The organism is Arthrobacter sp. H35-D1 (assembly GCF_030063185.1).
GTDB lineage: Bacteria > Actinomycetota > Actinomycetes > Actinomycetales > Micrococcaceae > Specibacter.
This window is the reverse complement of record NZ_JASISP010000001.1, coordinates 561,877-603,095: the sequence shown is the minus strand read 5'-3', so window position 1 is coordinate 603,095 and position 41,219 is coordinate 561,877. Positions and strand designations below refer to the sequence as shown.

Here is a 41,219-nt window from a genome sequence, read left to right as displayed (position 1 = left end):
CGTGTGCCTCCGCAAGTGGGGCCTTGTCCGCCAGGGGTGTGCGCCGCCCTAGTTTTTCCGACCGAACAACCCGCTGGGGGGTGCATGGGTGGGGGGGGTTTTTATTCCAATAGCCCCCGTGGCGATTGGCCGGCCGTCGGTGGTTAATGAGGGGTTCAAGGGTTGCAGGCAACGACTCGGACGCTGGGTACTAGCCACACGGGCCCGGCAACCCTAGGCTGAAACACAACTACCTTTAGAGCATGCAAGGAGATTCACCATGGGATTCAGCATCGGCAACGCAGCACTTCGATTTGTCTCCGGAGCCTTCATCCTCAACTCGGGCATTGGCAAGCTCAACTTGACCCCGGATCAAGCTGCTGGCCTGCAGAGTGCTGCGCAGCGGGTGATCCCCCAGCTCGAGGACCTGAAATCGGAACAGTTCGGCAACTACTTGAGCTTTTCCGAGATCGCCTTGGGCTGCACCATTCTGGCACCCTTCGTCCCCACCCGCATGGCAGGAATGGGCTTGGCCGTCTTTTCCAGTGGCTTGCTGGCCACCTATCTCAAATCACCCGGCATGACGGAGCCTGACAGCCTCCGACCCACGCCGGAGGGGACAGCCATGGCGAAGGATTTTTGGCTCGCAGGCATTGCGGTGGCGCTGCTGTTCAACCGCAAACGCCGCTCGCGCAGCAGCTAAATCGTGGCTGCCAGCGTCGCACCGTGAAAGACCTAGCCATGCGGCCGCTGTGGTGGCATCCTTGAGCTAAGCCGTCCGGGGCCACATGCACAGTGCAGCGATTCGCCAAGAAGGTCCCCATGGAAACTATTCACACACCACCCCCATCGCCCGCCTCCGGAGTACCCGCTCCTTTTGCAGCGCTACGAAACAGCATTGCCGGCTCCCTGCACGAACCCGGCAGCAACTCGTACGTCGCTCTGGCCACTCCTTGGAACACGGCAGTTGCCACCCGGCCCGCGGCGGTCCTCGAAGCGGCCACCGCCGTGGACGTCGTGGTGGGCGTGAAGTTTGCCGCCGTCCACAACCTGGCGGTGGCTGTCCAGGCGACCGGACACGGCATTGCCAGCGACCTCGACGGCGCACTGTTGATCCATACCCGCTCGCTCGACGAGTGTTCGCTGGCCACATCGAGGGATCCACACGGCTCGGCCACGGCAAGCACGGGCGCGGGCGTCACGTGGAAAACCGTCCTCTCCCAGTGCGAAGGCCCGGGACTGGCGACGCTCTGCGGTTCCGCACCGGGTGTCAGCGTGGCCGGCTACACCAGCGGCGGCGGAATTGGCCCCATGGTCAGGACATTCGGTGCCGCTTCGGACAAGGTCCGCTCATTTGACGTGGTGACCGGAGACGGCATGCTGCGCCATGTCACGGCGGATTCGGAGCCGGACCTTTTCTGGGGGCTGCGCGGCGGCAAGGGTTCATTGGGCATCATCACAGGCATGGAATTTGACCTGCTGCCTTTGCCGCTCATCTACGCAGGCACGCTCTTTTTTGCCGCCGCCGACGTACCCAAGGTACTGCGTGCGTGGGCTCAATGGTGCCCCGCTCTTCCCCACGTCGCCACCACCTCCGTGGCGTTCATGCAGCTCCCGCCCATGCCCGGCGTCCCTGAACCGCTGGCGGGGAAGTTCACCATCGCCGTCCGTTACGTCTACACAGGAAACCCGGACGACGGCGCCCGTTGGCTTGCGCCGTTGCGCGCTGCCGGAACCCCTCTCTTGGATGCGGTGGGGCCCATGCCTTCCTCCATGATCGGGCTTGTCCACGCGGATCCCGATGATGCCCTGCCGGCCGCCGAAGGATCTGCGTTGCTCATGAGTTTTGACACAGCGGCTGCCGATGCACTGCTGGCGGTGGCTGGGCCGGATAGCGCTTCGCCGCAGCTGATGGTGGAAATCAGGCAACTCGGCGGAGCGTTGGCCCAGGAGCCGGAAATCCCCAGCGCATTGTGCCACCGCGAAGCAGCCTTTGGCCTGCACACAGTGGGCGCGGGCGCACCGCAGGAGTTGCCTGCCGTCGCGGCACACTCGCTGCGCTTGGTGGAAAGCATGTCTGTGTGGGCATACGGAGGAACGCTGTCCAATTTCTCGGCCAACACCGGAAAATCCGGCTTTTCCGCCAGCTACACCGTTCCCGTTCTGGAGAAGCTCACCTTGCTGGCACAAGAGTTTGATCCCGAGCACCTTTTCCGGCTTGGCCAGGTTCCGACGCGGTAGGCTCGCTGCAGGGCTGGAACAACCAGCCAGTGTCTTTTCCAGTCTTCAGGAGCCCGCCGTGCCCCCACCCGCGCCCAGCGCAGAGCACCTGTCACCCCGTGCGGCGGCTGTCGCTTCCCGCGAAGACGTGGTGCTGCACCGGGGGCGGCTGGCACTCGTCAATAGCGCCTCCTGTGAGAACCCGCTGACCCCGCATGCGGCGATGCTCGCTGATCTGCTGGCTGTCCGCGGCGCCTTGGATTCATGCGCCATCGAGTATCTTCTGGTGCGCGGCAATGACGCACGCCCGGTGCTTGCCATCGACGCTTCCCTGCGGGGCAAGCTTGAACAAGCGTTGGCCGCAGCCTTCGTCCATGAGCCGTTCTACGCGCGCAGCGTCGACACGAAGAAGTCCACTGTGCTGCTGGCCGATGGAGCGTTGGCGTCATCGACAAACACCCGGATTGTCAGGCTTTTTCGGCCCCGTGTGGAGCCGCGCGGCGGCCTGTATTACGGTGCGGCGTGGGGCGTACAAATTGAGCTGTGGACGTTCACCCCCGACCGCATTGACCTGCCGATCGAAAATTCGCTCACCCGGCGCAGCATCGACCCCCGCAATGCAGCACGGAGCACCGTGGAACTGCATGGACAGAGCTGGCCGACCATCGAGAACATGTTCATCGACCACGTCTTTGACATCCGCTTTGACATTGACATGGTTTTTTCCTGGGTGGACGGCAGTGGCACCTCCTATCAAGAGGCACGCAAGGAATTGGAAGCCGGGGCGATCCTGGGCGAAGGCGACGACCACGACTCTCGCTTCCGCCACTTGGACGAACTGAAATACGCCTTGCGATCGGTGTATTTGTTTGCCCCGTGGATCCGGCGCATCTTCATTGCCACCGATTCGGCAGCCCCGGCATGGCTGGCCGAGCATCCCAAGGTCACCTTGGTGCGCAGCCCCGAGCATTTTGCCGACCCCTCGGTGCTGCCGACGCACAACTCCATGGCCGTGGAGTCGCAGCTTCACCACATAGATGGGCTCGCAGAACACTTCCTGTATTCCAATGACGACATGTTCTTTGCCCGTCTGCTGCCCCCCGACTTGTTCTTTACCCCCGGAGGCATCACTCGGTTCATGCTTTCCCCCAACCGTATTGGGCTTGGCGAAAGTACCGTGGAACGCAGCGGCTTTGAAAATTCGGCCCGCGTGAACCGTCGCCTCTTGTGGGAGCGTTTCGGCGCTTTCACCACCCACCACCTCGAACACAGTGCAGCACCACTGCGGCGGTCGGTGCTGGCCGAGCTTGAACGGGAGTTTGCCGCCGAGTTCGCCTCCACCGCGGCCAGCACTTTCCGGGCGGCCGGGAATATTTCAGTGACGAATTCCCTCTACCACTACTACGCGCTGCTGACCGGGCGGGCTGCCATGCATGCGGACGGGAAAGGTATTTACGTGGACACCAGCACCACGCAGGGTCTGGCTTCCATGAAGCAGGTGCTGAAACGGCGGAACGCGGACTTCCTGTGCTTGAACGACGGCAGCTCCGGTGACGCGACGGCTGATCAACGGCGCGAGGAAGTCACCAGCTTTCTGGAGAAGTACTTTCCGTTCAAGGCACCTTGGGAAAAGTAGCGTCCGGGTGAGTCTCGCACCGCCGGTGGCCGTGCCTGTCAGTTCTCGACAAGCTCGACCACCGGCGGTGCAGACCCGCTTGGCTAGTCCAAGTAACCGTTGGGGTTCAGGACGTATTTCGTGGCTGCTCCGGCGTCGAACTCTGCATAGCCGCGAGGCGCGTCAGCAAGGGAAATGGCCTTGGCGTTGACGTTCTTGGCGATCTGCACCTTGTCATGCAGGATCGACATCATCAGGCCGCGGTGGTACTTCATCACCGGGCACTGCCCTGTGGTGAACGCCAACGACTTCGCCCAGCCCGTGCCCAAGCTCAGCGACAGCGAACCCTTCTTCGCCGCTTCGTCGGAGGCCCCTGGGTCGCCGGTGACGTAAAGTCCGATGATTCCCAGCGAACCGCCCGCGTTCGTGACGTCCATCAACGAGTTGAGCACGGTCGCCGGCGCTTCGCCTGCGCCCGCGCCGTGGCCCTTCGCTTCGAAACCGACGGCATCAACTGCACAGTCCACCGTGGGTGAACCCAGAATCTGCTCGATCTGCTCCCCGGGGTCGCCCTTCGTCAGGTCGATGGTTTCACAACCAAAGCTGCGGGCCTGCGCCAAACGCTCCTCATTCATATCTCCCACAATCACCACTGCGGCACCCAATAGTTGCGCACTGGTTGCCGCGGCGAGTCCAACGGGTCCTGCTCCGGCAATGTACACCGTGGAGCCCACGGTCACCCCAGCCGACACAGCACCGTGGAAGCCTGTGGGGAAGATGTCGGAGAGCATGGTCAGATCCATCATCTTGTCCAAGGCCTGGTCCCTGTCCGGGAACTTCAGCAGGTTCCAGTCGGCGTACGGCACCAGCACGTACTCGGCCTGACCGCCAACCCAGCCGCCCATGTCAACGTAGCCGTAGGCGCTGCCATAGCCTGCCGGGTTCACGTTGAGGCAGATACCGGTCTTGCGCTCCTTGCAGTTGCGGCAGCGACCGCAGGAGATGTTGAACGGCACGGAACAGATGTCGCCAACCTTGATGAATTCAACACCCGGGCCCACTTCAACCACTTCTCCGGTGATTTCATGGCCCAGAACCAGATCCTTCGGTGCCGTGGTGCGCCCGCGCACCATGTGTTGGTCGGATCCGCAGATATTGGTGGCAATGGTCTTCAGGATGACGCCGTGGGGCACCTTGCGCCCCACATTTGCGGGGTCGACACCCGGCCCGTCCTTGAGTTCAAACGTTGGATAATCGATGTCGATGACTTCAACAACACCGGGGCTCTTGTAGGCAACTGCCTTGTTTCCAGACATGTTCTTCTTGCTCCCATTCCAGTCAGTTCAGAGGGCGCATCTCCGCGCCTTCAGGTGCAACGAGAAAACAGCCCCGTCCGCCGACCTCGGAACACTGTGCTGGGCACAATCGTGCCTAACGCGGACGCCGGATGGAGGGGTTGGGGCAAGTCTAGGACGAGAATGAAGGATATGTAAGGGGTCGCAAGACCTTACCCGGCAGGCTCTTCAGACCGCGGCCAAAGAGCTCCCTCAAGCCGCTCCACGTCCTGGTTGAACGCTTGGAGCACATCCAAAAGCTGCAGGCGACGCTCGTCGGGCCAGTCTCGGACAACGCTCTCCAGCCCCTGTTCGTAAATGCTGCGGGTATTTGCCAGGGCGGCAATTCCGGCATCGGTGGGCGTGATGCGCCGTGCCACCTCGCCGCCGTCGCGCGGGACATAGTCCAACAGTCCGGCACGCAACAGCGCGGCCGACTGGCGATGCACCGTGGACCCGTCCAGGCGGAGTGCACAGGAGAGTTCCTTCAGCGTCATCGGTGGGACGTTTTCCAACCGACTCAGCAGGACCATGGCGGAGCGCTCCAGCACTTCTTCGTGCCGGCGGTGGGGGCGCAGAGAGTGGCGTGCCAGCAACATGAGCTCGTATTCCAACTGCCCCAGGACCTTTTTTTCGTGCAGCACAATTAATATCCCGTCATTCTATGTATGATACAACTATATTGCATCATACATAAGAAAAGTTTTGATTTCATCAGGAGCCCGGTGTTCAGTAGTAAAAATTCAGCCCGCACGCCCACGCCAAGGATGGTTGTCGCCACCTTGGCTTTTTGCGGCATCGTCGTATCGCTTATGCAAACCCTGATCATCCCCTTGATCCCGGAACTTCCCAAGTTCCTGAACGCCTCGCCCACGGACGCGTCATGGGCCATTACAGCGACGTTGGTGGCCGGTGCCGTTGTCACTCCCATCAGCGGGCGGCTCGGCGACATGTTCGGCAAACGGCGCATCCTCATCCTGAGCCTGCTGGCCATGGTGGTTGGATCGGTGCTGTGCGCCCTCAGCGACTCTCTCACGGTGATCGTCGCCGGCCGCGCCCTGCAGGGCCTGGCAATGGGCGCCATCCCGCTGGGCATTAGCATCATGCGCGATGAACTTCCGCCCATGAAGGTGGGCCCGGCCATCGCCACGATGAGTGCGACGATGGGCGTTGGCGGTGCCATCGGCATTCCGCTTTCGGCCTTCATTGCCCAAAAGGCCGATTGGCACATGCTCTTCTGGGTTGCCGCAGCCTTGGGCTTGCTGTGTGCGTTGCTCGTCGGGTTCGTGCTGCCGGAATCTCCTGTCTCCACGCCAGGACGGTTCGACGGCCTGGGTGCAGCCGGCTTGGCCGTGGGCCTTGTGGCGCTGCTGGTCCCGGTGACCAAGGGCTCGGAATGGGGTTGGGACAGTCCCCTGACCATCGGCCTTTTCGCGGCGTCGGTGGTAGTACTTTTGATTTGGGGCGCCTACCAACTGCGCACCAAGGACGCCTTGGTTGACCTGCGCGTCTCGGCACGCCCGCGGGTGCTGCTGACCAACCTCTCCTCGATCATGATCGGCTTCGCCATGTACGGCATGTCGCTGATCTTCATCCAGCTGCTCATGGCTCCGGCCTCAACCGGCTATGGCCTCGACCAGTCGATGATCCAGGCAGGCCTGGCCCTGGCACCCGGCGGCTTTGTCATGATGGCCCTCTCCCCTGTTTCCGCCAAGCTCTCAGCCCGCCGCGGACCGAAGGTGACGTTGACCTCCGGCGCCCTCGTTATTGCCGCCGGCTACATTGTGGCGTTGCTGCTCAACAGCTCGGTATGGGAGATCATCCTCGCCTCCATGATCATCAGCGCCGGCCTGGGACTGGCCTTTGCCGCAATGCCCGCCTTGATCATGGGCGCCGTGCCGATCACTGAGACGGCGGCCGCCAACGGCTTGAACTCCTTGATGCGCGCCATCGGAACTTCCAGCTCGGCTGCCGTCATCTCCGTGGTGCTGGCCTCGATGACCATGGAGCTGGGCCCGGTCGAACTGCCCACCATGGACGCCTTCCGGGTAACATTCGTCATCGCCATCGGTGCCGCTGTCGCATCGGCTGTGCTGGCCGCCTTCATTCCGACCCGCGAACCCGCACCTTCCCACGGTTCCCTGGTCCCACTCACGACGCCGGCCGTCGAGGAGAGCGTGCCCGTCGCCTAGCCTGCGCTGCGTCAGTATTCGGCGGTCAGTTTTCGGTGGGCAGGCCCTTGACATAGGCTGCCTGCCCGCCGTGTTGGACGCAGTCGTCAACAATGCTGACAAGCCGCACCCCGGCGGTGACAGGCGGATTCCAGTTCTTGTCGACAACCTTGTCCAGTGCAGCGCCGTCCAGGCCGCGGACAAAGTCCAAGCTCCGCTCCAGCACGGCCTCATGGTACCGGCGCAGCAGTTCGGTGGAGTCCAGCTGTACTGCGGAGACTTGGCCAAAAGAATGTCCGTAGCCGGTGTCGTCCGGGTCCAAGTCAAAGCCGAACCGTGCCGCGTAGCCGCCTGATGCCCAGACGGATTCGGCCCCTGCAAGATCGGCAAGCTGCTCATCCTGGGCCCGGCACAAGTGCCACACCAGCCAGGCGATGGAGTTCCCGGTCCCGCCGGGGCGCCAATTCAGCTTTTCCGGCTCCAAACCGTCCAGCACCGCCTCTACAACGGCACCGATCCGGCCAAACGCATCTTCGAACAGCTCCGAGATTTCCATGCTGGCCATGCTTCCACGGTATCCTCGGCTTGGGAACCCCGCAGGCTGGGTGGCATTCGATCCGGCATCCGCCATTCAAGTGGCAGCTCCTGCGGGTATTTTTGCGAATTACTCGCAGAAGCTGCCATAGGGATGCGCTAGCGCTCCGCTGGCTCCCGTCTTGCGAGTCCCCACGGCAGCTTCGCATGGGTCCTACGTCAGGATGATGACGTCCAGGGTGCGTGGGCCGTGGACGCCTTCAACTCGTTCAAGCTCAATGTCGCTGGTGGCGCTGGGTCCGCTGATCCATGTCTGCGGCCGGGTTGCCTCCAAGCGCGCGATCGCCTCGGGCAACACCTCCACAATGTCCGAAGCCCGCAGCAGCACGATGTGCCGGTCCGGGACGAGCGAGATGATGCGCCGCCCCTGGTCTGCGCTGCCGTCAAGCATGATGGTTCCGGTCTCCGAAACCGCCGTGGCCGCAGCCGTCACCACGGCGTCCAGGGCGTCCAGTTCCGCCACGGTGAGGCGGCGCTCCGGCGAGTCGACCTCGATGGCCGGCATCCCGGCGTCGTCCGTCAGTTTGGAAAGCCAGTCCTGGGGCAGACCATGCGGGACCACGATGGAAGTGCTGCCGGCGAGAAGTTCGGCCAGCTTCGCGGACGCTTCCTCGGCAGGGGTCACAAACACGTTGGCTTTGTAATCCTGGAGGCGATCCACCAGCTGCTCCAGCCGCTGCTCGGCGCTCATGTTCGAGCTGCGGCGATACTCGCGCGGCACCACGGGTGTTTCCGGGGCATCGTGCAATGCCGAGGCGATCCGGGCCATGATGTCCTCGCGTGCGCTCATGCCTGCTCCCCTTCGCTGTTTTCGGTGCCGTGTCCAGCAGTGTTCCCAGGCCCAGCATGTCCCGGTACGGCATTTCCAGGCACGACGGCGGTGCTTGGCTTGTGTTCCTTCGCCCACCACTGGCGGAACGATTGGCTGGGCGGGGCCGGAATGTCGCGGCTTTGCGTCCAGCCGCCGGCAATGCCGGGGAGCTTCTTGATGACTTTGTCGCGCCCTGCGGCGAGTTTGCCCAGCGGCAGCCCCTTCTCCAGCAGGTTCAGCTTCGCCCCGCTGGAAAATGCCCACTCGGCGCCCTTCATCATGAAGTCCATTTGTGACGGGACCTTGACCTTCGCGCGCTGCGAATCAACGTCCTCGCCCCGCAGATGCACCAGGATTTCCGGGATGTTGATCTTCACCGGACAGGCATCAAAGCAGGCACCGCACAATGAGGAGGCATAAGGCAGGGAGTTGTTCTCCTCGCTCTTGATGCCGGTCATTAACGGCGAGAGGATGGCACCGATGGGGCCCGGGTACGTTGAACCGTAAGCGTGCCCACCCGTGCGCTCATAGACCGGGCAGACATTCATGCAGGCCGAGCAACGGATGCAATTCAGCGCCGTACGGCCGTACTCATCGGCCAAGGCGGCGGTGCGTCCGTTGTCCAACATGACCAGGTGGACGTTTTGCGGGCCGTCGCCTTCGGTGACGCCTGTCCAGAGGGAGGTGTAGGGGTTCATGCGCTCCCCTGTGGAGGAGCGGGGCAGCAGCTGCATGAACACCTCAAGGTCGCTCCAGCTGGGCAGAAGCTTTTCAATGCCCATGACGGTGATGAGCGTTTCCGGCAAGGTCAGGCACATGCGCCCATTGCCTTCTGATTCCACCACTGTCAGTGTGCCGGTGTCGGCCAAGCCAAAGTTGGCTCCGGAGATGGCGACCTTCGCGGAGAGGAACTTCTTGCGCAGGTGCTTGCGCGCGGCCTCGGCCAGGCGGGCCGGCTCGTCGGTGAGGTTGGGGTCCACGGCAGGCATTTCGCGCAGGAAGATCTCTCGGACCTGGCTGCGGTTCTTGTGGATGGCGGGGACCAGGATGTGACTGGGCTTGTCATGGTCCAGCTGGACGATGAGTTCTGCCAGATCTGTTTCGTACGCTGCAATGCCTTGATCTTCCAAGTATTCGTTGAGGCCAATTTCCTGGGTGGCCATGGACTTGACCTTGACCACTTCAGTTTCACCGGTTTCCTGGATCAGTGCCGTGACAATTTCGTTGGCTTCCTGGGCGTCGCGGGCCCAGTGGATGATGCCGCCCCGGGCAGTAAAGTTGGCCTCGAACTGCTCCAGCATGGCCGGGAGGTTTGCCATGGTGGCGTCCTTGATGGCGCTGCCGGCGTCGCGCATTTGTTCCCAGTCTGGAAGTTCCGCCACCACCTTCAGACGCTTGTACCTGATGGTGTGGGTGGCGTGCCCCAGGTTGGCGCGCAGCTGGGTGTTCGCCAATTCCCTGTGCGCGGCTTGGGGAAAGGGCTCGGTGGCGTTCAGGTTGCCTCGGCCAAAAACGGGAAGCGAAGGCATCCCCAGAAATGTGTTGCTCATCGCTTGCTCCCTGCCAAAGTAATCTCGCCGGTGACTGCAACGGGGTTCTCGATTGTGCTGGCCAGGATCTCGGCGAAGTGCAGCGTACCCACACGGCTTCCTTGCCGGGACAGTCCACCGCCAATGTGCATCAGGCAGCTGGCGTCGCCCCCGGAGCACAGCTCGGCTCCGGTGCCGCAAATATTTGCCGCCTTGTCTTCATTCATGGCGGCGGAGACCTCTGCGTTCTTCATGGAGAATGTGCCTCCAAAGCCGCAGCACTGATCGGCCTCGGGCAGTTCAACCATCTCAATGCCGCCCACGCTTTTGAGTAGATTCAGTTGCCTGTCTTCTAGGTGCAGCAGCCGCATTCCGTGGCAGCTGGGATGGTACGTGACTTTGTGCGGGAAGTGCGAACCCAGCTGGGCTGCGGCGTTGGTAATGCCCAAAACATCTGTCAAAAGCTGGGAAAGTTCATAAGTTCGGGCCCCCACTACGGCGGCCCGCTCTTCAAGGGCGGCATCCCCGCAGCGTCGGGCCACCAGTTCGTGCTGATGCTTCACGCTCGCCACACACGAGCCCGAAGGAGCCACGGCGACATCATAATCATCGGTGTCGAAGGCCCGCACGTGGTTGGCTACCACCGTTCGCGCCTCTTTGAAATAGCCGGAATTCACATGCATCTGCCCGCAGCACGCCTGATCCGTAGGGAAAACAACCTCGTGGCCAAGACGCTCCAACAGGGCCACTGTCGCTTGGGCAGTACGCGGATACATGGCATCAACGATGCACGTGGCAAAAAGCGCAATTTTCATGATGCCCACTCTAGGGCAAAAATAGACCTGTGTGGACTGACCACACCCCAAGGGAGCACACGGGCGCGTTCTGAACGTGGCTTGCAGCTGTCAACGACGGACATCCGATGTATCCAGAGTCGAAAACGACAGTTCAGCTGGATTGTCTGCCAATGCCCCGAATAATATCCGTAACATTGTGTCACTAGTCTCATTTTCGCATCATATCTACTAGGTTGAAATGTATTCATCCGATGTTTAATGGGGCGTGGTCAGTTCGCTGGTCTGACTCGGATGCTGCCTCGGAGAAGTACGACTACAAGGGAGTGTTCATTTCATGGTTTTACCCAGTACCGGCGTTGAATCGAGCGGCGGAGGCCGGCAACAGCCCCCGCACTCGCCGAGGAAACGTCTGAAAACCACTGCTCTCGCCAGCTTGGCGACTGCGGGCCTGATCGGCACACTTTTGGTGCCTGCATTGGCCGCCCAGGCAGCCACGAGCGACTCGCTCAACGTGGGCTTCAATGGTTCATTGGTGGGCACCACCGCCTACACCACCACCGGCGATGAAATCATGCACGGTGTACTTAACCGTGTCCAGGGCGATGAAGAGCAGGTGCCCCTCCAAGGCGTCAAGCTGGCCGGAGGCACCCAAGGCATTCGCTATGCTCCCACCGACATGACCACCGGAACCGACACGGCTGACCAAGGATTCTTGGGGGAAGTGAAGTTCACCCCCACGAGCGCTTCCAATTTGTCCACGATCTTTTCGGCGGGCGGCAACTTCTACATCCGTGCACAGGCAGATGAACTTCGCTACGGCTTCGATTCCCTTGCCGAATCGAAATGGACGTCAAACAAAGCAACTGTGCCTTACCCGGCCTTGAACCAAGAGCACGCGCTCTCGTTCCACTACTTGCCAACCGCCTCAGGTGCCACGCTCACGGTCATGCTCGACGGCGTGGTCCTGCCCACCGTGACAGGCACCGCTCCTGCGAAGAACAGTGCAGACCTGGGGTCTATTTTTGGTTTTGGTTATGAAGTCAACACACAGGGTGCAACCCGCGGTTTCAGCGGCATGTTGAGCGACCTCCGCTTGGCCAAAACAACAGCGGCCTTCGACTCCTCTGACTTCGAATTCCAGCCACTGCCGGCCTCGACCGATCTGCTGGATGTCTCCTACACTGGAACCCTCACCGGGAATAGCTACACCCCGGCCAGCAACGACGTGCTCGCAGGTGAGCTCAACCGCCGCGCAGGCACTGAGGCCATGGCTGATGGCAAAGTCACGCTGAAGGCTGCCGGGGAGGGCTTGGACTTTACTGCCGCAGACTTCCCGCTTGGCGCCACGAAGCTGGACAATGGATTTGTCGCTGAAGCTGTCTTCACCCCGTCGGAAGGCCAGGTGAAGCAGGGAACCGTAATTGCTGTGGGCGGCAACTTGTTTGCACGCTACACGAGCAGCGGCAATGGCTTCGAATACGGCTTCAGCTCCAACGCCAGCGGTTCTTGGAAGACGGTCTCCGAGTCGATTCCCGTTCCCGAGGTGAACAAGCCGCACATCTTCTCCATGGCGTACGTGCCGAACGAAGACGGCTCCGCCGAGCTTGTCGCCGGTCTGGACGGGACGCTGCTAACCCCCGTCACGGGCGCCCAGGCAGTCAAGAACGCAGGTGCGGCAACCACGGTCAGCTTTGGTGCCGAAGTCAAGGCAGCCGCGAACGACAGGGCTTTCAAGGGATCACTGGACAAGACCCGTTTTGCGGCCCTGACAGCCGGCTACGACGCTGCCGCCATCAAATACCAGGAGCTGGCCCCGGGCGAGCCCGAGGTGTGCGAGCCGCTGCTGGTAGATCCGGCCAACTACGTCTCTGTCAGCACGGGTGATTGCGAAGCCAACATTCTGGCCAAGTCCGCTCTGGTTCGACCCACGCTTGCCCAGCTCGAATGGCAGGAATCGCGCCAAACGGCCTTCGTTCACTTTGGCATCAACACTTTCTACAACCAGGAATGGGGCCACGGCACCGAGGATCCCGCCCGCTTTGATCCCACGGATTTTGACGCCGACAGCTGGGTAAAAACTTTGCGTGACAATGGATTCCGCTACGCGGTCTTGACAGTCAAGCACCACGACGGCTTCATGTCCTTCCCTTCGCGCTACACCGACTACACAGTGGCCTCCTCACCGTGGAAGGACGGCAAGGGCGATGTGGTGAAGGAATTCACCGATGCAGCGCACAAGTACGGCATGAAAGTGGGCCTGTACATGTCCCCCGCCGACTCCAACCAGGAAGTCGACGGCGTTTTCGGAAACGGCAGCGCCAAGAGCGAGCGCACCATCCCGACCTTGGTTGCAGGCGATGACCGTGCAGGCAAGGACCTTCCCCAGTTCAAGTACGAGGCAACCGACTACGGTGCATTCTTCTTGAACACGCTCTATGAAATTCTCACCCAGTACGGCCAGGTCGACGAGGTTTGGTTTGACGGCGCCCAAGGCAACACGGAAAAGCACGAAACATACGACTACCCCGCCTTCTACGACATGATCTCCAAGCTGCAGCCCCATGCTCTGGTGGCTGTCGGCGGCAATGACATCAAGTGGATTGGCAACGAGCAGGGAACGGCCCGTGACAATGAGTGGGGCGTTCTTCCGGTCAAAACACCGGACGACGGCGGCAAGATCTCGCCTCTCACCCCGGATGGCAACCAGAACCTCGGTTCCACCGAGTCGATGCTGACAGCTGTCAAAAACGGCGGAGCCAACAACTTGCATTGGTGGCCTGGCGAAGCGGACATGAAGTTGACCCAGGGCTGGTTTGCCCACCCGAATGACGCACCAAAGTCACCGAGCGCCATGCTGACCAAATACCACGAGTCAGCTGGACGCAACGCTGTGCTGCTGCTCAACGTTCCGCCCACCACAACGGGCAAGTTCGCCCCGTCGTCCACCTCGGCGCTGGAAGGCTTTACCGCTGAACGCGCCAAGGCGTTTACCCAGGACCATGCTTTGGGCCTGCCCGTTTCCGTCAACGGCGAAGCTTCGGCACTGCTCACCGACGGCAACTTCCGCTCCTCCGCAACGCAAAGCCTGGCTGCGGGCGACAGCTTTGAAATTGATTTGGGCTCAGCCAAGGCCATCGACCGGATCGCCCTGTCCGAAGACGTCTTGGACCACGGACAGAACGTGGACGGGTTCCTTGTTGAAGCGAAGGTCAACGGCGCATGGGCCAAGGTCGCCGAAGCCGGCACCGTCGGCGTGCTGCGCATCCTGAAGTTCAACACCACCACTGCACAGGAATTCCGTGTCACGGTGGTGGGCACCCGCACCCCTGCGTTCTTCGCGAACGTTTCGTTGTACGGAACATTGGCCACTGCTCCGGCACCCGTCATGGACCTTTACGTCGACTGCGAAGCACCTGTTGCCGGAGTCGGCACACAGGACCGTCCATTCAACTCCATGGAACAGTTCCGTCAAACGGAAATCGCCTCGGGTGCAACCATTCATTTCAAGGCCGGCACCGACTGTGCAGCATCCGACACCCCGTTCTGGGGCTACGGCACCGATGATGCACCCATCACCGTCACCACCTACGGAGACGGCACACCGGCATTGATCGGTGGAAAGTCCTTGGCGGATAACTTCGCCAAGCGCGCCGACCAAGGCTGGGTTGTTGACGGGAATATGGCACCTGCCACTCCCACCGTTGCCGTTGATGCAGACACCGTCACCGCCGGCAAAACCAGCAAGCTTGATTTGGCTGGTTTCACCCCTGGACAAGAAATCACTATTGAATTGCGCCCCGGTGCAGTCAACTTGGGCAAGGCAACCGCCGATGCCGAAGGCAGTGCCACTTTGACCGTCACGATTCCAGCAGACACAAGTGCCGGAGATTTCATTATTGTGGCAACGCAGGGGGAGAAGACAGCTTCAGCTGCACTGAAAGTCGAAGCGGCAGCAACGCCAACACCGACACCCACACCGACGCCGACAAACACGGCACCGCCGACGGGGGAACCAACTGGTGAACCGACTGCTCCGCCAACCACGGCACCCGCTGGGGATGAGCCTTCGGGCACCTTGAGTGCGGCAACAGTGGCGGCCGGTGCCGACCTGACAATTACTGGTGACAATTTCAAGCCGGGCAGCACCGCCACGTTCACGTTACATTCGGATGCTGTTGAACTGGGCACCTCCACCGTCGCGGACGATGGAACGGTAAAGCTCACCGCCACAGTGCCGGCCGATGTTCCGGCTGGTTCACATACGGTGGTCATCGCCGGCACCGACACCTCCGGTGAAAGTGCTGAAGTCAGCCTCGCCTTGACGGTGACCGCTGCCGGCAACTCGACCAGCACGGCAACATCCAGCCCGTCGGCAACTGCTTCCGCCAGCACGCCGGCAGCGGACAAGCCTGCGCCGGACAGTCCCGCACCGGGCACGACGGACGACGATCTGGCCAACACGGGCGCCAGCACCACACCAGGCCTGCTCTTGGCCTTGATGCTGCTGCTCGCCGGTGGATCAGCGGTCGTGATGGCTCGCCGCCGCGGCAAACGCGCCTGATCAGGCCGCAATCCAATAACTAAATAGAGGCTGTGCCCGGTTCCTTGTTGGTGCCGGGCACAGCTGGTTAACCGGACGCTGATCAGCTCGCTTTACAGGCGCAAACGGACGAACACACCTTTGTTTTTTGCGGCATCACAGCCGCGAAACAAACATCAGACCAATAGACTGTAGTCATGGCCGTAACTGACGAAGCAATCACCAAGATCAAGGACATGATCATCTCCGGAGAGCTCTCCGCCGGGGATCGTCTGCCGCCTGAGAAGGAGCTTAGCGAGAAGCTTGGCCTCTCCCGCAGTTCGCTGCGCGAGGCCGTCAAGGCACTGGAAATCATCCGCGTGCTCGACGTGCGCCGCGGTGACGGGACCTACGTGACCAGTCTGGAACCGAAGCTCCTCACGGAGGCCATGACGTTCATCGTGGACCTGCACCAGGATGAGACCATCCTGGAGATCTTTGAGGTGCGCCGCATGCTTGAACCTGCGGCCGCAGCCACGGCAGCCGCTCGCATCACGCCGCAGGAAATTGTCGCCCTGCGTGCCACCATGGACAATATTGATGAGCAAACCAGCGTTGAATCCTTGGTTCAGCACGATCTCGTGTTCCACCAACTCATCACGGCAGCTGCCAACAACTCGTATTTGACCAGCGTGCTGGACTCTCTCTCCAGCAGTACTGTCCGCGCCCGCATCTGGCGCGGCCTCACCCAAGAGAAAGCCGTGGATCGCACCCTCTCGGAGCATACGGCCATCATCGAAGCGTTGGAACGCGGCGATGCCGAACTCGCCAGGTCCTTGGTGACTGTCCACATCAGTGGAGTGGAGCACTGGCTTCGCCAGGCGCTTTAAGCCGCTCCATACGCACTACCCGCCCGAGTTCCCTGCTGTTAGTCGTCACCGAGACCGCGCCTGCGCCACATGATCGCTCCGCAACCGCGAGTCCGCCGTTGCCCAACAGCTGGCAGGCGGGCCAGACGCGGTCGGGACGGCCCAGACGCGATCTCAGCGACCACTAAAAGAGCTGGGCAGCTTCTCCGCCCGGCCTGCCTGTGGCTGGCACGCAGCAACAGGGGTGCTGTCCGTCGTCGTGCTTCACAAACGATCGCTGGAACTCGCCCGGCCCGGCAAACTGAAGATTAAACAAAACCGGTCCGCAGCGATGTCGGGATCGGCGATGTTGTCCTTGTCGTACCAGTAGAAGCCGGTGTCGATGACCTTCTCCACCTTTTCGCCCTTGATGGCGGCAACGGCGGCCTTGATGGTCTCGTAGCCGATGCCAACGGGGTTCTGGGTGACGGCGCCAGCCATGAGGCCGTCCTTGATGGCGTCCATCTGCGCCTTGCCGGAGTCAAAGCCGACAATGACCAGCTTGCCGGTCTTGCTCATCTCCTTGACAGCATTGACAACACCGATGGCTGCGCCTTCGTTGGTGCCATACATGCCGGCCATGTTCGGGTTGGCCGTCATCATGGCCTTGGCGGCGTCGGTGGACTTGGCCTGGTCGCCGTCGGCGTACTGGATGTCGACGATCTTGATGTCCGGAGCGTTTTCCTTCATGTAGTCGACGAAACCGTCGCGACGGTCGGTGCCTGAGGTGGCCGTCTGGGAGTGGCCAATGATGCCGACCTCTCCCTTATTTCCCAGCAGCTCCGCCATGTGCTTTGCAGCCTCGGCGGCAGCGGCCTTGTTGTCCGTGGAGGCTGTGGCCAGCGGGACGTCCGAATCGACGCCGGAGTCAAAGGCAATGACGGGGATGTTCTTGGCCTTGGCATCCTGCAGCACGCCTTCAGCGGCCTTGGAGTCCAATGCGGCAAGTGCCAGCGCCTGGGGGTTCTTGGCCATGGCGTTGTTCAGCTGGTCCATCTGCTGCTGAACGTTGGTTTCCTTGTCGGGGCCTTCGAAGGAGATTTCCACGTCGAATTCCTTGGCTGCCTTCTCCGCGCCCTGCTTGACTGACTGCCAGAACTGGTGCTGGAAGCCCTTGGAGACGACGGCGATGTATGTCTTGCCGCTGTCGCCGGCGCCATCAGCGGCAGGCGCATCCGTCTCAGTGTCACAGGCTGCAAGGCCCAGGGACAGTGCCGCTACCGACGCCAGGGCGAGAAATTTTCTTCTTTGCATGGGTCTAACTCCTTTGTATAAACGCGTTGACAAATCTGTTGCGGGAATCGCAGTTTTGGGGTATCTATTGGGTTGTTTTCTTGCGTCGCACCATGTCCAGGTAAACGGCGAGGATGATGACCACGCCGACGGCAACCTGTTGCCATTCCTGCGGGATCGACATGATGGACAGGCCATTGGTCAGCACTGACATGATCAGCGCGCCAATGACGGTGCCGATAATTGAGCCTTTGCCTCCGGCCAGTGATGTTCCACCAATAACGACGGCGGCAATCGCCTGAAGTTCCAGGCCCATCCCACCTGCGGGCTGGGCCGAGTTGAGACGGGCAGCGGCGATAACGCCGGCCAACCCGGTGAACGCGCCGGCAAACGTGTAGATCATCACTGTCCACTTGGTCACGTTGACACCGGAGAGGGCAGTTGCCTGCATGTTGCTCCCGATGGAGTACGTGTAGCGGCCAAGGACGGTCTTGGACAGCACCACACCTGCCACGATGGCTGCAGCGAACAGGATGAACACGGCGTTGGGTATTACCAGTCCCGGGATCGACTTGCCGAGAGCAAAGATCGACTGGAAGCCTTCAACTTCGTTGGTGTAGATGGGCTTCGTGCCGGAGATGACAAGGGCCAGACCGGCGGCAACCATCATCATGGCCAGCGTGGCAATGAATGAGGGAATCTTCAACACCGCAACGAAGAAGCCGTTGGTGCAACCAATCAGCGCCCCAAACAGCACGCCGCCGATCACACCCAAAATCATGGGCAGACCCAGCTGGGTCATGAAGTATGCCGTCATCACCGAACACAGGGTCATGCCCGTTCCGATGGACAAGTCGATGCCGCCGGTGATAATGACGAACGTGGTGCCCAACGCCAGCAGGCCCGTGACGACCGTGGAAAGAAGGATATTCGAGAGGTTTGCGGCCTGGAGGAAGTTCGAACTGGCCACGGAGAAGAACAGCACCAACGCCAACAAACTGGCGAATGCCAGCAGCTGCTGGAAGCTGGCCCGGATCCGGGTGTTGAGCTCCGATTTTTTATTGCTGGCAATCCTGGCGGATTGCGCATCTTCCTTGGTCAGAGTCATCAGTTTGCCGTGCTTTCTTGCTTCGGGGCGCGCTGCGCGCTGGAGGGTGGAAGGGGGGCCAAGACGGCGCTCTCAATATTCCGGGTAGCCAATTCCATGATGTTTTCCTGGTTGGCTTCAACATTGGACAGGAAGCCGGTGAGCCTGCCCTCGCTCATTACGGCAATTCTGTGTGAGAGTCTCAGCACTTCGGGCAACTCGGAGGAAATCATGATGATTGATTTGCCCTGTGCCACCAAGTCATTGAGCAGCGCGTAGATCTCTTCCTTGGCACCGACGTCGATCCCTCGGGTGGGCTCGTCAAAAATCAGAATGTCGCAGTCCTTGACGAGCCATTTGGCAATGACGATTTTCTGCTGATTTCCTCCGGAGAGGTTCTTGGCAATCTGTGTACTGGACGGGGTTTTGATGCGGAGCATGTCGATGTAGGTGGTGGCCGTCGACTTCATTGCCTTGTCATTGATCACGCCCATGCGGGAGAACATTTTCAAGGAGCTCAGTGCGATGTTGTCCTTGACGTCGCGCTCCAGCAGCAGCCCGAGGTGTTTTCGGTCCTCGGACAGGTAGCCCAGGCCCATGGCGGCTGCCACTGCCGGGTTGCTGATGGTCACGGGCTTGCCATTGAGCTCAATCGAACCGGCCGAGATGCGGTCGGCGCCCACAATCGCGCGGGCAATCTCGGTGCGGCCTGCCCCCATGAGCCCAGCAAAACCAAGAATCTCACCCTTGTGCAGGTCGAAGTTGATGTCCCGCAGGAAGTCCCTGGTGGCCAGTCCTGTTACCTTCAGGACCACCTCGTCCGACGGGACATGGGTTTCCGGACGCTGGTTGCCGGAAATTTCGCGACCCACCATCAAGTTGATGACCTCGCGCATCGTGGTGGCTGCCGTGTCCACGGTATCGATGTATTCGCCGTCACGGATCACGGAGATACGGTTGGAGATGGCCTTGAGCTCATCCATGCGGTGCGAGATGTAAATGACACCGGTTTCTTCATTGGTGAAGTTGCGGATCAATTCATGCAAGGTTGCCACTTCAGCGTCGTTCAGCGCAGCGGTGGGCTCGTCCATGATCAGGATGCGCGACTTGTAGGAAAGCGCCTTCGCTATCTCCACCATCTGTTGTTTCGCCACCGTCAGATCGCCGACACGGGCCTTGGGATCAAGATCAATGTTGATCTTCTCGAACAGCAGCCGCGCCTTGCGGTTCAATGCGTGCTCACTCAAGAACATGCCGCCGATTCGAGGTTCACGGCCAATGTAAATATTCTGCGCGACCGTCAGGTCCTGCATCAGGTTGAATTCCTGGTGGATGATGCTGATACCCAGTTCTTGGGCGTGCTTGGTGCCGTTGATGACAACTTGTTCGCCGTCAATTTCGAAAGTGCCCGAATCAGGCACATAGATGCCGGAAAGCAGCTTCATGAGCGTGGACTTACCGGCGCCGTTCTCGCCGACGAGCGCCAAAACCTCGTTGTGGCCAAGATCCAGTTGCATCTCAGAGAGCGCCTTGACCCCGGGAAAGCTCTTGTTCACCCCGGATATCCGAAGAAGTTTCTTACTCATGCTGCCCTTCCAAGCCTTGTGCTGCAGGTCTGACGTCAGACCTATTATGGAGCCATTCGTCACCGACTGGAAACCGAACTCCGCCACCGAATCGCGAAATTAGACTCAATTCCTTAGATCTAAAGGCGTGCGGGAGAATGCGACTCCCATCATGCTATGTTACCTGCGACACAAAAGCACTCCCTCAACACCAACACATCGGATGTTTACGAAAATGTTATCGCTGGTAGATGCGCTGCGCAGTTCCAGCCCAGATTGCTTGTGCGTCCGTGGTCCCGAGTGAGTCGATCAATGTTGCCAGGGTGTCCACAGTGGCTGGATAGGTGGCGCCGAGCAGGCTCACCGGCCAATCGCCGCCGAACATCAGCCGCTCCGGGCCGAATGCCTGCAGGGCAATGTCCCAGACCTGGTTCAATGCGTTCGCGGAAAATTCTGCTCCGCCAGTATTCAGCCCGGATACTTTTGCCACCGTGTTGGGCAGTGCCGCAACGGCAGCCAACTGCTGCTGCCATAGTTTCATCGACTCCGCAGTTCCACCTCGCGGCGGCTTGCCCAGGTGGTCAATGACCACTGTGAGTTCCGGCAGTGCACGAGCCAGGTCGGCAACCTGCCCCAAATGGCGCGGAAAGGCATCGGGAACGTCAAGGGGAAGTCCGGCCTGCGCGACCAGTCCCAGCGACTTCCGGACGGATTCAAGTTCCAAAATGTCGGCACGCGGATTGTCGTGAATCAAGGTGCGCACGCCACAAAATGCGGGGCTGTCACCCCACTGTTCCAACAAAGCCGCCGTCGCAGCCGGATCTTCCAGCGGCAGCCAGCCGATTACGCCAACAATCCAGTCGTGTGCGGCAGCCGTGCACAGCATCGTTTGGGTGTCGGCGGCCGTGTCATCGGCCTGCACCAGGATCGCCTGGTCAACTCCGGCCGCGGACAAGGTTCCCCGCGCTTGCTCGGCCGTGAACGTGTTGTACAGAACTCCGTGGGCCTGGGTCAGCCAAGAGTAGCGGCCAGGCGCGAGCTTCCAGAGGTGCAGATGTGAATCGATGCGCGCTGGAGCCGCTGCCGAGAGACCGGCGACGGCGCGAGTGCCCTGTCCGGCGTCGTCGGTGATCCTAGACATGAAGGAGGCCCTCCTTCAGGAGCCCGCGTTCCACCATCGCGTGCCACAATGCGCTCGGAATGACGGCAGCCATGCGTTCGGCCGTCTGCGCGATCTGTTTTGCGTTGGAGGCGCCTACCACCACGGTGCAAACGGCAGGGTGGCTCACGGCGAACTGCAAAGCCGCTGCGGGGAGTTCCACTCCAAATTCATTGCAGCAAGCGGCGAGCACCTTGGCGCGGGCAAGTATCTCAGTTGGGGCCGGCTCATAGTTGTAGTGCGCGTTGTCCGGCACCACGGGGCGGGCCAACAGGCCCGAGTTGTAGACACCGCAGTTGGCCACCTGCACGTCCCGTTCCAGGCACAGCGGCAGCAGGTCTTCGGCTGCCGGCTGCTCCAGCAGCGAGTAGCGTCCCGCCAACATGATCACGTCGATGTCGGCACCCAGCACACATTCGGCCAACGCGTCCGCTGAGTTCGAGCCCACGCCAATGGCCTTGACCAAGCCCTCTTCGCGGAGTTCCTGAAGGGCGGGGAGTGCCTGCTTGATGCCTGCCTCGAGGTCGTAGACGTCGGGGTCGTGTAGGTAGGCAATGTCGATCCGGTCCAGCCCGGTGCGCTCCAAGGAGTCCTCGATGCTGCGGCGGATGCCTGCCTCGGAGGGATCCCAGCGCCGAACGGTGTCGGCAGGCACGTCAAAGCCCTGCGCGTCCCGCGTACCCTCGGAGTTCTCCACGGGCTCCAGGATCCTGCCAACCTTGGTTGAAATCACAAATTCATCGCGCGGCCTGGTGGTAAGGAACTTGCCTAGGCGGCGCTCCGACAAGCCCAGCCCGTAGTGCGGTGCGGTGTCAAAGTAGCGCAGGCCCGCGTTCCATGCGGCGCCCAGGGTGGCGGCAGCCACGTCGTCGTCCATGGCTCGGTACAGGTTGCCGATGCCAGCGGCGCCGAAGCCCAGCCGGCCCAGTTCGGGAAGTCTCATGGCAGCTCCCACACCTTCGCCAAGCCCATGTCGTCGCCGGAATAGTCGTCTTCAACTTCCAGCAGTTCGGCCATGACGGCCTGCCACTCGATGTTGACCGGGTTCAGCGCCAATTCCTTGCGCATGCCCTGGTAGTCGGCGACCTCCACGACGTGAAAGAGCTCCTGACCGCTGCGCCAGATGTTCCAACCGGTAACGCCGGCGGCGCGCAAGGCAGCGTCGAGCTCGTCGCTGATCCGTGCGTGGACGGCGTCGTACTCCGCCTCCTTGCCTGCCTTCAGGCGTGTGTGCAAAGCGATTTTCTGGCTCATGCAAGCTCACTTTCAGTGTTCAGGAACAGTTCAATGACGGGAACGGCCACATTGGGGCGCTGGACGGGAAGCTTCAGCGTCAAGGTGCCTTCGGGTTGTCCGCCGGGCATGGTGTTCTGGGCTTGCAGGGACGGATCCCGTTTTTCCATCACCACCTCGGAGGCGTCGTTGAGCAACTGGGCATAGCTGACCTTGTCGGCCAGCCCGGGCAGGTACACCACAGGGAACGGCCAAGCGAACAGGTGCAGGTAAAGACGGTTCCCTCGCTGTGTGTAGCGGCAGTCCGGCGGCGGCACGAGATTGGCGCTCCCTGCCCCGCGGATCGACCGGGCATGGGTTCGCATCCACTCCCCCATGCCGGCCAGTGCCGCAGCCGCGCGGGGACCGATCTCGCCGCGCGCGGTGGGCCCCACGTTCAGCAGCAGGTTCCCGCCCTTTGCCACGCCGTCGATGAGCATGCGCACCAAAACGTCCACGGACTTGTAATCAAGGTTGTCGCGGTCGTAGCCCCAACTCCCGTTGAGCGTCTGGCAGGCCTCCCATGGCACTTCCTTGCCGCCATTCATCATGGCACCGGAGGGCTGGTACTGCTCAGGAGTGACAAAGTCGCCGGGCATGTCCAAGCGGTCGTTGACAATGATGCCCGGCTGCAAGTCGTGAATCATGTCAAGGAGTTTCCCGGAGTCCCAGTCGTCCCGGCCCTTGCCCGGGTACCGGTCCGCAATGGAGCCAACACGATAAGAGAAATCGAAGAACAGGTAGTCGATCTTGCCGTAATTGGTCAGCAGTTCCCGAACTTGCCCGTGCAGGTATTCACGGTAGACGTTCATGTCGCGCTCGGCATTGAGCGCTTCCACATGGGGGGCGTCCCTCAGCGGGTGGATGTCGTCGATGGTGAAGTCCGGGTGATGCCAGTCAATGAGGGAGTGGTAGAAACCGACCTTAAGCCCGGCTTCGCGAAGCGCCTCCACATAAGGAACAAGCAGGTCCCTGTCCGCAGCCGTGTTGGTGGCCTTGAAGTTCGTCAACGCCGAATCCCAAAGACAGAAGCCTTCGTGGTGCTTGGTGGTCAGCACCATGTATTCCATCCCGGCTGCCTTAGCCTGCCTGGCCCATTCGCGCGGGTCGTACAGGTCTGGGTCAAAACGCTCAAAGTAGGCGTTGTAGTCCTCCACGCTGGTGCGCTCGTAACTCATGACCCATTCATGCCTGGCCGGCAGTGCATAGAGTCCCCAATGCACGAACATTCCGAGCCTCGCCTCAGTGAACCACGGAGCATGGTCGATGCGGACCTGGGATGACATTCGGCTTACACCATTTCCGTTGCAAGGTTGAGACTGGTTGTTGGATCGGCAGCGCAGGCGGCCGCGTCGGCGAGCCAGAACCCGCCGCCCGGGAAAGTGAATTCAGCTACGGACGCTCCATGCATCTCACTGCCGCCACCGGGGGCCAGCGGGGGCCAGTAGCAGCCGTCGTGCACGTCGATCGGAGTGACGAAGTGCTCGTGGAGGTGGTCCACGAACTCGATCATCCTGTCTTCCTTCTGGCCCGAGACTGCCACAAAGTCGAACATGGACAGGTGCTGGACCGCCTCGCACAGGCCCACGCCGCCGGCGTGGGGGCAGACGCGGACCCCGAATTTGGCGGCCAACAGCAAGATGGCCACGTTCTCGTTGACTCCGGCCACGCGGGCCGCGTCGATCTGCAGCACCTGCAAGGCATTGGCCTGGAGCATCTGCTTGAAGACCACACGGTTCTGTACGTGTTCGCCGGTGGCCACGGGGATGGGTGCGACTCCGCGGGCAATGGCTGCGTGTCCCAAGATGTCATCCGGGCTTGTGGGTTCCTCGATCCATGCGATGTCGAACGGGGCCAGGTGCTTCATCCACTCGATGGCCTCGTCCACGTCCCAGCGCTGGTTGGCGTCGACGGCCACCAGAATATCCGGTCCGACGGCGGCCCGTGCCGCGCGGAGGCGGCGCACGTCGTCCTCGAGGTCGGCTCCGACCTTGAGCTTGATCTGCTTGAATCCGGCGGCAACGGCTTCGTGGGCCAAACGGGTCAGTTTCTCATCCGAGTACCCCAACCAACCGGGGGTAGTGGTGTAGCCCGGGTAGCCTTCAGCCAGCAGCGTGGCGATGCGTTCTTCACGTCCGGCTTCCGCACTTTGCAGGATCTCCAGTGCATCCTCGCGGGTCATTGCGTCCGTGAGATAGCGGAAGTCCACGAGGTCAACCAGTTCTTCCGGGCTCATCCGGGCCAGCAGCTGCCACAGCGGCAGGCCCGCGCGCTTTGACTTGAGGTCCCAGAGCGCGTTGACCACTGCCCCGATGGCCATGTGCATGACACCCTTTTCAGGCCCCAGCCAGCGCAGCTGGGAATCGTGCGTCAGCTCCTTCCACGTGCCTCCCATGTCGTCGAGGAGATCCTCGGCATTGCGGCCCAGCAGGTAAGGGGTTAGCGCCTTGATGGCTGCTGTTTCAACGTCATTGCCGCGGCCAATCGTGAACACGAACCCGTGTCCCTCGTGGCCGTCGCCGCTGTCCGTGACAATCCGCAGGTAAGCGGCCGAATAGTCGGGATCCGGGTTCATGGCGTCGGAGCCATCCAGATCACGCGACGTTGGAAAACGGACGTCGCTGGTCTCAACGGCAATGATTGTGCTCACGGGCTGCCCCTTGTAGAAGAATTTGAAAGGTTGAAGAGTTACACTAAGTCAAACATCGGATGTTTCACATGTCAACATGGAAGATAATGCTGAAATTACCGCATAATGTGAGTAAAGTTACCTAAAAGCTCAGATGTTAAGGTCCTGCAGTGGACTGCCGAGAACAAGAACCGCGTTGTCTGCGGTTGTAGAGGACAAGAATCCCATGAAGATTGCACGCCTTGGCGAGCTTGGCCGGGAAATTCCCGTGGTCATTGCCGCCGACTCATCCGGAACCGAGCAAAGCTATGACGCACGTCCTGTCACCGACAGCGTCAATGGGACGTTTCTGGCCGCCGGAGGACTGGAAACCCTGCGCAAAGCCCTTGCAGACGGTACCCTGCCGGTGCTTGAAAACGCCGAAGAACTGCGCATTGGCTCCCCCATTGCCCGCCCCAACAACGTGGTGTGCATCGGCATGAACTACGCCGCCCACGCAGCAGAGTCCGGCGCTCTTCCACCCACCATTCCGGTGGTTTTCCTCAAGCCGAGCAACACCGTTGCGGGTCCCTTCGATGCGTCCCCGATCCCGCCTGAAGCGGCAAAGTACGATTGGGAGGTGGAACTCGGCGTAGTCATTGGCCGCGAAGTCAGCTACCTCTCCAACCTTGCAGAAGCAGCCGGTGCTGTTGCCGGTTACGTGGTGGCCAACGACCTTTCCGAGCGCGAATACCAGCTCCCCGGTGCCGCCGGCCAGTGGACCAAGGGCAAATCACTGCCCAAGTCCACCCCGCTGGGCCCCTGGTTCGTCCCGGCCGGCGAGATTGACCCCAACAACCTGCAGTTGAAGAGCTGGGTCAACGGAGAACCGCGCCAGGATTCAAGCACGGCCGACTTGATTTTCGACATCCCCACGATCATCCACCACCTGAGCCAGTACATGGTCCTGGAACCGGGAGACGTGATCCTCACCGGCACCCCCGAAGGCGTCGCCCTGTCCGGGCGCTTCCCCTACCTCCAGGACGGCGACGTCGTCGAAATGGAAATTGGCGGCCTCGGCCGCCAGCGCCAAGAATACTTCCGCACCACCATCCAGGAGGCATAAATGAGCCAGGAACTTTCAACTCTCGCAGCAGTCGTCACCGGCGGAGCATCAGGAATCGGCGCCGCCATCGCCGCCAAGCTGCAGGCCATGGGCGCGGAAGTTTCCGTCCTTGACTTGAATCCCAACGACCTCCCCGAAGGTCAGCTGGGCTTCGCCTGCGACGTATCCGACGACGCTTCAGTCAAGGCGGCCATCGACGGCACAGTGGCAGCCTTTGGCCGTATTGACATTGTTGTGAACAATGCAGGAATCGGCGCCCAAGGCTCCATTGAGGACAACGACGACGCCGAATGGGCCCGGGTCTGGGACATCAACGTCGTCGGCATGGTGCGTGTTGCCCGTGCAGCAATGCCCCACCTGCGCAAATCCCCCTCGGCCGCAATCGTGAACACCTCTTCCATCGCCGCCACCGCCGGCCTGCCCCAACGTGCCCTGTACTCTGCCACCAAAGGCGCCGTCCTGTCCTTGACCCAGGCCATGGCCGCCGACCACCTGCGTGAAGGCGTGCGCGTCAACGCCGTCAATCCCGGCACAGCCGACACCCCATGGATCGGCCGCCTGCTCAACTCGGCCGACGACCCCGCCGCCGAGCGCGAAGCACTCAACGCCCGCCAACCGCACGGCCGACTCGTCACCGCCGAGGAAGTGGCAGGTGCTGTGGCCTACCTCGCCAGCCCACTGTCCGGTTCCACCACAGGAACCTCCATCGCGGTCGACGGCGGAATGCAAGCACTGCGCCTGCGGCCAGCAGGGCAGTAGGACAGTAAGGCAACCCGGCAGCCGAGAACAGGGTCTCGTGACGCCGAATCGTCGAGACAGGGGCCAGCTGGCGAGAAGGCGTAAACGAAACGCCGTTCTCGCCGGCTGGCCCCGTTCTCGGCGCAAAACCGGCATCGAAATTAGCCCTGCGCGGTCCGCCAAGCTTGAATTTCCGCCAATAGCTCCGCTTTCCGCGGTTCCGAGGCAAACGATGAACGCACGGAGTTTCCTGCCAGCTTTTCCACCGTGTCGGCATCCCATTCGAATTCAGCCACAAGCGCGGCAAAGTTGGCATGGACGTAGCCGCCAAAATATGCCGGATCGTCGGAGTTCACGCACACGTTCAGACCGGCCGAAATCATCTGCGGCAGGGGGTGCGCAGCGAGGGTGTCAACGGCGCGTAGCCGCACGTTGGACAGCGGGCAGACCGTCAGCGGCACCTGCTCGGCCACGAGCCGCTTGACAATAATCCTGTCTTCAACGGCCCGAATGCCGTGGTCGATGCGCTCAACGCCGAGCAGGTTCAGGGCATCTTCCACATAGCTGGGCGGCCCTTCCTCGCCGGCGTGGGCCACCAGGCGCAGCCCGGCGTCCTTCGCGCGTCGGTACAGCCGGATGAATTTCGACGGCGGATTCCCCACCTCGGCCGAATCCAACCCAATACCGATGATGGGTGCCTCCATGGCCAGCAGCTGCTCGAGAACTTCCAGCGCCGACTCCTCCGTTTGGTCGCGCAGGAACGCAGCAATCAAGACCGTCGTGATGCCAAAGTCGGCCTCGCTGGAAGCCAAAGCGGCCGCAATGCCGTTGACCGCCGTCTCAAGTTCCACGCCGCGGGCCACATGGGCTTGCGGGTCAAACATGATCTCGGCATGGCGCACCCCCGACTCCCGCGCACGTTCCAGATAGGCCCGGGTCATGTCGGCAAAGTCGGCCTCGGTGACAAGCACCGCCATGTTGGCGTAGTACAGGTCCAAAAATGACTGCAGGTCGATGAACTCATACTGCTCCCGCAGCGATTCCAGGGTGGGAAATGGCAGGGTGATGCCATTGCGGGCGGCAAGTTCCAGAATCAGCTCCGGCTCAAGCGTGCCTTCAATGTGCAGGTGCAACTCGGCCGTGGGCAGCGTGGCCAAGGCGGCGGGATCAATGGGCATTTCAGGTGCTGTGGTCATGGAGCCAGTCTACTTTCGGAGCGCTCCGGTGCTGGGAGCCGGGGGCGAGTCGGGTGCTGCACCGAACACAGACCCAGCAGGCAGTCCAAGAACGGCCAGCCCAAGCACTTGGTTAATTTCGTCACTGTTCAAGGTAAATCTATTCAGAATTTCTTGAATACAGAAATTTGTGTACCATGGGCGAATGGAAACTGTAGCGCACTCGGCTGTCCTTGGCAGATTCGGACATGCACTCTCGGACCCCAAGCGGGCGCGGATCCTCTTGACCCTGCGCGACGGTCCGGGCTATCCCTCCGAGCTGGCCGACGTCCTGGGCATCAGCAGACAAAGCCTCTCCAACAACTTGGCCTGCCTGCGCGGTTGCGGCCTGGTGGTGGCAGTCCCGGAAGGGAGGCGGACCCGCTATGAGTTGGCGGACCCCAAAATCAGTCACGCCTTGGCAGATCTGTTGGACGTCATCCTCGCCGTGGACCCGGAATACTGCGCAGCCGCCGTGACGGAAGAGTGCTGCTGATGGCAGCTACGAGCCTGCTTGGCCCCGCCGTCACAGTTGACCGCCGCCGAATTTTAAACCGCAGGATCCGGCTCTTTGTCGGCGCCACCATTACTTACAACGTCATCGAAGCCGTCATTGCCCTCGGGGCAGGAATGGGCGCATCGTCCAGCGCGCTCATCGGCTTCGGCCTGGACTCCATCATGGAGGTGTCCTCCGCTGCTGCGCTGGCTTGGCAATTCAGCGCCCGTGATCCCGAGAAGCGTGAGAAGAAGGCCCTGCGCATCATCGCATTCTCCTTCTTCGCACTGGCGGCATTCGTCGCCACCGATGCGCTCAGTTCTTTGCTCACGGGCCGCCAGGCAGAGCACTCCAGAGTGGGCATCATCCTCGCTGCCGTCAGCTTGGCGATCATGCCCGTGCTCTCCTGGGCGCAGCGCCGGGCCGGACGGGAACTCGGCTCACGTTCCGCTGTCGCGGATTCTAAGCAAACCCTTCTGTGCACCTACCTGTCAGCCGTACTTTTGGTGGGTCTGCTGCTCAACAGCCTCCTGGGATGGTCATGGGCCGATCCCATCGCCGCACTCGTGATCGCCGGTCTGGCAATAAAGGAAGGACGCGACGCCTGGCGCGGCGAGACCTGCTGCACGCCGCTGCAGCAAAGCGACGATGAGGTCGAGGACGCTGCGGATGACTGCTGCGCGGCGGATACCGCAGCCCAGGTGTCGAGCGTCCAAGCCAGTGAATGCGCCTGCTGCCAGCCGGGGGCAGAACCGGAGCAGCGCGGCTAACCGCCGTGGGCGCGCAGCCCGAACCTCGCCGGGGCATCATGACCCCCACCACACTGCAGGCCAAATGGGAACCCTTCACGCGGTCCAACCGTTAGGAATATATGGCGTGTTTGGGGACAATTGACTTTGAAGGATCCACGCGTGTGCCGTCGGACCGCGTGAAGCCCCCACTTACAACAACCGCAAACCCTGCCGATACAACCCAGGGAACGTTCGAGGAGCTTGTCAGCGCGTGATCTTAAAGACTTTTGGCTGGTCCTTCGGGATATCCGCAGTGGCGCTCGTAGTCGCTTACTTCTACGGTGGCATCCAAGCCCTGATCCTCTGTGCCATCTTGGGTGTGCTTGAGGTCAGCCTCAGTTTCGACAACGCAGTGGTCAACGCACGCATCTTGGAAAAGATGAATGCGTTCTGGCAGAAAATCTTCCTAACCGTGGGCATCTTGATTGCCGTTGTTGGCATGCGCGTCGCCTTCCCCTTGTTGATTGTCGGTGTCACAGCCGACCTCAACCCGGTCGAAGCCGTCCAGCTGGCCCTGGAAAAGGGCGACATCGGCACCCCCGGGAGCTACGCCTACCTGCTCCATGACGCTCACCCGCAAATTGCCGCGTTCGGTGGCGTCTTCCTGCTCATGCTGTTCCTTGACTTCATGTTTGAAGAGCGCGAACTGCACTGGCTCAGCTTTTTGGAAAAACCGCTGGCTTTCATTGGCCGCCTGCACGGGGCCTCCATGGCGATTTCCCTCCTGATCTTGCTCGCAGCAGCCGCCATGGTCCGTCCCGGCAAGGAAATCGATGTCCTGATTGCCGGCATTCTCGGCATGATCACCTACATGCTCGTCAATGGGCTGGGCGAGATGTTCAATGTCGACGACGACGAGGACGAACACGAGTCGGCCGAGGCGGCGAAAATCGCCAAGAAGAACAACAAGGGCGTGGGCAAGGCGGTCGGCAAGGCCGCGTTCATGCTGTTCATCTACCTCGAGGTCATTGACGCGTCCTTCTCGTTCGACGGCGTCATCGGAGCCTTCGCCATCACCTCCGACCCCATCATCATCGCCCTGGGCCTGGGCCTGATCGGCGCACTGTTCGTCCGCTCACTCACGGTGTTCCTGGTCCGCGAAGGCACCCTGGACGACTACGAATACTTGGACCACGGCGCACACTGGGCCATTGGCGCCCTGGCCGTTATTCTGCTGCTGACCATCAGCCTCGAAGTCAATGAGGTGATCACGGGGCTGATCGGGGTGTTCTTCATCGGAGCCGCCTTCCTGTCCTCGATCGTTCGCAACAAACGATTGGCAGCTGCGGAACAGCCTAAAGTGGATGAACTTTCAACATAGAAACAACCCACCAAAATTTTTGCCATCCAATTCAAAGGAGAACAACAACATGGGACTTAGTTTGCAAAAGGGCGAAGCCCTTTCACTGAAGAAGAACGACGGCGCCGCCCTCACCCGGGTGCGCATGGGCTTGGGTTGGGACACGGCAGCCCCCGTCAAGCGCGGCCTGTTCGGCGGCATGAAAAAGCCAGCCGACGTCGATCTGGATGCGTCGGCCATTTTCTTTGATGGCGCCGGCAAGGCCGTTGACACGGTGTTCTTCAACCAGCTCCAAAGCAAGGACGGTTCCACGCAGCACACCGGTGACAACCTCACCGGAGAGGGCGAAGGCGACGACGAGACCATCTTGGTTGACCTGTCGACCGTTTCCCCCGCTGTTGCACAAATCGTGTTCGTCATCAGCAGCTACAGCCGCCAAACCTTCGACACCATTGAAAACGCCTTCTGCCGCCTGGTTGACGACTCAACGGCAGGCTCGCCTGAAGTGGCACGTTTCCAGCTGACCGATGCCGGGACGCACACTGCAATGATCATGTCGAAGGTCTCCCGCGAAGGAACCGGTTGGAAGTTTACTGCCATCGGCGACCGCGCCAACGGCCGCACTGTGATGGACTTGATCCAGCCGGCGGCCAACGCACTGTAGGGTCGCCACAAGTATTCATTCGTTTTAGCGCATTTAACGACGGTTCGAGAATTAAAGGAGTTCATTCTTCATGGCATCTTTGACACTTTCCAAGGGCAGCAACCTTTCCCTGACCAAGGCTGACCCAGGCCTGCAAATGGCCATGATCGGCTTGGGCTGGGATCCGCGCACCACCAGTGGCGACGAGTTCGACCTTGACGCTTCCGCCATCCTTGTCACCAGCAGCGGCAAGGTCCGCAACAATGACGACTTCATCTTTTACAACCAGCTGGAGTCCAAGGACGGTTCCGTAGTCCACCAGGGCGACAACCGCACAGGTGAAGGCGAAGGCGACGACGAGCAGATACTGGTCAACCTCGCAGCCATCGCCGCCGACATCGACCGTGTTGTCATTGTGGTCTCGATCGACCAGGCCGAAGCCCGACACCAAAACTTTGGCCAAGTCCGGGACGCATTTTGCCGAGTGGTCAACCAGCAAAACGACCAGGAGATTGTCCGCTACGACCTCTCCGAAGATGCCGCATCGGAGACAACGATGGTCTTCGCCGAGATTTACCGCAATGGCGCCGAGTGGAAGTTCCGCGCCGTTGGCCAGGGCTACGCAAGCGGACTGCACGGGATCGCCACCGACTTCGGCATCGTCCTGGGCTAGCATCCCGCTGCCGGTGCGCGGCGCAAGGCGCGCACCGGCACTTATTGACCATTCACAAGGTAAGGACAAAATTTCATGGCTGGACTGACACTTGCAAAAGGCAACAATCTTTCCTTGACCAAAACCGACCCCGGCCTGCAACAGGCACTGGTTGGTTTGGGTTGGGATCCTCGCACCACCACTGGCGAAGCGTTTGACCTGGACGCTTCGGCACTCCTTGTCGGCGCCACCGGCAAGGTGCGAACGGGCGAGGACTTCATTTTTTACAACCAGCCAGCAGCCAAGGACGGTTCTGTCACGCACCTTGGCGACAACCGTTCCGGCGAGGGCGAAGGCGACGACGAGCAAATCCTGATCGACCTGACAAAGGTCGCCGCCGACGTCGAACGCGTGGTCATTGTGGTCTCCATCGACCAAGCTGATGAGCGCGGGCAGAACTTTGGCCAGGTTCGCGGAGCCTACTGCCGCGTGGTCAACCAAAGCAACGATGCCGAAGTGGTGCGCTTTGACCTGAGCGAGGACGCTGCCCCGGAAACTTCCATGCTGTTTGCAGAAATCTACCGCAACGGCGCAGAGTGGAAGTTCAAGGCGGTGGGCCAGGGCTACGCCGCGGGCTTGGCCGGCATTGCCACCGACTTTGGCGTACCGCTGGGCTAGTCCCCACCTCCTCCCCAAATCCAGCCGCTGGCGCGTCTGGAATTGGGGCCCCTCGGAGGTGTGGGCCCATATGTGGGCCCAACAAACTCGTCCCTGGTGCGTGGGCCCAACCACTCCTTCCCTGTCCTGCTATTCGAAAATAGGATCTCCCAATGACTTCACCTTTGACTCCTCCCACAGAAGCCGAAACCGCCCTTGTGCTGAAGGCTCCCGACTCCCCGGAAATTGTTGCAGCGGACGAAGCCCCCGGCATGGTTCCAGTGCCGGCGGAGCGCCAGAGCGAGATCAACGTTCAGGCGAAGGAATTCATTGCCGAGATCGCCACGTTTGACGCCCGCAGCCCCGAGTTCACCACGAAAGTTGATGGGATTTCCAAGCTGGCCGGGACGGAAATGACGTCCTCCTCGAACGCCTCCAGCCGTATGTTGGAGCGCTCCACCACCTCCGTGTCAGGGGCCAAGAAGAGTGGCAATGGCGCCCAGGCCCAGGTTGCCGGCACCCTGAACGATCTGCGCAGCACCGTTGAGGACCTCACTCCCAACAACGCCGACCTGAGTGTGGGGCGCAAGATTCTCGGCTTTATCCCCGGCGGCAACAAAATGGCCAAGTACTTCCAGAAGTACGAGTCGGCGCAGGTTCAGCTCGACGCGATCATCAAGTCGCTCATGGCCGGCCAGGACGAACTCCTCAAGGACAATGCCTCCCTCGCGGGGGAAAAGGTCAAGATGTGGGAAACCATGCAGAGCCTGAGCGAATACGCCGTGTTTGCCAAGGCCCTGGATGCCGCCTGCGTTGAGAAGATCGACGCCACGCGTGCAACGGGTGCAACTGAGCAGGCCCAGAAGCTCGAAGCAGATGTTCTCTTCCCCATCCGCCAGCGCCACCAGGACATCCTGACCCAGCTGGCCGTCTCGGTGCAGGGCTACCTGGCCATGGATTTGATCCGCAAGAACAACGTTGAGCTGATCAAGGGAGTCGACCGGGCGCGCACCACCACCATTTCGGCCCTGCGCACGGCTGTCATCGTGGCCCAGGCCCTGGCCAACCAGAAGATGGTGTTGGACCAGATCGACGCCATCAACACCACCACGAACAACATGATCTTGAAGACGTCCGAGATGCTCAAGGACCAGACTGTGCGCATCCACGAGCAGGCCGCCAGTTCCGGGGTCAGTGTGGAAACTTTGCAAAAAGCGTTCGACAACGTCTTCGAGACGATGGATGCCATCGACACGTTCCGGGCCTCCGCCGCCCAGAACATGGAAGGCACCGTGCACGCCCTCGAGGACGGACTGGCCAAGGCCAAGCCCTACCTGGAGCGTTCACGCCAGTCCGATCGCGAGTAGTCTGAGCAGTACTGACGACGCGAGAGACGACGAGGCAAGGGTAGGGCAATGATTGGCCGTTTCATGGGGGGCAGGTTTGGCGGGGCTTCGGCGCCTCAAGCGCCTGCACCCCCTAGTGCAGATCCGGTGGCGGAGGAGATTGCCGAGATGGGTGCCGCCGTGGACAGTTTGCGTGCTTCCGTGCGCAGGTCCGGAAGCAAGCTCCCTCCCCTGCTGATGTCCCAGCTGCGACATTTGGGCGACCTCATGCGCGACACCGTCGCCGACATCAGCATCCGGGGCTGTTCCACGGAGCAAAGGGTGCTTCTCAACGCCATGATCTGCAGCTATGTGCCCACACCGTTGCAGGCGTATTTGGGACTGCCCCCGGCGCACCACCACGAAGAGTCCGCTGCCACGTTGATGTTCGCCGAACAGCTGGCAACCCTGGAACAAACCCTTGCGGATCTGCTGAACCAGATTCGCATTGGCGCCGTGGAGGAACTCTCCACGCACGGGCGTTTCCTGGCGGACAAGTTCTCCGCCCAGGACGCCGCCTTGCAACTTCAACAACCCGTTTCTGAAAGGGACCCATTGCGTTTGGAGGGCCAACAATGGCAGCACTAGTGGCAGGGGCCAATGCTGCCCTGACTGCAGAAAATCCCGGTCTGGACAACGTGGTGGTTGGCATGGGCTGGGACGCCATCCCCAGCCACGGCCCGCAGGCTGAGCTGGTCCCGTTTGTGGTGATGTGCGACGGCGACGACAAGGCTGTTTCCAACGATCACCTTGTGTTTTTCAACCAACTTGTCAGCGCCGACTCCTCCGTCACCTTCGTTGGCGACGCCGATCAGGAACAGATCGACGTTGCGCTGAAGCTGGTCCCCGAGGACGTTGCAAAGATCATTTTCTTTGCCTATGTGGATCCCGAACTCCGCGGCAACGGCACCTTCGCCGCCGTGCGAAGCGCCCACATCCGCGTGGCAACGGCTGAAGACCGGGAACTGGTGCGTTTCAACCTGTCCGTGGAAAAGCTGGAGTCCGTCACCGCCATGATTTTCGGTGAACTGTACAGGCATCGGTCTGACTGGAAATTCCGCGCCCTGGGGCAGGGCTACAGCACGGGCTTGGCCGGCGTGGCCAAGGACTACGGAATCAGGCTGTAGCGCCCCGACATGAATGTTCCCTCAACTCCACGCACCGACCTGGTTTTTTTGCGTCGCCGGCTCAAGCCCGGCCGCGCCCAACCGGCATCCTCGGCAGCGGCCGCCCCGCAACAGAGCGTGCCGCAAGAGCGCCCACAGCAGGAACGCGTCCCGCAACAATCAGCCCAGTCGGCACAGTCCTTGACTCTTCGACCGGCGGCAACCGCGCCATCCAGCCCAGCCTCAACCAGACCTGCGTCCGCACGCCAAGCCCCGCCGGTTGACCAGGCCGGTGCCCCGCGGTCGCCCGGACTGGTGCTGGGTCGCAGCGCCACGGCGTCGTCCTCCAGATCCACGCCCACCGCACCATCCAGGTCCACTGCGTCGTCAGGAGCATCCGCCAGGGCGTTTTCAACGGGCGCACGGGCCCAGACGCTCGCTGCCCGACGGGAGAAGGCCACGTTGGAGGACCGCGAGGTCCAGTTGTTGTTCCCGGCGCCCGGCATTGAAGACGTGTACGAACTGAATTTCGTTGACAGGGTGCTGCGATTGTCGGCGGTTCAGTCTGCCGTTGGCACCTTGGTGGTCAGCGGAAGCACGGCCATCGCTTGGGAGAATGTGCGCGGGGTGACAGGCGGACAAACAGTTGACGGACACAAGGCCGGCACCCCCGTCACGACCGCAGGAAACCGGGACTTGGTGGGTTACCACGGCCGGGAGGCGCTGGTGTCCTTGCGCCATGTGCGTGAAATGCGCCGCGCCATATTCATCAACCGCAGCAGCGCCCCCATGGGGGTCCAGCTGTTCTCCGGCGACACGGTGGCGCTGCCGCCCGCCGCCGACGGAACGCAGATGGTGCTGTTGGTGCACAGGATTGGCAACGTGCTGGAGCTGCGGGCAGAGCCCGTGCCGCGCGACTGGCCGGACGTGAAGATCTGGCAGGAATTTGATTTTTCCATGACGCACAAGGCACCCGCCACCGCCTACGGTCGCTAGCTCATTTTGCCGGCGGGCCATGATTCGCCTTCCAACCACCGCACGAAAGGGCCAATGCGACATTTTCGTTCCCTAACCGACCCTGCAGCCGCGCAGCTTTTCCACCGCCTGCCGGTGGAGCTGACTGCCCGGAGCGCCCCGGAACTGCTGGCGGTTGCCCTCGGCGGCACCCTCTACACCCCCGCGAACCGTCCTGACCTTGTCAAGGATGTGCTGCGCCAGCGCGATCTTGGCTGTGTCTCCATGGTGCTCTGCCTCGAGGATTCCATTGCGGACGCAGATGTCCCGCAGGCCGAAGAAAACGTGATTGCGGCGCTGACCTCGCTCTCGGGGCAGCAACACGACCTGCCCCTGCTGTTTGTCCGGGTCCGCACCCCCGAGCAGCTGCTCCGACTGGCCAGGCGTGCCGGTCCCGCCACCGCCCTGCTGAGCGGATTTGTGCTGCCAAAATTCGACAATGAACAAGGCACGGGTGCGGACTTCCTGGCCGCGCTGCACGTGGTGCAGCAGGAGTTGGGGCTTGACGGTGCCCCTGCGGCGGACGGCACTCCCTCACACCGGCTGCGCGTCATGCCGATTCTAGAGTCCTCGCCCATCATCCACGTGGAAACCCGGGCGGCGGCGCTGACAAACATCTACTCCCTGCTCGCAGCCAACCGGGACGACATCTTGTCGGTGCGGCTCGGCGCCACGGACATGTCCAGCGCCTTCGGCCTGCGCCGCTCCCGCGACCTGACCATCTACGACGTCAATGTGGTGGCGGGGGTCATCGGCGACATTGTCAACGTGCTGGGCCGGCCCGACGGCGGCTTTGTCATCTCCGGTCCTGTCTGGGAACACTTCTCCAACACCGAGCGCGTCTTGCGCCCGCAATTGCGTGCCACACCCTTCGTGGGGGCGCACGAGCAGGAACTGCGCCGGCGCATCATGACGGACAACCTCGACACCCTTATCCGTGAGATTGAGTTGGACCTGGCCAACGGCTTGCTGGGCAAGACCGTCATCCACCCCAGCCATGTTGCCTTGGTCCATGCCATGAGCGTTGTCAGTCATGAGGAATACCTCGACGCCGTGGCCATTGCCGGGAACACGGCCGGCGGCGCCGCAGCATCCCCCTACGGGAACAAAATGAATGAAATGAAACCGCACCAGTCGTGGGCCCAACGCACCCTGCTGCGGGCCGACGCCTTTGGTGTTTCCGCCGCCAACGTCACCTTTGTGGACCACCTCGAAGCGAGCATGCGATGAGCACTTCCGAACCATTGCGGACTGCCCGGGGCACGGGCTGGACTGGCGGCACGGGCTGGACTGGCGGCTTCGTGGCCGGGCAGCTTGACGTGCACATCCACTCCGACCCGGACAGCGCCGTCGCCGTCCAGGACTTGGTGGGCTTGGCCCTGCGCCGCAACCCGAAGCGCGCCCATCTGCTGGTCTCGAACGTGCTCGCCAAGCACGTGCCCACCGAACCCGCCTTGGTCATCGCCGCCGGCACCTTGTTGGGGGCCTTTGTTGCCCGCGAGCTGTCGTCGTCGCCCAACGGCACGGAACCAGCATCCTGTCCAGGGTCAATGCACGACGCCGGAACCTCCCTTCCGCTGGAAGCAGCCACCGCGGCACTGACCACGGCGCTGCGCTCCGACGGCCAGGATCGTGTCCGGGCACTGGCCTTCCTGGGCGACGCGGTGGCGGGGCTGGGCACCCGGGTGCCCAACGCCGTCGTGCTTGGCTACGCCGAGACCGCCACGGGCCTGGGGCGCTTGGTGGCCAATGCCTTGGGTGCCTATTACATTCACTCCACCCGTCACGCCACCCCCGGCATCCGTGCGGTGGCGGGCTTTGAGGAAGGGCATTCGCATGCCACCTCGCACGCCATGGTGCCCACCGACCCGCACTGGCTCGACGGCGACGGTCCGGTGGTTTTGGTCGACGACGAGTTCAGCACCGGGTCGACCGTCATCAACACCATCCGTGAACTGCATGCCCTTGTTCGGCACCCGGTGTATGTGGTGGCCGCCCTGATCGACCTGCGCAGTGCCGCCGACCGTGCCCGCTTTGACGCCCTGGCCGCCGAGCTGGGCTGCCGGATTGCCGTGACGGCGCTGGGGACCGGGGAAATCAGCTTGGGAGATGGCATTTTGGACCGCGCCGCGGCGCTGATTAAGGCCCTGCCGCACCCCCCTCCTGCTACCGTCGATGCTGGTGTTGGTGCTGCCGCTTCCGGCGCCCCGTTCCCACCCGCCGCCTCCGGCCGGCTGGCCATGCTTGAACTGACGGAGGCAGACATGGTTCCGGTGCGCAGCGACCGCTTCGGCAACGCGGCGCCTCCGGCGGAAGCCGACATTGCCGCCGTCGCCGGGCACGTGGCAACTCTGCTGGCAGCCCAAGAGTGCCAAGGCCCGTTCGTGGTGCTGGGCTGCGAGGAAAACATGTTCCTGCCCTTGGCCGCAGCCAACGTGCTGGCCGGGCTGCTGCCGGATGCCCAAGTGCGTTTTTCCACCACGACCCGCTCGCCCATCGTCCCCGTCGATAGGGACGACTACGCCATTTCCGGGGCGCTGGCCTTTGCCAGCCACGATGCGACCCTTGACGGGCCGGGCGCGCGTTTTGCCTACAACCTCAGCGGAACGCACGGGCGTCCGGGCACCATTGTGCTCTTCCCGGAACCCGGAACCGGCCGCCGCGATGTCCTTGCACGCGCACCCGGCGCCGAGCTTGAACCACTGGCCGTGGCGATGGCAACGGCCGCCGACGACGTCGTCGTGGTGCTGCTTCCGGCCGATCTCCCGCCCGCCACCTCCAGCAATCCAGCAAAGGACGCACCATGAGCCAGTTCCCGCTTCCCCAGCCCCTGACGGGCCCGGATTTCGGTTCCTATGCACCCGGCGAGGTCCGCTGGCTCTTGAAGGACTTGAGCCATGTCGCGTTGGAGGCCCCCACCGCCGAGCGCGAACGCGCCATCCAGTCGGGATCCGCGAACTACGCTGAATCGCTGCCGGTGGAGTACTCGCCCAGCAAGGAATACCAGGCCCTGTACACGCAGGCGGTCGAGCGGTCTGCGCTGCGGATCGCCACGGCGGTGGGCGTGGTGACCGAACTGGCCCTGGAAGCCCGCGGGAACCAGCCCGTGCTGGTGTCCCTGGCGCGTGCCGGCACGCCCATTGGTATTTTGATGCGCCGTTGGGCCTGGCACGTCCACGGCCTGGAACTGCCCCATTTCACCATGAGCATCGTTCGCGGGGTGGGCCTGGACCAGACGGCCCTGCGCTACCTTGGTACCAACTTTGATCCAGCGCGGATACTTTTCGTTGACGGCTGGACGGGCAAGGGCGCCATCTCCGGCGAGCTCAGCAGCGCGTTGGACAAGTTTGCCGCCAGCGACGGTGTGCGCTTCCAGGACGATCTTGCCGTGTTGGCCGACCCCGGCCACTGCGTGTCCATGTTCGGCACCCGCGAGGACTACCTGATCCCCTCGGCCTGCCTGAATTCCACGGTGTCCGGTCTTGTCTCCCGCACGGTCTTCAACACCGACCACATTGCTCCGCATGACTTTCATGGTGCCAAGTTCTACGCGGAGCTGGCCTCCAACGACGTCTCCAACGACTTCCTGGATGCGATTTCCGCCCACTTTGGCAGCATCCTGCAGGCCGTTGAAGAGCAGGTGGCTGCCCATCGCGCGGCCGCTCCGGAACCCACGTGGACGGGGTGGAAGGCCGTTGAGCGGATCAGCGCCGAGTACGGCATCAACAATGTGAATTTGGTCAAGCCCGGCGTGGGCGAAACGACCAGGGTGCTGCTGCGCCGCGTGCCGTGGCGCGTCCTCGTGAACCCGGATGCCCGGGCCGAGGTGGCGCATGTGCTGCTGCTGGCCGAACAGCGCAGGGTCCCCGTGGAGGAAGTTGTGGGCCTGCCGTACAGCTGTGTCGGTCTCATCCATCCGCAATTCGACAAGAGCGCCGTGGGTGCCGACGGCAAGGCAGTGCACAACGCATGAGCCCCACCCTCGTTGCCTGCGACCTCGACCGCACGCTCATCTATTCCAAGAACGCCCTCTGGCTCACGGGTGCGGACAAGGATGCCCCGGCCCTGGTCGTCGCCGAAGTTTATGAGGGCGCTCCCCTCTCGTTCATGACCCGCGACGCCCAGGAGCATCTGCTGGCTGTCAAGGACGCGGCGACGTTTGTGCCCGTCACCACCCGAACTCAGGCCCAGTACCAGCGTGTGCAATTGTCCGGTCCCGTGCCCGAGTACGCCATCACCTCCAACGGAGGGGTCCTTTTGCACCGCGGTGTGCCGGACACGGCGTGGAATGAGAAGCTCTCGGCACGGATGGCCGCTGCCTGTGCGCCCTTGGAACACATCGAAGCGCACCTTGGGAACCCGGACTTTTCCCCGTGGATCCTGCGCCTGCGACGGGCGGAGGACTTGTTTGTCTACGCCATCGTGGACAGGGAAGCCATGCCCGGCTCCTTCCTGGCCGAGCTGGGACAGCTGTGCGCGGAAGCCGGCTGGAGCGTTTCGGTGCAAGGCAGGAAGCTCTATTGCGTCCCGCTGCCGATCAACAAGTCCGGGGCCCTTGCGGAAGTTGCCCGCCGCACCGGGGCGGACACCGTCATTGCCGCCGGCGACTCCCTCCTGGACCAGGACATGCTCGAAGGCGCCACCCTCGCCTTCCGCCCCCTGCACGGGGAACTGCACGACGCCGGATACCTGGCTT

The 41,219-nt window shown here is 61.9% G+C and carries 37 protein-coding genes (1 of these 37 running past the window's edge); 22 read left to right on the top strand and 15 right to left on the bottom strand.

The window, feature by feature from the left end; all coding sequences use genetic code 11:
* The first annotated feature begins 259 nt into the window (after nucleotides 1-259).
* The 3 genes from QMG25_RS02720 (at nucleotide 260) to QMG25_RS02710 (ending at nucleotide 3,835) form a co-directional block, all read left to right on the top strand.
* Nucleotides 260-682: a hypothetical protein gene (locus tag QMG25_RS02720; protein ID WP_283457072.1), complete on the top strand. Its 423-nt coding sequence runs from the start codon at nucleotides 260-262 to the stop codon at nucleotides 680-682.
* Nucleotides 683-801: 119 nt separating this feature from the next.
* A complete protein-coding gene (locus tag QMG25_RS02715) occupies nucleotides 802-2,220 on the top strand; it encodes an FAD-binding oxidoreductase (RefSeq protein ID WP_283457070.1) in 1,419 nt (472 codons plus the stop codon).
* Nucleotides 2,221-2,278: 58 nt separating this feature from the next.
* Nucleotides 2,279-3,835 carry a stealth family protein gene (locus tag QMG25_RS02710; RefSeq protein WP_283457068.1) on the top strand — a complete coding sequence of 519 codons (1,557 nt, stop codon included), beginning with the start codon at nucleotides 2,279-2,281 and terminating at the stop codon, nucleotides 3,833-3,835.
* 83 nt (nucleotides 3,836-3,918) lie between these two features.
* On the opposite strand, the gene fdhA is transcribed toward QMG25_RS02710, so the two are convergent.
* Both fdhA and QMG25_RS02700 read right to left on the bottom strand, forming a co-directional pair.
* Nucleotides 3,919-5,130 carry a formaldehyde dehydrogenase, glutathione-independent gene (gene fdhA / locus QMG25_RS02705; RefSeq protein ID WP_283457066.1) on the bottom strand — a complete coding sequence of 404 codons (1,212 nt, stop codon included), beginning with the start codon at nucleotides 5,128-5,130 and terminating at the stop codon, nucleotides 3,919-3,921.
* A 191-nt stretch (nucleotides 5,131-5,321) separates the two neighbouring features.
* Nucleotides 5,322-5,792 (bottom strand): MarR family winged helix-turn-helix transcriptional regulator, encoded by a 471-nt coding sequence (locus tag QMG25_RS02700; RefSeq protein ID WP_283457064.1) that lies wholly within the window; start codon nucleotides 5,790-5,792, stop codon nucleotides 5,322-5,324.
* Between the two features lie 81 nt (nucleotides 5,793-5,873).
* Here QMG25_RS02700 and QMG25_RS02695 point away from each other — a divergent pair, with 81 nt between their 5' ends.
* Complete coding sequence (locus QMG25_RS02695) at nucleotides 5,874-7,340, top strand: MFS transporter (RefSeq protein ID WP_283457062.1); 1,467 nt, start codon at nucleotides 5,874-5,876, stop codon at nucleotides 7,338-7,340.
* Nucleotides 7,341-7,365: 25 nt separating this feature from the next.
* On the opposite strand, the gene QMG25_RS02690 is transcribed toward QMG25_RS02695, so the two are convergent.
* From QMG25_RS02690 to QMG25_RS02675, 4 genes are all read right to left on the bottom strand, one after another.
* Entirely contained in the window at nucleotides 7,366-7,884 is a 519-nt protein-coding gene (locus QMG25_RS02690) for a mycothiol transferase (protein WP_349307101.1), read from the bottom strand.
* A 183-nt stretch (nucleotides 7,885-8,067) separates the two neighbouring features.
* Nucleotides 8,068-8,703, bottom strand: coding sequence for a LutC/YkgG family protein (locus QMG25_RS02685; protein ID WP_283457060.1), 636 nt, complete (start codon nucleotides 8,701-8,703; stop codon nucleotides 8,068-8,070).
* A complete protein-coding gene (locus tag QMG25_RS02680) occupies nucleotides 8,700-10,274 on the bottom strand; it encodes a LutB/LldF family L-lactate oxidation iron-sulfur protein (RefSeq protein ID WP_283457058.1) in 1,575 nt (524 codons plus the stop codon). Before QMG25_RS02680 ends, QMG25_RS02685 begins: the two co-directional genes overlap by 4 nt.
* Nucleotides 10,271-11,068: a (Fe-S)-binding protein gene (locus tag QMG25_RS02675; protein ID WP_283457056.1), complete on the bottom strand. Its 798-nt coding sequence runs from the start codon at nucleotides 11,066-11,068 to the stop codon at nucleotides 10,271-10,273. The genes QMG25_RS02680 and QMG25_RS02675 overlap by 4 nt, the downstream gene beginning before the upstream one ends.
* A 316-nt stretch (nucleotides 11,069-11,384) precedes the next feature.
* On the opposite strand from QMG25_RS02675, the gene QMG25_RS02670 reads away from it, so the two are divergent.
* The gene (locus tag QMG25_RS02670; RefSeq protein ID WP_283457054.1) at nucleotides 11,385-15,611 is read left to right on the top strand and encodes an alpha-L-fucosidase; all 4,227 of its coding nucleotides are present in this window, start codon (nucleotides 11,385-11,387) and stop codon (nucleotides 15,609-15,611) included.
* A 176-nt stretch (nucleotides 15,612-15,787) separates the two neighbouring features.
* The gene (locus QMG25_RS02665) at nucleotides 15,788-16,459 is read left to right on the top strand and encodes a FadR/GntR family transcriptional regulator (protein WP_283457052.1); all 672 of its coding nucleotides are present in this window, start codon (nucleotides 15,788-15,790) and stop codon (nucleotides 16,457-16,459) included.
* Nucleotides 16,460-16,702: 243 nt separating this feature from the next.
* Here the strand turns inward: QMG25_RS02665 and QMG25_RS02660 are convergent, their stop codons facing one another.
* From QMG25_RS02660 to QMG25_RS02625, 8 genes are all read right to left on the bottom strand, one after another.
* On the bottom strand, nucleotides 16,703-17,731 hold the full coding sequence (locus QMG25_RS02660) for an ABC transporter substrate-binding protein (RefSeq protein ID WP_283457050.1): 1,029 nt from the start codon (nucleotides 17,729-17,731) through the stop codon (nucleotides 16,703-16,705).
* Between the two features lie 64 nt (nucleotides 17,732-17,795).
* Nucleotides 17,796-18,818, bottom strand: a complete 1,023-nt coding sequence (locus QMG25_RS02655) for an ABC transporter permease (RefSeq protein ID WP_283457048.1) — start codon at nucleotides 18,816-18,818, stop codon at nucleotides 17,796-17,798.
* Nucleotides 18,818-20,383 (bottom strand): sugar ABC transporter ATP-binding protein, encoded by a 1,566-nt coding sequence (locus QMG25_RS02650; protein ID WP_283457046.1) that lies wholly within the window; start codon nucleotides 20,381-20,383, stop codon nucleotides 18,818-18,820. Before QMG25_RS02650 ends, QMG25_RS02655 begins: the two co-directional genes overlap by 1 nt.
* A gap of 217 nt (nucleotides 20,384-20,600) precedes the next feature.
* Nucleotides 20,601-21,503 carry an amidohydrolase family protein gene (locus QMG25_RS02645; protein ID WP_283457044.1) on the bottom strand — a complete coding sequence of 301 codons (903 nt, stop codon included), beginning with the start codon at nucleotides 21,501-21,503 and terminating at the stop codon, nucleotides 20,601-20,603.
* Nucleotides 21,496-22,464, bottom strand: coding sequence for an aldo/keto reductase (locus tag QMG25_RS02640; protein ID WP_283457042.1), 969 nt, complete (start codon nucleotides 22,462-22,464; stop codon nucleotides 21,496-21,498). Before QMG25_RS02640 ends, QMG25_RS02645 begins: the two co-directional genes overlap by 8 nt.
* Nucleotides 22,461-22,775 (bottom strand): L-rhamnose mutarotase, encoded by a 315-nt coding sequence (locus tag QMG25_RS02635; protein ID WP_283457040.1) that lies wholly within the window; start codon nucleotides 22,773-22,775, stop codon nucleotides 22,461-22,463. Before QMG25_RS02635 ends, QMG25_RS02640 begins: the two co-directional genes overlap by 4 nt.
* Nucleotides 22,772-24,079, bottom strand: coding sequence for an alpha-L-fucosidase (locus tag QMG25_RS02630; protein WP_283457038.1), 1,308 nt, complete (start codon nucleotides 24,077-24,079; stop codon nucleotides 22,772-22,774). Before QMG25_RS02630 ends, QMG25_RS02635 begins: the two co-directional genes overlap by 4 nt.
* 5 nt (nucleotides 24,080-24,084) lie before the next feature.
* Entirely contained in the window at nucleotides 24,085-25,443 is a 1,359-nt protein-coding gene (locus QMG25_RS02625) for an L-fuconate dehydratase (protein WP_283457036.1), read from the bottom strand.
* Between the two features lie 205 nt (nucleotides 25,444-25,648).
* Between QMG25_RS02625 and QMG25_RS02620 the strand changes: the two genes are divergently transcribed.
* Together QMG25_RS02620 and QMG25_RS02615 are read left to right on the top strand one after the other, a co-directional pair.
* A complete protein-coding gene (locus QMG25_RS02620; RefSeq protein ID WP_283457034.1) occupies nucleotides 25,649-26,527 on the top strand; it encodes a fumarylacetoacetate hydrolase family protein in 879 nt (292 codons plus the stop codon).
* Nucleotides 26,528-27,286: an SDR family NAD(P)-dependent oxidoreductase gene (locus QMG25_RS02615; RefSeq protein WP_283457032.1), complete on the top strand. Its 759-nt coding sequence runs from the start codon at nucleotides 26,528-26,530 to the stop codon at nucleotides 27,284-27,286. It begins immediately after the preceding gene.
* A 140-nt stretch (nucleotides 27,287-27,426) separates the two neighbouring features.
* Here QMG25_RS02615 and QMG25_RS02610 read toward each other — a convergent pair whose 3' ends face one another.
* On the bottom strand, nucleotides 27,427-28,461 hold the full coding sequence (locus QMG25_RS02610; protein ID WP_283457029.1) for an adenosine deaminase: 1,035 nt from the start codon (nucleotides 28,459-28,461) through the stop codon (nucleotides 27,427-27,429).
* Nucleotides 28,462-28,645: 184 nt separating this feature from the next.
* Between QMG25_RS02610 and QMG25_RS02605 the strand changes: the two genes are divergently transcribed.
* From QMG25_RS02605 to QMG25_RS02540, 14 genes are all read left to right on the top strand, one after another.
* Nucleotides 28,646-28,975, top strand: coding sequence for an ArsR/SmtB family transcription factor (locus QMG25_RS02605; RefSeq protein ID WP_283457026.1), 330 nt, complete (start codon nucleotides 28,646-28,648; stop codon nucleotides 28,973-28,975).
* Nucleotides 28,975-29,745, top strand: a complete 771-nt coding sequence (locus tag QMG25_RS02600) for a cation efflux transmembrane domain-containing protein (protein WP_283457024.1) — start codon at nucleotides 28,975-28,977, stop codon at nucleotides 29,743-29,745. Before QMG25_RS02605 ends, QMG25_RS02600 begins: the two co-directional genes overlap by 1 nt.
* A 232-nt stretch (nucleotides 29,746-29,977) precedes the next feature.
* On the top strand, nucleotides 29,978-31,087 hold the full coding sequence (locus QMG25_RS02595; protein ID WP_283457022.1) for a DUF475 domain-containing protein: 1,110 nt from the start codon (nucleotides 29,978-29,980) through the stop codon (nucleotides 31,085-31,087).
* Between the two features lie 49 nt (nucleotides 31,088-31,136).
* Nucleotides 31,137-31,730 (top strand): TerD family protein, encoded by a 594-nt coding sequence (locus QMG25_RS02590; protein ID WP_283457020.1) that lies wholly within the window; start codon nucleotides 31,137-31,139, stop codon nucleotides 31,728-31,730.
* Between the two features lie 70 nt (nucleotides 31,731-31,800).
* Nucleotides 31,801-32,382, top strand: coding sequence for a TerD family protein (locus QMG25_RS02585; protein ID WP_283457019.1), 582 nt, complete (start codon nucleotides 31,801-31,803; stop codon nucleotides 32,380-32,382).
* Between the two features lie 75 nt (nucleotides 32,383-32,457).
* Nucleotides 32,458-33,039: a TerD family protein gene (locus QMG25_RS02580; protein WP_283457017.1), complete on the top strand. Its 582-nt coding sequence runs from the start codon at nucleotides 32,458-32,460 to the stop codon at nucleotides 33,037-33,039.
* A 152-nt stretch (nucleotides 33,040-33,191) separates the two neighbouring features.
* On the top strand, nucleotides 33,192-34,385 hold the full coding sequence (locus tag QMG25_RS02575) for a toxic anion resistance protein (protein ID WP_283457015.1): 1,194 nt from the start codon (nucleotides 33,192-33,194) through the stop codon (nucleotides 34,383-34,385).
* A gap of 126 nt (nucleotides 34,386-34,511) precedes the next feature.
* Nucleotides 34,512-34,991: a hypothetical protein gene (locus tag QMG25_RS02570; protein WP_283457014.1), complete on the top strand. Its 480-nt coding sequence runs from the start codon at nucleotides 34,512-34,514 to the stop codon at nucleotides 34,989-34,991.
* Nucleotides 34,979-35,530, top strand: a complete 552-nt coding sequence (locus QMG25_RS02565; RefSeq protein ID WP_283457012.1) for a TerD family protein — start codon at nucleotides 34,979-34,981, stop codon at nucleotides 35,528-35,530. The genes QMG25_RS02570 and QMG25_RS02565 overlap by 13 nt, the downstream gene beginning before the upstream one ends.
* Nucleotides 35,531-35,539: 9 nt before the next feature.
* Entirely contained in the window at nucleotides 35,540-36,505 is a 966-nt protein-coding gene (locus tag QMG25_RS02560) for a hypothetical protein (protein WP_283457009.1), read from the top strand.
* A gap of 54 nt (nucleotides 36,506-36,559) precedes the next feature.
* Nucleotides 36,560-37,753, top strand: coding sequence for an HpcH/HpaI aldolase/citrate lyase family protein (locus QMG25_RS02555; RefSeq protein ID WP_283457008.1), 1,194 nt, complete (start codon nucleotides 36,560-36,562; stop codon nucleotides 37,751-37,753).
* On the top strand, nucleotides 37,750-39,330 hold the full coding sequence (locus QMG25_RS02550; protein WP_283457006.1) for a phosphoribosyltransferase domain-containing protein: 1,581 nt from the start codon (nucleotides 37,750-37,752) through the stop codon (nucleotides 39,328-39,330). Before QMG25_RS02555 ends, QMG25_RS02550 begins: the two co-directional genes overlap by 4 nt.
* Nucleotides 39,327-40,496, top strand: a complete 1,170-nt coding sequence (locus tag QMG25_RS02545) for a cysteine protease StiP family protein (protein WP_283457004.1) — start codon at nucleotides 39,327-39,329, stop codon at nucleotides 40,494-40,496. Before QMG25_RS02550 ends, QMG25_RS02545 begins: the two co-directional genes overlap by 4 nt.
* A protein-coding gene (locus QMG25_RS02540) for an HAD family hydrolase (RefSeq protein ID WP_283457002.1) crosses the window boundary here: on the top strand, nucleotides 40,493-41,219 show its 5' portion. It continues 80 nt past the right edge of the window; only the first 727 of its 807 coding nucleotides appear in the window; its start codon is at nucleotides 40,493-40,495; the stop codon falls past the right edge of the window. The genes QMG25_RS02545 and QMG25_RS02540 overlap by 4 nt, the downstream gene beginning before the upstream one ends.

Coding starts and splice junctions, on each gene's coding strand:
- QMG25_RS02720 (WP_283457072.1), top strand. CDS start 260: ATGGGATTCAGCATCGGCAACGCAGCACTTCGATTTGTCTCCGGAGCC.
- QMG25_RS02715 (WP_283457070.1), top strand. CDS start 802: ATGGAAACTATTCACACACCACCCCCATCGCCCGCCTCCGGAGTACCC.
- fdhA (WP_283457066.1), bottom strand. CDS start 5,130: ATGTCTGGAAACAAGGCAGTTGCCTACAAGAGCCCCGGTGTTGTTGAA.
- QMG25_RS02690 (WP_349307101.1), bottom strand. CDS start 7,884: ATGGCCAGCATGGAAATCTCGGAGCTGTTCGAAGATGCGTTTGGCCGG.
- QMG25_RS02685 (WP_283457060.1), bottom strand. CDS start 8,703: ATGAGCGCACGCGAGGACATCATGGCCCGGATCGCCTCGGCATTGCAC.
- QMG25_RS02680 (WP_283457058.1), bottom strand. CDS start 10,274: ATGAGCAACACATTTCTGGGGATGCCTTCGCTTCCCGTTTTTGGCCGA.
- QMG25_RS02675 (WP_283457056.1), bottom strand. CDS start 11,068: ATGAAAATTGCGCTTTTTGCCACGTGCATCGTTGATGCCATGTATCCG.
- QMG25_RS02670 (WP_283457054.1), top strand. CDS start 11,385: ATGGTTTTACCCAGTACCGGCGTTGAATCGAGCGGCGGAGGCCGGCAA.
- QMG25_RS02665 (WP_283457052.1), top strand. CDS start 15,788: ATGGCCGTAACTGACGAAGCAATCACCAAGATCAAGGACATGATCATC.
- QMG25_RS02660 (WP_283457050.1), bottom strand. CDS start 17,731: ATGCAAAGAAGAAAATTTCTCGCCCTGGCGTCGGTAGCGGCACTGTCC.
- QMG25_RS02655 (WP_283457048.1), bottom strand. CDS start 18,818: ATGACTCTGACCAAGGAAGATGCGCAATCCGCCAGGATTGCCAGCAAT.
- QMG25_RS02650 (WP_283457046.1), bottom strand. CDS start 20,383: ATGAGTAAGAAACTTCTTCGGATATCCGGGGTGAACAAGAGCTTTCCC.
- QMG25_RS02645 (WP_283457044.1), bottom strand. CDS start 21,503: ATGTCTAGGATCACCGACGACGCCGGACAGGGCACTCGCGCCGTCGCC.
- QMG25_RS02640 (WP_283457042.1), bottom strand. CDS start 22,464: ATGAGACTTCCCGAACTGGGCCGGCTGGGCTTCGGCGCCGCTGGCATC.
- QMG25_RS02635 (WP_283457040.1), bottom strand. CDS start 22,775: ATGAGCCAGAAAATCGCTTTGCACACACGCCTGAAGGCAGGCAAGGAG.
- QMG25_RS02630 (WP_283457038.1), bottom strand. CDS start 24,079: ATGTCATCCCAGGTCCGCATCGACCATGCTCCGTGGTTCACTGAGGCG.
- QMG25_RS02620 (WP_283457034.1), top strand. CDS start 25,649: ATGAAGATTGCACGCCTTGGCGAGCTTGGCCGGGAAATTCCCGTGGTC.
- QMG25_RS02615 (WP_283457032.1), top strand. CDS start 26,528: ATGAGCCAGGAACTTTCAACTCTCGCAGCAGTCGTCACCGGCGGAGCA.
- QMG25_RS02610 (WP_283457029.1), bottom strand. CDS start 28,461: ATGACCACAGCACCTGAAATGCCCATTGATCCCGCCGCCTTGGCCACG.
- QMG25_RS02605 (WP_283457026.1), top strand. CDS start 28,646: ATGGAAACTGTAGCGCACTCGGCTGTCCTTGGCAGATTCGGACATGCA.
- QMG25_RS02600 (WP_283457024.1), top strand. CDS start 28,975: ATGGCAGCTACGAGCCTGCTTGGCCCCGCCGTCACAGTTGACCGCCGC.
- QMG25_RS02590 (WP_283457020.1), top strand. CDS start 31,137: ATGGGACTTAGTTTGCAAAAGGGCGAAGCCCTTTCACTGAAGAAGAAC.
- QMG25_RS02585 (WP_283457019.1), top strand. CDS start 31,801: ATGGCATCTTTGACACTTTCCAAGGGCAGCAACCTTTCCCTGACCAAG.
- QMG25_RS02580 (WP_283457017.1), top strand. CDS start 32,458: ATGGCTGGACTGACACTTGCAAAAGGCAACAATCTTTCCTTGACCAAA.
- QMG25_RS02575 (WP_283457015.1), top strand. CDS start 33,192: ATGACTTCACCTTTGACTCCTCCCACAGAAGCCGAAACCGCCCTTGTG.
- QMG25_RS02565 (WP_283457012.1), top strand. CDS start 34,979: ATGGCAGCACTAGTGGCAGGGGCCAATGCTGCCCTGACTGCAGAAAAT.
- QMG25_RS02560 (WP_283457009.1), top strand. CDS start 35,540: ATGAATGTTCCCTCAACTCCACGCACCGACCTGGTTTTTTTGCGTCGC.
- QMG25_RS02555 (WP_283457008.1), top strand. CDS start 36,560: ATGCGACATTTTCGTTCCCTAACCGACCCTGCAGCCGCGCAGCTTTTC.
- QMG25_RS02550 (WP_283457006.1), top strand. CDS start 37,750: ATGAGCACTTCCGAACCATTGCGGACTGCCCGGGGCACGGGCTGGACT.
- QMG25_RS02545 (WP_283457004.1), top strand. CDS start 39,327: ATGAGCCAGTTCCCGCTTCCCCAGCCCCTGACGGGCCCGGATTTCGGT.